The sequence below is a fragment of the Saccharothrix sp. ST-888 genome, from assembly GCF_000955975.1.
GTDB lineage: Bacteria > Actinomycetota > Actinomycetes > Streptomycetales > Streptomycetaceae > Kitasatospora.
Genome location: NZ_JYJF01000049.1, coordinates 1 through 48,205, shown reverse-complemented (window position 1 = coordinate 48,205; position 48,205 = coordinate 1). Strand labels below are relative to the sequence as shown.

Sequence of the window (48,205 nt, the reverse complement as noted above, 5' to 3'; positions counted from 1 at the left end):
ACGCCACCGGCAGCAACGCGCAGATCGCCAAGGCCTTCGGCACCCACGAGAGCCGCTACGTCGACCAGCAGGAGAACAAGACGTTCTTCGCCAACGACGCCGCCGCCTCGGTGCCGACCGCGCTGGCCAAGGTGGTCCAGGGCGTCACCGGCCTGAACAACAAGACCGTGCGCACCACCCGCCTGGCCAAGCCCAAGACGGCGACTCCCCGGGACACCCCGAGCGGTGTCGGTCCCGCGCAGTACAACGGTGCCTACAACCTCGACAAGATCAGCGCCGACGGCACCGGCACCACGGTCGCCCTCTGGGAGTTCGACGGCTACGACTCCAACAACCTGACCACCTACGACAGCCAGTTCGGCCTCTCCGGCCCGGCCGTCAGCACCGTCTCGGTGGACGGCGCCAACTACGACAGCTCGCCCGGCCAGGGCCAGGGCGAGGTCGAGCTGGACTCCGAGATCGTGCGCGGTGTCGCCCCCAAGGCCCAGCAGCTGGTCTACGAGGCCCCCAACAGCGACCAGGGCGAGCTGGACATGGCCGCCCAGATCGTGTCGGAGAACAAGGTCTCGGTCATCTCGATCTCGTGGGGATCCTGCGAGCCGGACACCACGGCTTCTTCGATGACCGCGGTGGACAACTCCTTCAAGCAGGCCGCCGCCCAGGGCATCAGCATCTTCTCCGCCTCCGGTGACGACGGCTCGCGCGACTGCACGCGCTCCACCAGCGGTTCCTCGGTCAAGGCGGTCGACTTCCCCGCCTCGGACCCGTACGTGACCGGCGTCGGTGGCACCAACCTGAAGGTGAACAGCGACAACAGCTACTCCTCGGAGAGCGCCTGGAGCACCGCCGGCGGCGGCGTCTCCACCCAGTTCGCGCAGCCGAGCTGGCAGACCGGCACCGGCGTCAGCGGCTCGATGCGCACCGTGCCGGACGTGTCCTCCAACGCCGACCCGGCCAGCGGCTTCGCCATCTACACCGGCGGCAGCTGGCAGGTCTACGGCGGCACCTCCGCCGCGGCCCCGCTCTGGGCCGGCTACGCCTCGCTGTTCAACCAGAAGGCCACCGCGGCCGGCCAGTCGGCGCTCGGCGAGGCCAACCCCAAGCTGTACTCGGTCGCCAACGGCGGCAACTACGGCTCGGCCTTCCACGACGTCACCTCCGGTGCCAACCAGGACTTCCCCGCCGGCACCGGCTACGACCAGGTCACCGGCTGGGGCTCCCCGACCGCCGACGGCCTGACCTCGGCCCTGCTCGGCGGCGGCCAGTAGCAGTCCCGGACATCACCCGAGGCCGGCTCTGACGGCCGTCAAGTCCGGTTGCCGGTACGGAGTCTGACTCCGTACCGGCAACCGGACTTTCAGGGTGTGGCCCACACTGTGCCGAGCCCGGGCCGACCGCGCGGAGGAGGTGCGTCCGCGCAGGTGTGGACCGGTGGGCGGGCCGCTCCGCCTCCGGCGCACACTCGGGCGCTAAGGTCCGTACGGAGACCGGAGGCTGAGGAGAGGCTCGCATGACCGAGGTATCGACGCAGGGTGCCGGACCGCTGGGGCGCCGTGCGCTGATCGGCGGGCTGGCGGCGGTGGTCCCGCTGCTGCTGGCGGGCTGCTCCTCGCACGGCGGCAAGGGCGGTAGGGCGGCTGCCCCGGAGGCCGGCGCCTCCCGGGCCGAGACGGCCGCACCGAGTGCACCGACCGGGACAGCCGCTCCGACCGGCGGTGGTGCCGGGGACGTGTTCGTGATGATCATCAGGCACGGGGAGAAGCCCGACGGCAGCCATCCCGGGATCGACGAGAACGGCCACCAGGACAGCCACTCGCTGACCGAACGCGGCTGGGCCCGCGCCAAGGCCCTGCCGCAGCTCTTCGAGCCGCCGCAGGGACAGCCGCTCAAGCCGGGCCTGGCCCGCCCGGCCAAGATCTTCGCTGCGACCGACCAGGGCCCGCTGGCCGGCGCCCACCGTATGCGGCAGACCGTCACCCCGCTGGCCGGCCGGCTCGGCCTGCCGATCGACACGACCTACGCCGAGTCGCAGGAAGCTGCCCTGGCGACGGCCGTCCTGGCCGTCTCCGCACCCGTCCTGATCTGCTGGGAGCACTCCCGGATCCCCGACATCGTCAAGTCCCTCGGCGCCGACCGGTCCGGCGCACCGGCCAGCTGGCCGGACCGCTTCGACCTGGTCTGGGCCTTCACCCGCACCGCCGGGAACTGGACGTTCCGCGAGATCCCCCAGCACCTCCTCGACGGCGACGCCTGACGACCGCCCCGGCGCGGGGCCCGGAAAAGGTGGAGCGCCGGCCCGGTGAGGCGCGGACCGCTCAACTCCCCGCCCCCCGTTGGGCATCGTGCGCCAGCAGCGCGACATAGAGCGAGGTGAACTGCTCCAGGTCGGCCAACTCCGTGCCGAGCAGCACCTCGATGGTCCGCAACCGCCGGTACAGCGCCGGACGGCTGATGTGGTGCTCCTGGGCGGCCAGCGACTTGTTGCAGCCGGTGCGGAGGTAGCTGCGCAGCACGTCCAGCAGCTCGGGCCGGCCGAGCAGTGGTCCCAACTCCCGCTCGATGAAAGCCTGCAGCTCCGGTTCGTCCCGCAGCAGGCGCACCAGTCCGCGCAGCCGTACGTCGCGCAGCCGGGCGACCGGGCCGGTCGGCGGAGCGGCCAGCGCCGCGTCCGCGACGTGCACGGCCTCCAGGAAGGAGCGGCGGACCTCGTCCAGTACGGGACAGCTGAACCCGGCGCCCGCCGTCGCCTCCACGCCCAGCGCGCCGAGCCGTTCATGCACCCGCTCGGCGAAGCGGGACACCTCGGAGTCGACGTCCCGCCCGCACGGGATGCTCAGCAGGACGGCCGTCGCATCCGGGCCGATCCGCGCCGCCAGCCCGGCCGGGCCCTCCGGGGTGGTCCGGCGGCCGCCGGTGCGCGGCCGTCCGCCGGCCTCCGGGCGGTCGTTCGCGAGGGCCCGCTCGACCGACTCCCGTACCGCTCCCGACTCGCCGGCCCGGCGCGGCCGGAACACCACCGGGACGAACCGGCGCCGATCGACCGGGAGCCCGGCCGCCCGGACGCGCGGCAGCAGTTGCTCGGGACGGGCGGTCCCCGAGGCCAGCTCGGTCAGCAGGGCCTCGGCGGCCTGGTCCTCCCAGCAGTGCGCCCGGCCGTCGGCGGCACCGGGACGGTCGGTGAGCAGCCGGTGCACGGCCAGTGCCTCCGCCGCCCGCTGCGCCAGCAGCCGTCCGGCATCGGCCGGGCCGGGGTGGCCGAACAGCGCCAGCTGCCCCCACTGCCGGCCGCGCGCCTCCAGTCGGGCGACCACCCAGCCGTCCGGCCCGACCGTCACCGGTCCGTCGCCGTCGTTGTCACCGTCGCCGTCACTGTCGGGGGGACCGTGGGTCTCCCAGCCGGCCCGGGCCTGCCGGGGGCCGTCGTCGGCACGGGCCCCCGTACGGCCGGGTGCGAGCAGTCCGGCGACCTGGCGCGAGATGCGTTCCCAGTCGCGCAACAGGTCGTCCAGCGCACCCCGTTCACCCGCCGTCGCCAGGACCCGGTGCGCCAGGTTGGCCACCACCACGGGGCCGCCGCTGTAGCCGGCGATCTCGTCGAGCAGCCGTTGCAGCGGAACACCCGACAGGTTGAGCGCGGTCAGCGAACTGCGCATCCGCTCCGACAGGTCCAGCGCCGCGAACCGGCCGTGCACCAGGCGGGCATGGACCTCCTCGGTCAGCCGGGCGAACGGCGCGGGCCGGTGCAGCACGATCAGCGGCACCCCGCAGCGCTCGGCGGTCCGTCGCATCGCCTCGGGAGTCGTCCGGAACGCCCGTCCGAGCCCCAGCACCACCGCCGCCGCGTCGGCCCGCCGCATCGACTCGACGTACTCCACCTGCGCCCGCTCGTCACCGGCCAGCAGCAGCCCGGTGGTCAGCACCATCTCGCCCCCGGTCAGCATCACCGCCACATCCGGCGCCTCCGCCACGTGCAGCCAGCGCACCGGCCGCTCCAGCCGCTCGGGGCAGGCCACCACCTCGGCGTCCCACTGCGCCACCAGTTCCAGCCGCAGCACGTCCCGTACGGTCAGCCGCGCCGTCGCCGGGGGCACCTCCGGGTCCACAGGGTCTCCCGCTCGCAAGATCTCCCCTTTCGGTGGAGCGGGAGTCTAGAGCGTATTGCGCGCGGAAGTGAGAGGGCGGGGACGGGCATTCCGCTCCGGTGTGTGCCGCCGGCCCGGCCCCGGTCCGGAGCGGCGGGATCAGCTGGACGCCACGGCGGCGGCTCGTCGGAGATCGCGTTCGGCGAGGAAGGCGATGCCGACCGCCGCGTAGTAGACGATCGACTTCAGGCTGAAGATGGCCCCGATGAGCAGCAGGAATCCGGAGCTGTCGGACGCCATGGCGCCGATCGCGGCGGCGGTCAGGACCAGTGCGAGGGTGAGTTCCACCCGGACCGAGGTGAGGACCCGCCATCCCGACGCCCCGGCCTTGAACTTGCTGGTGCGGCGCCAGGCCGTGTTCTTGGTCGGGCCGTTGGCCATCGATGCGACGTTCCGCGTCGACGACGCCGGGGATGTTCCCGCGCCTCTCATGGTGGCGGTGCGGGCCGGTCTGCGCCAGCCCTCCGTCGCAGGCAGGCCGGGGAATTGGCGACGGTCGAGAGAGGGGGGACCTGCGACTTGCCGCGCTCCGTTCGCGAGCGTCTCGCCACCGGCGGCCAGGAGCCGGCGAATCGCCGCCGCTGTGCGGACGTGATCCACGCAACTCGGACGGACCATGGCCCGCGCCTCCGGCGGTGCGGACCGCACGGGGAGTCCCGGAGCGCCGAACGAGCTCTCGCAGGCAGGGGAGGCAGGAAGGTTGCCACAGGGTGCCCGGCGGCTGGTGCGTACTCAGTGCCCGCGGCCCGAGCCGTCAGCACGTCCGAGGCTCACGGGGTTGGTGCGGCGGCGTGTCCGGGCCTGTGCGGAGGCGCACATTGCCCGGCCGGTGCCGGGGATGACAGAGTGCGGACCATGGTCACGTCCTCCGCGCCCGAGCAGCAGCAGGTCCTCGCTCCCGACGCCGTCTTCGACTGGCTCGACGAGGCGGCCGAGCTCCGTGCCCGAGCCGGGCTGACCCGTACCCTGCGCAGCCGTCCAGCAGAGGATCCGGTACTGGACCTGGCCAGCAACGACTACCTCGGCCTGGTCCACCACCCCGCCGTCACCCGGGCCGCCGCCGACGCCGCGCTGCGCTGGGGCGGCGGCTCCACCGGCTCCCGCCTGGTCACGGGCACCACCGCGCTGCACGGCGAACTGGAGCAGGAACTGGCCGAGTTCTGCGGCTTCGAGGCGGCGCTGGTCTTCTCCTCCGGGTACGCGGCCAACCTCGCGGCCCTCACCGCGCTCACCGACCCGGACACGCTGATCGTCTCCGACGCGTACAACCACGCCTCGCTGATCGACGGCTGCCGGCTCTCCCGCAGCGACGTCCACCGCGCCCCGCACAGCGACCCGGCGGCCGTCGCCGAGGTGCTCGCCGGCCGTTCCCACCGGCGGGCGCTGGTGGTCAGCGACTCCGTCTTCTCGGTGGACGGCAACGCGGCCCCGCTCGCCGGGCTCTCCGCCGCCGCGCGTGCGCACGGCGCCGCGCTGGTGATCGACGACGCGCACGGGCTGGGCGTACTCGGTCCCGGCGGCAGCGGTGCGGCGGCCGCCGTGGGGCTCGCCGGGCAGCCGGACGTGGTCGCCACGGCCACGCTCTCCAAATCGCTCGGCTCCCAGGGCGGTGCGGTGCTGGGGCCCCGGCGGGTCATCCGGCACCTCACCGAGACCGCCCGCACCTTCATCTTCGACACCGGCCTCGCCCCTGCCGCCGTCGGCGCCGCCCTCGGGGCGCTACGCCTGCTGCGCGCCGAGCCGCAGCGCGCCGACCGCGCCCGCGAGGTCGCCCGCACCCTGGCGGACCGGCTCACCGCTGCCGGACTGCAGGCGAGTGTGCCGGACGCCGCAGTCGTCTCGGTCCGCGCCCCGGGGCCGGAGGCCGCCGTCCAGTGGGCCGCCGACTGCCGGACCGCCGGGCTCGCGGTCGGCTGCTTCCGTCCCCCGTCCGTCCCGGACGGCATCTCCCGCCTCCGCCTGACCGCCCGTGGCGACCTGACGGACGCTCAGATCGCCCACGCGGTGAGCATCGTCAGCGCGACCGCGCCCGTACTCCGGTAGGGCCCGCAGGGTGGTGCGGACCGTACGGAGAAGAGTGGTGTCTGCACTATCGATCGTCTGACGACGGGTCGGCAGACTGGATGCCATGATCCGAAAGCTGATCCTGCCCTCCGCCCTGGTTCTCTCGCTCGCCGCTCCGGCGGCCCTCACCGCGGGCTCCGCAGTCCCGGCTGCCGCTTCCCCTGCGACGCCCGCTGCCCCGGCCGCGTCGGCTGCCGCAGCGACGCCGGCCACGGCGCAGCGGGCCGGGCTCACCCTGCCGCCGCCCACCGGTCCGCACCGACTCGGCACGGTCTCGCTGCATCTGGTCGACACCTCCCGGCCCGATCCCTGGGTCAGTACGGTTCCCCACCGTGAGCTGATGGTCAACGTGGTCTATCCCGCCGTGCAGACGGACGGTCACCCGCTCGTCCCGCAGCTCGCCCCGGGGGTGGCCGCCGCGTTCGACACGTTCACGGGCCACCGGAACTACGGGATCCCGGTCGACACGGTGGACTGGGGAGCCACACTCACCCACGCCCACCAGGGCGCACCGGCCGACACCGGTGGCGGGCCGTTGCCGGTGGTGCTGTACTCCCCGGGCGCCGGAGATCCGGCCTCCTGGGATACCACCCTGGTCGAGGATCTCGCGAGCCGGGGCTACGTGGTGGTGACCATCGACCACACCTACGAGTCCCCGGCGGTTCGCTTCCCGGACGGCTCGGTGCGTACCACGATCTTCACCGACGAGCTGATCGAGAAGACGATCCGGGACGGCGGCATACCGGCGCTGGCGCAGAAGACCGTGGACACCCGGGTCGCCGACACCCGCTTCGTACTGGACCGACTGGCCACCCCCGGCACTCTTCCGCCGGATCTGGCCAAGCTCGCGGATCTGAGCCGGATCGGCATGTTCGGCCACTCGGCGGGCGGCTTCACGGCTGCCGAGACCATGCACGACGACAGGCGGATCAGGGCCGGGGTCAACATGGACGGCCCGCTCGGCAACAACCAGGACGACGGCGGCCCCAATCTCGCCCCGGTCGCGGTGGACGGGCTCGACCGACCCTTTCTGCTGATGGGCAGTCAGGCCAGCGACCACCACACCTTCCGTTCCTGGGAGGCGTTCTGGGACAACACCCCGGGCTGGCACCGGGACTTGCACCTGCGCGGCACCAAGCACGGCTCCTTCACGGACGCCGAGCAGCTGATCCCGCAGATCGCCCGGCAGACCGGGCTGCCCACCGAGACCGTCCAGGACGACATCGGCTGGGCAGCTCCTGGTCCGGTGCTGGCCGCTCAACAGACCTACCTCGCGGGCTTCTTCGACCGCTCGTTGAAGCACCGCGACAGCGGACTGTTCGACCGGCCCGCGACCGCGCCGGGCACCTTCATCCCGTAGGGCGCCGGGCGCCGGGCGCTCTGCTCACCCTTCGGCTCCGGCCGGGGGCCCGCAGCCCTCGTCGGCCTGCAGGACCACGGCTCCACTCGCCAGGCCCTGCTCCGTCATCACGGTTCCGTTGTCACGCTCCCGTCTTGTGAGGTCAGGTCATGACCAGTCCTGGACAGCGCCCCGGCAGTGCAGCAGTCCCACCCGGCACCTCAGCCGGTGCGGTGCACCAGCAGAGCCTCGCTGCCGACCGGGCGGTACCCGGCGGCCTGGAACGTACGGACGCTGGTCGCATTGCCCGGGCTCTGCTGCGACCAGAGGTGCTCGCCCTCCGGCAGCAGATGGCGCGCCGCCACCGCCAGTGCCCGGCCGAGCCCCCGTCCCCTGGCCTGCGGGTCGACCTCGATCGCCGCCTCCCACCGCCCGGCCACGCCGCGTCCGAGCACCAGCACTCCGCCGGGCGTGGTCCAGGCTCGGACGTCGTCGCGGAAGAGCAGGGCACGGACGATGCGCGGGTGCTCGTGATCCTCGATCGGCTGCATGGGGAGCGGTGGTTCACCGGGCAGCCGGTCGGCCACGGTCAGCAGATCGATGGTGTTGATCACACGGCCGGTCCGCTCGGCGAAGGCGCTGAGGAAGAACGGGGACATCGGCGCGGCCAGCGGATCGGCCGGGGAGGCTGCGATGCTCTCCCGGATCCAGGCCGGGTCCTCCTCCGTGAACACCACGGCATGGGCGCTGAACGCGATCACTCCGGCCTCGCGCTCGTTCGGCTGCGGCACCACCGTGACCGATCCGTCGGCAGGTGGGAACAGTCCGTCGGCGGCCTCCGCCAAGATCTTCTCCAGCATGCCCTCACCCTACGGCTTGCCTCGGTGGCTGCCGGACGGGGTGGACGGGGTGGCTCAGCCGGGCGGTGGGGAGGTCCGACGGCCCGGCGACAGGGGAGAGGGCCTGCCCGGTCGGCGAACCAGATCCCGATCCGGGCGCCGCTCCGGCCGCCGCTTCGACGGTCCGGGAGGTGGTCCGGCTGGTATGACGTGCTGTCGGTGCTGTCGGTGCTGTCAGCGCTGCTCGGGCGTCTGCTGGGAGAGCCAGCGCAGCGCGTCCGAAACCATCCCACGCCAGCTCTGGAGGGTATGGCTCGCGGTGTTCTTCACCACGGTCACGGTGGTCGGCGATGTGGCCGCGTCCTTGAGCGCCTCCGCGTCCTCAAGTCCGTCGTGCGCGGCGCCGGCCTCGTAGAGGCTGACATGCGGGGGCTGCGCCGCACTCCTGAGCATGTTCAGCGGGTTGGCCGACTCCCGCAGCTTCGGGTCCTTGGCGACGACCGAACTCGACTCCGTACCAGGATCGTTGAACCCGGAGATCCCCACCACCGCGTGGAACCGATCGGGGTGCCCGATGCCCAGCCGGGTGGCGCAGTGTGCCCCCGCCGAGTAGCCGGCCACCGACCAGCGTTCGGCGGCCGGGTCGGCGCGGAAGTCGTTCAGTACCAGCTGCGGCACGTCCTGCGTCAGCCAGGTCTCGGCCTTGACCTTGCCCGGGACGTCGGCGCAGCCGGGGTCCTCCGTCTTGGACAGGCTGGTCTGGGGCGCCACCAGGATGAACGGCTGGGATCCGTGGTCGGCGATCAGTCCCTTGAGTTGCTCCGAAGCCTGCATCGCGCCGAACCACGCCGCAGGCGAACCCGGAAACCCGGGCAGAAGTTCGATGACGGGGAACGTACGGCCCTGGTAGGCCGGGTCGTCGTACTGCGGGGGCAGCCACACCAGCACCTGGCCCTCGACCCCCGAGGCAGGCCCCTTGACCGTGGCGGCCAGGACGTCGTTCGGTACGCCGGGCAAGTCCTGGGCAGGCCGGAAGTCCTCCTTCGTCGCGGGCGATTGGGTCAGTCCGGTCCGGCCGGCCGTGCCGCCAGTGCCGGCCAGCCCGGCTCCCGTCGGTCCAGTGGACACCGCAGGTACTTCCGCAGCAGGCCCGGGCCCGGTCGGAGTGGTGGGCGAGGGCCGCCCTGCGGCGGACTGCACGAGGATCAGGCCCGAGACCATCGCCCCGGCGACGCCCAGGGTGAGAGCGGCCCTGGTGGCGTAGCGGCGACGGCGGATCCTGCCGCCCTCGCGCACGATCGCCTCGAACGGCGCGGGTCCTACGGTCAGGTTGTTCACCTGGTTGGTGAGTGTCAGTTGGAGATCGGTCTCATCGAAGTCTGCCATTGAGCACCTCCGGTCGGGTGGTCTGCCATGTGTGGTCGGCCAGTTGGGGGTGGGTCCGGAGCTTCGCGAGCCCCTTCGACGCCTGGCTCTTGACGGTCCCGGCCGAGCAGCCGAGGGTCGCGGCGACCTCGGCCTCGGACAGGTCCTCCCAGTACCGCAGGACCACCACGGCGCGCTGCCGGGCGGGCAGTTCGGCCAGCGCGGCCAGCAGGACCTGCCGCTGGTCCAGCCGTGCACTGGGATCGCTCTCGCCGTGGTGGGGCCGGTCCGGGAGCGTCTCGGTCGGGAACTCCACGGGCCGCCGTTTGCGGAACCGGTTGGCGTTGCTGGTCACCAGGATCCGGCGCAGATACGCATCCGGGTTGTCGCTGCTCCGGACCCGGTGCCAGGACGCGTACGCCTTGGCGAGCGCGGTCTGGGCCACGTCCTCGGCATAGTGACGATCCCCCGTGAGCAGATAGGCCGTCCGCACCAGGGACGGCCACCGCCCCTGGACGAACTCCCTGAACTCTGTCTCGTCTTCCGCGCGCATCCAGGCGCACCCCCTTTCACCCCTCCAGACCACCACCCGCATCGATCAGGTTGCCGCCCGTTCCGACCGAAATTCGATCACGCCCTCCATCGGTCTCCGCCCGTGCTCCGCCGCTCCCGAAGCCCGCCGCGGACGGCACGTCCGAAAGCTCTTCCGAGAGCTCCTGTGCGGATTTCCGGACCCGTTCCGGCGATCTTCCAGGGATCTTCCGGAGGAGCCCGGAGGCCCCGGGCTATCCTCGGCGCATGCCGAGTCCGCGTGATCCCGTCCGGCCGGAGCCGTTGACCGCAGGTACCGTGCACCCACACCCCGAGCGGGTCTGGTACGCGGCGTACGGCTCGAACATGCACCTCGCCCGGCTCGCCTACTACCTGACGGGAGGTTGTCCACCCGGCACGACGCGGATCTACCCGGGGTGCCGCGACAGGAGCGGTCCCGAACGCGCGACGCCGATCCTGCTGCGCGGGGAGCTGTACTTCGCACTGGAGTCGCGCACCTGGACGGGAGGCATGGGTTTCTTCGACCCGTTGCGTGGCGGCGAGATGCCCGCCCGGGCCTATCTGCTGACGGTGAGCCAGTTCTCGGACATCGTCGCCCAGGAGATGCGCCGCAGTCCGGGGACGGATCTCGAGCTGAGCGGCGCGTTGACCGACGGCCATGCCGAGCTGGGGCCCGGCCGCTACGAGATCCTGGTGTGCCCGGGCGCGCTGGACGGCTATCCGATCCTGACCTGCACGGTGTCCTGGCGACGGGCCCGTGCGAAGCTGAACCGCCCGTCGGCCGCCTACCTGCGCCATCTCGCCGCCGGTCTCACCGAGGCCCACGGCTGGGACCTGGCGCGGATCGCGGACTACCTGAGCACCCGTCCCGGCGCGGCCGGTTCCTGGTCGGCCGCCGAGATCGCGGCGCTCTGCGAAATCTGAGGTGCGATCAGGTGATGCGATCCGGTGGTGTTCGGTGCCGCCTACGGAATGAGGACTTGCGGGTGCTGCTGCGGGACGTTCGGCTCGGTGGCACCGAGGCGTGTGCGCGCACGCGGTGCGACCCGGATCATCGACCTGCGCACCGACCTCGCCTGATCCCGTCCACGGCCCCTGCCGGCCACGCCCCACCGGCCGAGCCCCCCGACCGCCCCGCCCTCAGTGCTTGCGCGCCCGGCTGGGCTGGACCCGGGCGGGTTCGCCGGGCATCTTGGGGTGGTCCGGCGGGTAGGGGAGGTCGCCGACGCCGTGGTCGCGGGCCTGCTGAGCGGACAGTTCGAGGAGCGAGTCCAGCGAGAACGCGTGGTCGTCCAAGCCGGCGTGCAGATCGCCCAGTTCGGCGAACCGCTCGGGCAGGGTGCGCAGGTCGAAGTCGGTCGGTGCGACCTCGTCCAGCTCCTCCCAGCGCAGCGGGGCCGAGGCGGTGGCCTCCGGCCGGGCGCGCAGGGAGTAGGGCGAGGCGATGGTGCGGTCGCGGGCCATCTGGTTGTAGTCGACGAAGATGCGCTCGCCGCGCTCCTCCTTCCACCAGGCGGTGGTGACCCGGCCGGGCATGCGCCGTTCCAGTTCCCGTCCGAGGGCGATCACCGCATGCCGGCAGTCGGTGAAGGTCCAGCGCGGCTCCACGGGCACGTACACATGGAGCCCGCGCCCGCCGGAGGTCTTGGGCCAGCCGCGCAGCCCGTGTTCGTCCAGCAGGCCGCGCAGTTCGTGAGCGGCTCGGACGGCGTCCCGGAAGTCGGTGCCGGGCTGCGGGTCGAGGTCGATCCGCAGCTCGTCGGGGTGCTCGGTGTCGGAGCGGCGGACCGGCCACGGGTGGAAGGTCAGGCAGCCCAGGTTCGCGGCCCACAGCACGGCGGCCTGCTCGGTGGGGCAGATCTCGTCCGCCGTACGTCCGCTCGGGAAGGCGATCCGCGCGGTCGGGAGCCAGTCGGGGACGTTCTTGGGAGCGCGCTTCTGGTAGAAGAACTCGCCCTCGATGCCGTCGGGGAAGCGCTGCAGCGTGGTCGGCCGCTCGCGCAGCCCGCGCAGGATTCCGGGCGCGACCGCCAGGTAGTACCGGGCGACGTCCAGCTTGGTGAAGCCCCGCGCCGGGTAGTACACCTTGCCGGGGTTGGAGAGCCGTACCGTCCGGCCGTCCACCTCGAGTTCCACCGCTCCTGCTGTTGCAGCCATGGGCCCACGCTAGGCCGAGCGGGCCCTGCCCGCCGTGTCCGGCACGCGGGCGGGCAACCGGCCCGCCACTATCGGAGCATGGACCTTCCCGTGATGCCTCCGGTCTCGCCGATGCTGGCGAAGGCGGTGGACGAGATCCCGCCCGGCATGCAGTACGAGGCGAAGTGGGACGGCTTCCGGGCGATCGTCTTCCGGGACGGCGAGGAGGTCGAGATCGGCAGCCGGACCGCCAAGACGCTCACCCGCTACTTTCCCGAACTGGTCGAGGCGTTCCGCACCGAACTGCCCGAACGGTGCGTGCTGGACGGCGAGATCGTGATCGCGCACGACGGGCGGCTGCACTTCGAGGAGCTGCTGGAGCGCATCCATCCGGCGGCCAGCCGGGTCCGCACCCTCGCCGAACGCACGCCCGCCTCCTTCGTCGCCTTCGACCTGCTCGCGCTCGGCTCCGACGCGCTGTCCGAACGGCCCCTCGCCGAACGGCGCGTCGCCCTGCTCGCGGCGCTCGACCGGGCCCGCCCGCCGGTCCACACCGCCCCGGCCACCACCGACCTCGACCAGGCCCGCAGCTGGTTCTCCCGGTTCGAGGGCGCCGGGCTGGACGGCATCGTCGCCAAGCCACTGGACCAGTCCTACCGTCCCGGCCAGCGCACCATGTTCAAGGTGAAGCACCAGCGCACCGCCGACTGCGTCCTGGCCGGCTACCGCGAGCACAAGAGCGGCCCGGTGGTCGGTTCGCTGCTGCTGGGGCTGTACGACTCCGCCGGACGGCTCCAGCACGTCGGCGTCAGCGCCTCCTTCCCGATGGCCCGCCGGGCCCAACTGGTCGAGGAACTGGAGCCGTTGCGGATGACCGACCTCACCGGACACCCCTGGGCCGCCTGGGCCGACGAAGCCGCTCAGGCCTCCTCCCGGCTGCCCGGCGCGGTCAGCCGCTGGACGGGCACCAAGGACCTCTCCTGGGTGCCGCTCCGCCCCGAGCGGGTGTGCGAGGTCGCCTACGACCACATGGAGGGCACCCGCTTCCGTCACACCACCCGGTTCCGCCGCTGGCGCCCCGACCGCGAACCGGCCGGCTGCACCTACGACCAGCTGGAGGAGCCGGTCTCCTACGACCTCGCGGAGCTGCTCGGCCCCTGAGGTCCGCGGTAGGCATCCCGGCCCGTACCCCCTCGGGTACGGGCCGGAGCGGTCCTCAGGATTCAGTCCGGCTCAGCGGAAGGTCTCCGGCCGGGCGACGGTGGCGGGCGTTCCGGCGGGCAGCCCGCGCAGGACCTGGGCCCGGATCTGCTGGGCCGCGCGCGGCAGTTGGCCGGCGCCGCCGACCAGCGGCAGCCGGAGGGAGGAGTGGGCCAGGTCGACGGTGACGGTGGGTTTGGTGGACGGCGGGTCGATCAGTCCGTTGTCCGTTCCGGCCACGATCAGGGCGAGCCGGTGGCCGGCGGGCACGATGTGGTCGGTGCCGGCCAGGTCGAAGGTGATCGAGTACGTCTTTCCGGGGGTCAGGGTGACGCTCTTGTCCAGCCCCGCGTAGTGCCCGAGGTCGGCCCAACCCCGGCTGAAGACCGTGTAGTCCACCTGCGCGGTGTCGGCCGCGGTGTCCAGGAAGCAGGCGCTGTCGCCCGGGGTGCTGTCGCCCCAGCACGACCGGGTGCCCAGGGTGGTGATGCCTTCCCCGGAGCCCTGGTAGTTGCGGATGGTCGCCGGTCCGAGGTCGACCAGCACCGCGCTCAGGCGGGCGCTCCTGGTGGACGGCCGCACGGCCAGGGTGATCGAGCCGCCGCCGGACATCCGCAGGTCCCGGGTGAGCGCGCCGGTGGTGAAGGCGGTCTTGTCGGGGGTGCTGAGGTCGACGTCGGCCGCCCAGTCGTTCTCGCCGCGGGACCGGTCGTCGGTGAAGCTCGCGGTGCCGCTGCCGGTGCCGCTGGTGAGTGCACCGGGTCGCAGGCCGAGCGGGCTGGTCACCGTCCCCGGCGCGGGCCAGGACGGGTCCTGGGTCCACTGGTCCGGCGCCCGCTCGATGTCGGCGACGGGACCGTTCTGGATGCCGTTGTCCACGCCCAGCAGATAGTGGTCGAACCAGCCGTGCAGGGTGTCCACCCAGGCCGCGCGCCGGTAGTCGAAGGGGTCGACGTGACCGGTCTGGGAGAGCCAGATCTTCCGGTCCACCCCGGTCGCGGCCAGCGCCGTCCACCACTGGGAGAAGTTGATGTCGCGGACGTTCAGGTCCTGCAGGCCGTGCACCACGAAGACGCTGGCCCGGACGTCGGCCGCCGAGGCGACGTAGTCGCGCTGCTGCCACATGGCGGTCCAGTTGCCGTTGGACGGCGACCCGGCGGCGAGTCGGCTCTGCACGGCGGAGCAGTTCGAGGACGCCGACGAGCTCTCCACCTCACCGGCGAGGTCGGCGGGCGTGCCGCTGTAGAGCGGCGCGCCGTCCGACCGGTAGTAGTCGTACCAGGAGCTGATCGCGGAGATCGGGACGATGGTCTTCAGACCCTGCACACCGGTCGCGGCAACCCCGTTGGCGATCGTGCCGTCCCAGGACTTCCCGATCATGCCGACCGAACCGTTGGTCCAGGTCGGCTGGACGAGGCTGCTGCCGGTGCGGGCGCTGTAGCCGTGGGCCCGGCCGTTCAGCCAGTCGACCACCGCCTTGGCGGAGGCGACGTCGGAGGGCCCGCCGACGTCCACGCAGCCGTCGGAGCGGTTGGTGCCGGTCAGGTCGACCAGCACCACGGCGTAGCCGCGCGAGACGAAGTAGTTGTCGTAGAAGAGCGGGAACTGGACCGGGTGGCCCTGTGCGTCGTACGTCTTGAGCTGGGACTCGTTGCCGCGCCCGCAGCAGGAGTAGTACGGGCTCGCGTCCATGATGACCGGGATCTTCAGGCCGGCCGCGGCCGGTTCGCTCGGCCGGATGATGTCGGCGGCGACCCGGTCGGTGCGGCCGTCGCCGTCACCGTCCAGGCCGGTGTCGACCCAGACCGTCTCCCGGACGGCGGCGGCGTAGGAGTAGACGGGTTGGCTGGCGCCGTTGCGGACGGTGCCTGCGGTGCTCGCATGCGCGGCGGCTGGGCCGAGCAGTGCCACGGTGAGCGCGGCGAGGAGCGTGGTGATGACGGCGAACGGACGGGATCGACGGATTGTCACAAGGCACGAAGGTAGTTCGGCCCGGCGGCGCTCCAGAAGAGAGCTGACAAGCCACGGACAAGATTTTACGAGCGCCAGCCGTTCTGTTGGCGCAGCCGTGGGCGCGATGGGCCCGCCGCCTGAGCCGTACGGGTGGTGCGCGGCGGGCCGCCGGGGAGCGTGGGGCGCAGCTCGGGCAGGATCGTGAAGCCCAGCTGTGGCGGCCCTTAAGAATTCCTCGATGGACCGCACCCCCTCTGACCAGGCAGATTTCACTCTGCCCGGCCCGGCAGGGGCCGACCGCCGGGTTCACCTCGGCCTGTCCCTCCGGCAGGTCCGTTCCATCGTGCGTCAGGAGCCCTTGCCGTGAAGGCACTCGTCAAGCAGAAGGCCGAGCCCGGACTCTGGCTGATGGACGTTCCCATGCCGGAGATCGGCCCGTCCGATGTGCTGATCAAGGTGCTGCGCACCGGTATCTGCGGCACCGACCTGCACATCCGCAAGTGGGACGGCTGGGCCCAGCAGACCATCAAGACCCCGCTGACGCTCGGCCACGAGTTCGTCGGCGAGGTCGCCGAGGTCGGCTCGGCGGTCTCGGACGTCAACGTGGGCGACCTGGTCAGCGGCGAGGGCCACCTGGTGTGCGGCAAGTGCCGCAACTGCCAGGCCGGGCGGCGCCACCTGTGCCGCAACACCGTCGGTCTGGGCGTGGGCCGCGACGGTGCCTTCGCCGAGTACGTCGCGCTGCCCGCCACCAACGTCTGGGTGCACCGGGTGCCGGTGGACCTGGACGTGGCCGCGATCTTCGACCCGTTCGGCAACGCCGTGCACACCGCGCTCTCCTTCCCGCTGGTCGGCGAGGACGTGCTGATCACCGGCGCGGGCCCGATCGGCATCATGGCCGCCGCCGTCGCCAAGCACGCCGGTGCCCGCCACGTGATGATCACCGACGTCTCCCCGTACCGCCTCGACCTGGCCCGCAAGGTCGGCGTCACGCTGGCGCTCGACGTCTCGCAGCACACCATCGAGGAGGGCCAGCAGCAGCTCGGCCTGCGCGAGGGCTTCGACGTGGGCCTGGAGATGTCCGGCCGCCCCGAGGCGATGCAGTCGATGATCGCCAACATGACCCACGGCGGCCGGATCGCCATGCTCGGTCTGCCCGCCGAGGACTTCGCGGTGGACTGGGCGCAGATCGTCACCTCGATGATCACGATCAAGGGCATCTACGGCCGCGAGATGTTCGAGACCTGGTACGCGATGTCCGTCCTGCTGGAGGGCGGTCTCGACCTCAGCCCGGTGATCACCGGCCGCTACCCCGCCGCCGACTTCGCCGCCGCCTTCGAGGAGGCGGCAAGTGGCAACTGTGGCAAGGTCATTCTGGACTGGACCGTCTGAGACCCGATCGCCCTCCCCGTCTGACACCCTGTAGGAGACACCGTGTTCGACAACGTCCGCGAGTCCATCGCCGGCACCCTGGACGAGATCCGCGAGGCCGGCCTCTTCAAGCCCGAGCGGGTGATCGGCAGCCCGCAGAACGCCGCCGTCACCGTCACCGGCGGCGGTCGCCCCGGCGAGGTGCTCAACTTCTGCGCCAACAACTACCTCGGCCTGGCCGACCACCCCGCCGTCGTCGCCGCCGCCAAGGACGCGCTGGACCGCTGGGGCTACGGCATGGCCTCGGTGCGCTTCATCTGCGGCACCCAGGACGTCCACAAGCAGCTGGAGGAGCGGCTCTCCGCCTTCCTCGGCCAGGAGGACACCATCCTGTACTCCTCCTGCTTCGACGCCAACGGCGGTGTCTTCGAGACCCTGCTCGACGAGCGCGACGCGGTCATCTCCGACGCGCTCAACCACGCCAGCATCATCGACGGCATCCGGCTCTCCAAGGCCCGCCGCCACCGCTACGCCAACCGCGACATGGCCGACCTGGAGGCGCAGCTCAAGGCCACCCAGGACGCCCGCCGCCGCCTGATCGTCACCGACGGCGTGTTCTCGATGGACGGCTACATCGCCCCGCTGCGCGAGATCTGCGACCTCGCCGACCGCTACGGTGCGATGGTGATGGTCGACGACTCGCACGCGGTCGGCTTCGTCGGCCCCGGCGGCCGCGGCACCCCCGAACTGCACGGCGTGATGGACCGGGTGGACATCATCACCGGCACCCTCGGCAAGGCCCTCGGCGGCGCCTCCGGCGGCTACGTCGCCGCGCGCCGCGAGATCGTCGCCCTGCTGCGCCAGCGCTCGCGGCCGTACCTGTTCTCCAACTCGCTCGCCCCGGTGATCGCCGCCGCCTCGCTGACCGTGCTCGACCTGCTGGAGAAGTCCGGCGACCTGCGCGAGCAGCTGGCCGCCAACACCAAGCTGTTCCGGACGAGGATGACCGAGGCCGGCTTCGAGATCCTGCCCGGTGAGCACGCCATCGCCCCGGTGATGATCGGCGACGCCGCCAAGGCCGGCCGGCTGGCCGAACTGCTGCTGGAGCGCGGCGTGTACGTGATCGGGTTCTCCTACCCGGTCGTGCCGCACGGCCAGGCCCGGATCCGGGTCCAGCTCTCGGCCGCCCACTCCACCGAGGACGTCGAGCGCGCCGTCGCGGCCTTCATCGACGCCCGCGCGGCCCTCGGCGAGTAGCCGCCGAGCAGCACCCCTTCAGGGCGGCGGGGAAACCGCGACCGGGCAGCCGCAGCTGCTCGTCGGTTCCCCGCCGCCCGGCGTTTCCTCGCCGCCCGACCGTGCCCGATCGGCCACGGCGCTCGGCTGCCCCGGCAGGGGGTCGGCCGCGCAGCTCCCCGCCGCCCTCGGGGGCGCTGCCCGGTGGCCGGGGGTCTCGGCGGCGCAGCCGGGCCCGCCGCCCTGGCAGAATGGCCGAGTGATCGACGCACGACGGCTGCGGACCCTGCGGGCCGTGGCCGACCACCGCACCGTGACGGCCGCAGCTGCCGCGCTCTACCTCACCCCGTCTGCCGTCTCCCAGCAGCTCGCCGCACTCGAACAGGAGACCGGCCACCACCTGCTGGCCCGCGACGGCCGGGGCGTCCGGCTCACCGCCGCCGGGGAGATCCTGCTCGGGCACGCCGACGCGGTGCTGGCCCAGCTCGAACGCGCCGAGGCCGACCTCGCGGCCTACAGCGCGGGAGCGGCCGGCGAGGTCACGGTGGCGGCGTTCGCGACCGGGATCGCGCTGGTCCTCGCGCCGGCCATCACCGCCCTCGCCGAGGCCGCGCCCGGCGTCCGGATCAAGGTGCTGGACGCCGAGGGCGACGCCAGCCTGCCGATGCTGCTGGACGGGCTGGCGGACATCGCGGTCGCGGTCGAGTACCGGGGTGCGCCGCGCGCCGACGACCAGCGGCTCACCAGGGTGCCGCTCTACGCCGAGCCCTTCGAGGCGGTGCTCCCGCTCGGCCACCCGCTGGCGTCCGACCCTGGCCCGGTGGCCGTCGCCGACCTCGCCACCGAGCCGTGGATCGGGCCCTACCCCGGCAACCCCTGCCACGACGTGGTCCTGCTGGCCTGCGAGTACGCGGGCTTCCAGCCCCGGCTGGTGCACTCCTCGGACGACTTCCGCGCCGTCGTCGCGCTCGCCTCGGCGGGCGCGGGCGTGGCACTGGTCCCGCGCTCGGCCCTGCGCGGGGTGGACCTGTCCCGGGTCGCGGTGCGCCAGGTGGACAGCGCGCTCGCCACCCGCAAGGTCTTCGCCGCCGTGCGCAGCGGCGCCGAGCAGCACCCGCTGATCCGGCCGGTCCTGACGGCACTGACGACGGCGGCACAGGGCATCTCGGTGGCCTGACCAGCCGTCGGATCGGCCCACGAGGGCCGCGGACGGCTGCTCAGGCCACTGGCTGTCAGCTGTCGGTGACTTCGACGCCCCGCCAGAACGCCACCTGCCCGGCTATCCGCGCCGCAGCCGGGCTCGGATCGGCGTAGAACCAGGCGGCGTCCGGGTTCTCGGCGCCCGCCACCCGGACCGTGTAGTAGGAGGCGACGCCCTTCCACGGGCACACCGTGGTGGTGGAGGAGGGAGCCAGCAGCTCCACCCGGACCGAGTCGATCGGGAAGTAGTGGTTGCCCTCGACGACCGTGGTCCGAGAGCTCTCGGCGATGATCTCGCCGTTCCAACGCGCAATGGCCATAGGGACATTGTGCCCTGCCCGGGCCCGGTCAGGCCCTGACCGCCGATCCGCCCGCAGCCGGGCTGCTCAGGACCGCATCGGCATCTACTACAGCCAACCTGCCGCGTACAGCTTCTACGCACCGTGGAGGCCGGGAAGCCTGCCGGTCTTCGGTGACCTCACCGGCGACGGAAAGCCCGATGCCGTACTCCCTGATGCCAACGGCAACCTCCGCGCCGGGCACACGGGCTCGCGTCAGGTGGCGAGTACGGCCTCGACGGCGGCGACGACGCTGCGCCTGTGGGGCTCGGAAAGTCGTCGCTGCACGTCAAGCGCCGTATCGGTACTCGTTGATGACGCCACCGAGGACGCGGGTACGCAGGAGTTTCCGGTCTTCGAGGACGTGCACGGTGGCGGGTTGGCGGTCGGAGTCCGGCGGCAGCTGATGGCAGGCCCGGTGTGGCCGGTGCCCGTTGTAGTGCCGCTGGTAGGTGGCCAGGACCTGCCGTGCATGGGCTTTGTCCACTCCTTGGTGGGGTGGGCGGTGACGCCGGTGATGTGTAGGCGCCGGGTGCGGTGTTCGAGGAACGCCAGCGCGTACAGCCGTTTGCCGAGCGCGGTGTCCACACGCAGGAAGTCGGCCGCGATGATGCCCTTGGCCTGATTGGTGAGGAATGCGCCCCAGGTCGGGCCGGTGCGGCGCGGGGTCGGCTCGATGCCCGCCACGTGGAGAATCTCCCAGACGGTGGAGGCTGCGATCCGGTGGCCGAGCCGAGCGGACCGAGCCTTTGAGCTACCGGCGCAGGACCGCGTTCTCGTGTCGCAGCACGAGGAGTTCCGCGTTCTCGGTGGTGTCGCGATGCAGTTCGCGCGACGCCAGGGGAACAGTTTCGGATGGTCGTGATGCCCCGTGAGTATTGGGTGGTCGGTTTCGTGAGTCGGGTGTGGCCTGCGGCCTTCCGGTCGGGTGCGTGGTTCTGGGGTTGAGGCCGGGTTCCCGTGCGTCCCGGCTGGGGTGCTGACCGGGGCTCTACTGCGGGTGGCGGGTGACGCATAGGGTGGGGCGGTCGATGATCGTTCACGTGACAGGAGACCCCGTGAGTCAGCCCGCTGCCGTTGATGCCTTGCTTCCTGTTGGTGTGATCGGCCTGGGGGATATTGCGCAGAAGGCGTACCTGCCGGTCCTCGCTGCTCTGCCCGGTCTCGATCTGAGGTTGATGACCCGTGACCGGGCCAAGCTCGACCGTCTCGGTGATGCTCATCGGATCGCTCCCGAGCACCGCTTCACCGATCTGGGCGAGCTGATCGGCAGCGGCATCCGGGCCGCCTTCGTGCACGCCTCCACCGACCAGCACGTCCCGATCGTCGAGCAGCTGCTCGAAGCCGGCGTGGATGTCTACGTGGACAAGCCGCTCGCCTACACCCTGGACGGTGCCCGCCACCTGGTCGACCTCGCCGACCGTACCGGCCGCTCGTTGATGGTGGGCTTCAACCGCCGCCACGCGCCCGGCTATGTGCAGGCGAAGGAGCGCCCGCGTGACCTGATCGTGCTGCGGAAGAACCGTGAGGGCCTCGCCGAGGCACCCCGCCCGATGATTTATGACGATTTCATCCATGTTGTGGATGTGCTTCGCTTCCTCGTCCCCGGCGAGATCGAGCAGGTCGACGTCCGCTCCCGCGTGTGCGGTGGTCTGGTCGAGCATGTAGTCCTCACCGTCGCCGGCGACGGGTTCACGGCGCTGGGCATCATGAACCGGGTCTCCGGCTCGACCGAGGAGGTCCTGGAGGTCTCCGGCGCCGACTCCAAGCGCGAGGTCCACAACCTTGCCGAGACCATCGATCACCGCGGTCAGCCCACGGTCCGCCGCCGCGGCGACTGGGTCCCGGTCGCCCGCCAGCGCGGTATCGAGCAGATCGTGCTCGCCTTCCTGGACGCCGTTCGCACCGGCAGGACTCTCGACGCTCACGACGCCCTGCGGACACACGAACTCTGCGAACTCATCGTGGAGCGCATCGAGACGGTCTGAGGCAGGCAACCGCCCGACAACCCACGTCGTGGACACGCTCCGCTTCCTGCTCCCCGGCGAGATCGAGCCGCCGAAGTGGCGGCCCAGGCGGGCTGACACCGCGCTCGGGCCCGCGCCGAACGACGGGAACCGGTGCCGCTTGGTGGGGCGGCACCGGTTCCGGCGGAGCGTCAGGACAAGTACGTTCAGCCGGTGTTGGCGCAGGAGTTGCCGCTGGCCGGGTTGAGCAGGCCGATCAGGTTGACGGTGTTCCCGCAGATGTTGATCGGGATGTTGATCGGGATCTGGACGACGTTGCCGGAGAGCACACCCGGCGAGTTGGTGGCTTCGCCCGTGGCGTTGGCAGAGGCGGAGGCCGCCCCGGCCGACCCGAGTACGAGCGCACCGGCTGCCCCGGCAAGCACGAGGGCCCTGCGGATGTCCTTCACGGTCTTCTCCGTTCCTGAGGGGATGGTGCCTGGTCGTGCGGGAACCTCCGCCACCGGCCGGTGCCGGGGGCGGTCCCGCAGGAAAGTGTCGGCAGTGCCCGCTCCGACGAGCCGTAAGCACACCCACCATTCACCCAACCGAGTGGCCGTACTCCCGCGTAATCGGCCATCGGAACCACGGCGCCCCAGGCGCGCCGCCACCGGGCTGTCCGCAGGCCCTCCGCCCGCCCGCCGTGCCCCGCTCAGGCCGTCTGCTGTGCCAGCCACTCGGGGTCGGGGTCGATCGGCTGGAGTACCTCGATCAGGACGCCCTCCGGGCTCCACACGTTGAACCGCCGCTGCCCCCACGGCTCGTCCCGGGCGGGGACCGCGATCTCGGCAGGTGATGCGGGCGGCGCCGTCCCGCGCGCTGGTCGCCGAGCTGATGGCCTGGGTCGACCGCCGGGTCACCGCCGAGCGCACCGGCTACCTCGCCCTGCTCGAACTCCGCCTCGACGCCACCCGCCGCCCCGAGCTCCGGGCGGAACTCACCGCCACCGTGCGGGAGGCGCTGGAGGCCGACATCCGCTTCCACCTCAGTCCTGCCGATGCGCGACGGCGGCTGGGCCTGCGGGGGATCTCATCGATCACGGCTGCGCTGCTCGCCCAGCAGGTGGTCGCCGAGGTGATCCGGTGGATCGAGGAGTCCGGCGGTACCGCGCCGGTCTACCTGTCCGCCAACATCCCCGGCGGCGACGAGCACAACCGGGCCCTGGAGGCCCGGTACGCCGGGCGGATCCGGCGCACCGCGTGACCGGCGACCGGGTCCCGGACGGTCCCGTCCCGGTCCGGCCGGGGCGTGATCGATCGGCGGCGGGGTAGGACGGCGGCATGAGTACACCGTTGGTCCTGGGGCTGGACGTCGGAGGCACCGCCACCCGGGTGGTGGTCGCGGACCTGCACGGCCGCGTGGTCGGCACGGCACGCGGCGACGGCGGAAACCCCGTCTCGCACGGCGCGGCCGCAGCCGCCCGCAGCATCGCCGCCACTCTCGACTCGGCGCTGACCGGGGTGGATCCGGGCCGGGTGGCGGCCGGAGTGCTGGGGCTGGCCGGCGGACTGGTGGCCGCGGGCGGGCTCACGGAGATCTGGTCGGCCTCCGGCCTGACCGTCGAGCCCCGGCGGGCCAGCGACGTGGAACTGGCCTTCGCGGCCGGTACCAGCAGCCCGGCCGGCTCGGTCCTGATCAGCGGGACGGGCGCGGTCGCGGGGGAGTGCCGCGACTTCGCCCCGGTCCACCTCGCGGACGGGCACGGCTGGCTGCTCGGCGACCGGGGCTCCGGCTACTGGCTGGGCCACGCCGCCGTACGGCTGACGCTCGCCGGGATCGACCGGCGGGTGCAGCCGACCGGTCTGATGAAGAGCGTGGTCGAGGAGTTGCTGGGCCCGGGCGTGGGGGAGGAGCACCTGGGCGCGGCCGCCGAGCTGCGGTCCGGGGTGATCGCCGCCGTGCACGCGGACTCGCCCGTACGGCTGGCGCGGCTCGCGCCGCTGGTGCTGAGCGCCGCCGAGGCGGGTGAGCCCGAGGCGCGGGGCCTGGTGGCGGAGGCGGCGGACCACCTGCTGTCGACCCTGGGCACCGTCCGGGCGGCGGGCTCGGACGATCCGGTGGTGCTGGCGGGCGGGGTGCTCTCGGCCGGATCGCCGCTGGCTTCGGCGGTGTACGAGCGGATCGCCGACCGGTGGCCACGGGCCGAGCTCGCCTTCGCGGGCAACGCGGCCGGGGCCGCCGCCTGGCTCGCGGCCCGCTCGCTCGGGGCTCCCGGACTGGACGGTCTGCACGGGCAGTTCGTCGGCTAGACCGGCCCGGCCGACCTTGCGGGGGCGCGGACTTCAGTGGACTTCAGGGGCGGGGAGCCGCGCGAAACGGCCGGGCCCGAGGTGCAAGGTGCGCACCCCGGGCTCGGCCGGCTCACACGGTTCCCCGCGCCCCCGTGGACCGCTGCCCCGCCAGATCGGCCGGACAAGCCCCGGCCCCCGACGTCCTGTTGTGGACTCCGCAGGGGGCCGGGGGAACCGCGCAGGCCTCGGTCAGGCGCCGACGTACGCCGCGAGGTGCTCGCCGGTGAGGGTGGAGCGGGCGGCGACGAGCTCGGCCGGTGTGCCCTCGAAGACGATCCGGCCGCCGTCGTGGCCGGCGCCGGGGCCGAGGTCGATGATCCAGTCGGCGTGCGCCATGACCGCCTGGTGGTGCTCGACGACGATGACCGACTTGCCGGAGTCGACGAGCCGGTCGAGCAGGCCCAGCAGCTGCTCGACGTCGGCGAGGTGCAGGCCGGCGGTCGGCTCGTCGAGGACGTAGACGCCGCCCTTCTCGGCCATGTGGGTGGCCAGCTTGAGCCGTTGCCGCTCGCCGCCGGACAGCGTGCTGAGCGGCTGGCCGAGGCTGAGGTAGCCGAGCCCGACGTCGGCGAGCCGGCCGAGGATGCGGTGCGCGGCCGGCGTGTGCGCCTCGCCGGCGCCGAAGAACTCCTCGGCCTCGGTCACCGACATCGCGAGCACCTCGCTGATGTCGCGGCCGCCGAGGTGGTGGTCCAGCACCGCTGCCTGGAACCGCTTCCCCTCGCACTCCTCGCAGGTGCTGGCGACGCCGGCCATCATCGCCAGGTCGGTGTAGACGATGCCGACGCCGTTGCAAGTGGGGCAGGCGCCTTCGGAGTTGGCGCTGAACAGCGCCGGCTTCACACCGTTGGCCTTCGCGAACGCCTTGCGGATCGGGTCGAGCAGCCCGGTGTACGTCGCCGGGTTGCTCCGGCGCGAGCCGCGGATCGCGCCCTGGTCGATCGACACCACCTCCTCGCTCGCCGGCAGCGACCCGTGCACGAGCGAGCTCTTGCCGGAGCCGGCGACGCCGGTGACGACGACCAGCACCCCGAGCGGGATGTCGACGTCGACGTCGCGCAGATTGTGCGCCGTCGCGCCGCGGATCTCCAGGGTGCCGGTGGGCGTCCGCACCGTCTTCTTGAGGGCGGCCCGGTCGTCGAGATGGCGGCCGGTGACGGTACCGCCGGCTCGCAGCCCCTCGACGGAGCCCTCGAAGCAGACGGTGCCGCCCGCCGTACCGGCGCCGGGGCCGAGGTCGACGACGTGGTCGGCGATCGCGATCACCTCCGGCTTGTGCTCCACGACGAGCACCGTGTTGCCCTTGTCCCGCAGCCGCAGCAGCAGGTTGTTCATCCGCTGGATGTCATGGGGGTGCAGGCCGGTGGTGGGCTCGTCGAAGACGTAGGTGACGTCGGTGAGCGAGGAGCCGAGGTGGCGGATCATCTTGACGCGCTGTGCCTCGCCGCCCGACAGCGTGCCCGCCGGCCGGTCGAGCGCGAGGTAGCCGAGGCCGATCTCCGCGAACGAGTCGAGGGTGCGCTGCAGCGTCGCGAGCAGCGGCGCCACCTTGGCGTATCCCCCGCTCGAAGAGCTTGGGGAAGGTTCGTCGAGGCCGCGGACCCACTCGGCCAGGTCGCTGATCTGCATCGCGCAGGCGTCGGCGATGCTGATGCCCTCGATCTTCGACGACCGGGCCCCTTCGCTGAGCCGGGTGCCGTCGCACTCGGGGCAGGTGGTGAAGGCGACCGCCCGGTCCACGAACTCCCGGATGTGCGGCTGCAGCGATTCCCGGTCCTTGGCGAGGAACGACTTCTGGATCTTGGGGATCAGCCCCTCGTAGGTGAGGTTGACGCCCTCGACCTTCACCTTGGTCGGCTCCCGGTGGAGGAAGTCGTGCATCTCCTTCTTGGTGAACTTGCGGATCGGCTTGTTCGGGTCGAGGAGGCCCGACTCGGCATAGACCCGCACGGTCCAGAAGCTGTCGGACTTCCAGCCGGGGATCGTGAACGCACCCTCGGCGATCGACTTGGAGTCGTCGTAGAGCTGGGTGAGGTCGATGTCGGAGACCGTGCCCCGGCCTTCGCAGCGCGTACACATGCCGCCGGTGCGGGTGAAGGTCGCCTTCACCGCCTTCCTGGCACCGCGCTCGACGGTGATCGCACCGCTCGCCCGGACCGAGGGGACGTTGAAGGCGTACGCGCTGGGCGGGCCGATGTGCGGTGCGCCGAGACGGCTGAACAGGATGCGCAGCATCGCGTTGGCATCGGTGGCGGTACCGACCGTGGAGCGGGGGTCGCCGCCCATCCGCTGCTGGTCGACGATGATCGCGGTGGTCAGACCTTCGAGTACGTCGACCTCGGGCCGTGCCAGCGTCGGCATGAAGCCCTGCACGAAGGCGCTGTAGGTCTCGTTGATCAGCCGCTGCGACTCCGCGGCGATCGTGCCGAACACCAGGGAGCTCTTGCCCGAGCCGGAGACGCCGGTGAACACCGTCAGCCGCCGCTTCGGGATCGCGACGCTGAGGTCCTTGAGGTTGTTCACGCGCGCGCCGTGCACGCGGATCAGATCGTGGCTGTCGGCATCGTGCAGCGCAGGCGACTGCGTGTCCGTCCTCGTGGCCATGCTCATCGTGTCTCCATCCGTGAGACGGGGCCGCCCTTCGCGGTCTCCGTCGGCGTCGCCCGGCTCGATCCAACCAGCTCCGGTGAGCCTCCGGCCTCTCTCTCGCCGGACGGCTCAGCGGACGGCTCAGCGGTGCTCGTTGATGCGGATCAGGTTGCCTGCGGGATCGCGGAAGGCGCAGTCACGCACGCCGTACGGCTGCTCGGTCGGCTCCTGGACGACCTCGGCGCCGCCGGCCTGTACCCGCGCGAAGGTGCCGTCGAGGTCGGTGGTGGCCAGGGTGATGCGGGCGTAGCTGCCCTTGGCCATCATCTCGACGACGGTGCGGCGCTCGTCGTCGGTGACGCCGTGGCCGGCGGCCGGCGGCTCCAGGACGATGGACGTGCCGGGCTGGTCGGCGGGGCCGACCGTGATCCAGCGCATCCCGCCGGATCCGACGTCGTTGCGGACTTCGAAGCCGAGGGTGTCGCGGTAGAAGGCCAGGGCGGCGTCCGGGTCGTTGTGCGGGAGGAAGGTCCAGTGAATGGTGAGGTCCATGGCGATCAGGCTAGGTGCGGCTCGGCGACTCGGGCTTCTCGATTCCTGATCGGTCTGGTCGCCGGTGCTACCGGTACGACTCGTCCTGCTGCCCGGTCTCGCGGTCGTCGCCGCTGAGCAGGCCGCTCGGCTCGTGCGCGGTCGGCTCCGGCGCCCATGCTCTTTGCCACCGGCAGATCACCGGTCCTGGGGGCCGTGGGAGACTGGTCGGATGAGACGGCAGAGCCTCGACGACCTGGTCCGGCTGCGGCGGGCCCGCGACCGGATGGACCGCGACTACGCCGAGCCGCTCGACGTCGCGGCGCTGGCGCATGGCGCCCTGATGTCGCCGGGCCACTTCTCCCGCAGTTTCCGCGCCGCTTTCGGCGAGACGCCCTACAGCTACCTGATGACCCGCCGTATCGAGCGGGCCAAAGCGCTGCTGCGGCGCGGCGACCTCACGGTGACCGAGGTCTGCTTCGCGGTCGGCTGTACGTCGCTGGGGTCGTTCAGCTCGCGCTTCACCCAGCTGGTCGGCGAGAGCCCGAGCGCCTACCGGGCCCGGGACCATGACCACGGCGCCGTCATCCCGGCATGCATAGCCAAGATCCACACGCGACCGGTCAGAAACGGAGAAGCGAGCCCCGCCGCTCGGCCGTAGCCTGAACGGCATGGATATCAGGCTCTCCCAGTGCTTCATCGCCGTCGACGACCACGAGAAGGCGATCGCCTTCTACCGCGATGTGCTCGGCCTTGAGGTACGCAACGACGTCGGGTTCGAGGGGATGCGCTGGGTGACCGTCGGGGCGCCCTCGCAGCCGGACGTGAACATCGTCCTGGAACCGCCGCTCGCCGACCCGAACGCCTCATCGGCCGACCGGCAGGCCATGGCGGAGCTGATGGCCAAGGGCCTGCTGCGCGCCGTCATCTTCGCGACGGACGACTGCGACGCCACCTTCGAGCGCATCAGCGCGGCAGGCGGCGAGGTGCTGCAGGAGCCGATGGACCAGTTCTACGGCGTCCGCGACTGCGCGTTCCGCGACCCCGCCGGCAACATGTTGCGCTTCACCCAGCCCCTCGGGAAGTGAGCCTTCGGCGGGCCCCGCTCAGGCCGCCGTCCGTTCCCCCTCGCGGACGGCGGTCGGTCGGGGTCCGCCGCGGCCGTTCGCAGTGGTCGACCGCTTCAGCCGGATTCTGACGACTCGCCGGGTTGACGGGCCCGTTGGGTGGAACGAGCGAGATACGGACATGCGCGCCGAGGTCGGCTGAGGCTCGAACCGCCCGAAGAGGGAAAGCCGGACAGCGAACCGCCATGCCGCATGCGAAGGCACCTCGGTCACTCATGGCGACGCCGACCGACCGCCGTTGCCCATGGCCGGTTGTCACTGCCGGTCACAACTCCGGTTGAGGCCAGGAGAATTGCGGTGGGGTAAAACAAGCATGCATGCTTGCTTTATTGCCCGGCCGCTGCCAGGCTGCTGCCCGTTGGTGCGACTGGGTGGGGCACGCGGCGGCAGGGGAGACTTGCGGTGTTGCGGATCGGCAATGCGTCCGGCTTCTACGGGGACAGGTTCTCCGCGTTCCGGGAGATGCTCACGGGGGGTCCGCTGGATGTCCTCACCGGGGACTACCTGGCCGAACTGACCATGCTGATCCTTGCCCGCGACCGCCTGAAGGACCCGCAACTCGGCTACGCCAAGACGTTTCTGCGGCAGATGGAGGAGTGCCTCGGCCTGGCGCACGAGGCGGGAGTGCGGATCGTGGTGAACGCGGGCGGGCTCAATCCGGCCCGACTGGCGGACGCGCTGCACGAGTTGGCGGACAAGCAGGGAATACCGCTGCGCGTCGGCCGGGTCACCGGTGATGATCTCCTGCCCAGGGCCGCCGAGTTGGAGCTTCCGGACGGTCTGCTGGCCGCCAACGCCTACCTCGGCGCGCACGGGATCGCCGAGTGCCTGCGCGGCGGTGCGGACCTCGTGGTGACCGGCCGGGTCACCGATGCGGCTCTGGTGGCCGGGCCGGCCGCCGCCCACTTCGGCTGGCGGCCGCAGGACCTGGACGCCCTCGCGGGGGCGGTGGTCGCCGGACACGTCCTGGAGTGCGGCGCCCAGGCCACCGGAGGCAACTACGCCTTCTTCCGTGAGCACGACGTACGCCACCCCGGCTTCCCGATCGCCGAGATCGAGGCCGACGGCAGCAGCATCATCACCAAGCACCCCGGCACCGGCGGTGCCGTCACCGTCGAGACCGTCACCGCCCAGCTGCTGTACGAGACGGCCGGGGCGCGCTACGCGGGTCCGGACGTCACCGCGCGGCTGGACACCGTCCGGCTGCGTCAGGACGGCCCCGACCGGGTCCGGATCACCGGGGTCAGGGGCGAGCGGCCGCCGCCCACCGTGAAGGTCGGGCTCAACCGGCTGGGCGGCTGGCGCAACGAGGTCGTCTTCGTCCTCACCGGCCTGGACATCGAGGCCAAGTCCGCCCTGCTGCAGGAGCAGTTGGAGCAGGCCCTGGAGCCGCGCCCGGCTGAGCTGCGCTGGACCCTGGCCCGTACCGACCACCCCGACGCCGACACCGAGGAGACCGCCTCCGCCCTGCTCCGGCTGACCGTACGGGACGCCGATCAGCGCCCGGTCGGGCGGGCGCTGAGCAGCGCGGCGGTCGAGCTCGGCCTGGCCGGCCACCCGGGCTTCCACCTCACCGCGCCGCCCGGCCCCGGTGCGCCGTACGGGGTGTTCGAGGCCGCCCACCTGGACGCCCGCACTCTCACCCACGTGGCCGTGCTCCCGGACGGGAGCAGCGTGCCGGTGCCGCCGCCGACCGGCACCCGCGAGCTCGTGCCGCTCGAACAGCCGCCGCTGCCGGAGCCGTTGCCGCCGGGCCCGACCCGCCGGGCGCCGCTCGGGCTGCTGGTCGGTGCCCGCAGCGGCGACAAGGGCGGTGACGCCAACCTGGGCGTCTGGGCGCGTACCGAGCCCGGCTGGCGCTGGCTGGCCCACACCCTGACCGTCGACCTGCTGCGCCGACTCCTGCCGGAGACGGCGGACTTGGGCATCACCCGGCACCTGCTCCCCAACCTCCGTGCGGTGAACTTCACCATCGAGGGCCTGCTCGGCGAGGGCGTCGCCGCGCAGGCCAGGTTCGACCCGCAGGCGAAGGCGCTGGGGGAGTGGCTGCGCGCCCGCCACCTCGACCTTCCGGAGGCCCTGCTGTGACCGTCCTGCCCACCCGGCTGGACCCGACCGGGGCCGAGTACACGGCCAACCGGGACGCGATGCTCGCCAAGCTGGCCGGGCTCGACACCGAGCACGCCAAGGCACTGGGCGGTGGCGGCCCCAAGTACGTGGAACGGCACCGCAGTCGGGGCAAACTGCTGCCGCGCGAGCGGATCGAGCTGCTGATCGACCCGGACTCGCCCTTCCTCGAACTCTCCCCGCTCGCCGCCTGGGGCAGCGACTACCCGGTCGGCGCGGCACTGGTCACCGGTATCGGGGTGATCGAGGGCACCGAGTGCGTGATCACCGCCAACGACCCGACCGTGCGCGGCGGTGCCAGCAACCCCTGGACGCTGCGCAAGGCCCTGCGCGCCAACGAGGTCGCGCTGCGGAACCGGCTGCCGCTGGTGAACCTGGTCGAGTCCGGCGGTGCCGATCTGCCCAGCCAGAAGGAGATCTTCATCCCCGGGGGTGCGCTCTTCCGCGACCTCACCAGGCTCTCCGCCGCCGGGATCCCCACCGTGGCCGTGGTGTTCGGCAACTCCACCGCCGGCGGCGCGTACGTGCCCGGCATGTCCGATCACACCGTGCTGGTCAAGGAGCGGGCGAAGGTCTTCCTCGGCGGTCCGCCGCTGGTGAAGATGGCGACCGGCGAGGAGGCCGACGACGAGTCGCTCGGCGGCGCCGAGATGCACGCCCGCACCTCCGGGCTGGCCGACCACTTCGCGCTGGACGAGCCGGACGCCCTGCGGATCGCCCGCCGGATCGTCCACCGCCTGCACTGGTGCAAGGCCGGACCCGGCCCCCAACTCGCCGCGCTGCCACCGAAGTACGACGAGGAGGAGCTGCTCGGCATCGTCCCCGGTGATCTCAAGGTGCCCTTCGACCCGCGCGAGGTGATCGCCCGGATCGTCGACGGCTCCGACTTCGACGAGTTCAAGCCGCTCTACGGCCAGAGCCTGGCCACCGGCTGGGCGACGCTGCACGGCTACCCGGTCGGCATCCTGGCCAACGCGCAGGGCGTACTGTTCAGCGCCGAGTCCCAGAAGGCCGCCCAGTTCATCCAGTTGGCCAACCAGCGGGACATCCCGCTGCTCTTCCTGCACAACACCACCGGTTACATGGTCGGCCAGGCGTACGAGCAGGGCGGCATCATCAAGCACGGCGCGATGATGATCAATGCCGTCTCCAACAGCAGGGTCCCGCACCTCTCGGTGCTGATGGGCGCCTCATACGGGGCCGGGCACTACGGCATGTGCGGGCGGGCGTACGACCCGCGCTTCCTGTTCGCCTGGCCGAGCGCCAAGTCGGCGGTGATGGGTCCGCAGCAGCTCGCCGGGGTGCTGTCGATCGTGGCCCGCCAGTCGGCCGCGGCCAAGGGGCAGCCGTACGACGAGGACGCCGACGCCGCGATCCGGGCCATGGTGGAGCAGCAGATCGAGGCCGAGTCGCTCCCGGTCTTCCTCTCCGGCCGGCTCTACGACGACGGCGTCATCGACCCGCGCGACACCCGCACCGTGCTCGGCATCTGCCTCTCCGCGATCCACAGCGCCCCGGTCGAGGGCGCGCGCGGGTACGGCGTCTTCCGGATGTAAGGGATTCACTCATGATCACATCCCTGCTGGTGGCCAACCGCGGCGAGATCGCCCGGCGGATCTTCCACACCTGCCGTGAACTCGGCATCGCCACCGTGGCCGTCCACTCCGACCCGGACGCGGACGCCCCGCACGTCCGCGAGGCCGACACCGCCGTACGGCTGCCGGGCGCCGCACCCGCCGACACCTATCTGCGCGCGGACCTGGTCATCCAGGCGGCGCTGGCCGCCGGGGCGGACGCGGTCCACCCCGGGTACGGCTTCCTCTCCGAGCACGCCGAGTTCGCGCGCGCCGTCCAGGCCGCCGGGCTGACCTGGATCGGGCCGCCGGCCGAGGCGATCGCCGCGATGGGGTCCAAGACCGAGGCCAAGCGGCTGATGGCGGCGGCCGGGGTCCCGGTGCTGACCGCGGCCGCCGAACCTACCGAGGCCGACCTGCCGTTGCTGGTCAAGGCGGCGGCCGGCGGCGGCGGGCGCGGCATGCGCATCGTCCACCGGCTCGCCGACCTGCCGGACGCGCTGGCCTCGGCCCGGGCCGAGGCGGCGAAGGCCTTCGGTTCGGACGAGGTCTTCTGCGAGCCGTACCTGCCGGCCGGGCGCCATGTCGAGGTCCAGCTGATGGCCGACCGGTACGGCACCGTCTGGGCGCTCGGCGACCGCGACTGCTCGCTGCAACGCCGCCATCAGAAGGTGATCGAGGAAGCCCCGGCTCCCGGCCTGACCGACCCGGTGCGCGCCGGACTCCACGCGGCCGCCACCGCCGCCGCCCGCGCCATCGGCTACACCGGAGCAGGGACGGCGGAGTTCCTGCTGGCACCCGACGGCCGGATCCACTTCCTGGAGATGAACACCCGCCTCCAGGTCGAGCACCCCGTCACCGAGTGCGTCACCGGGCTCGACCTGGTCGCGCTCCAACTGCGCATCGCCGAAGGCGAACCGCTCCCGGCCGAGCAGCCCGCGATCCGCGGCCACGCGATCGAGGCCCGCCTCTACGCCGAGGACCCCGAGCGCGACTGGCAGCCGCAGACCGGGACCCTGCACCTGCTCCAACTCCCCGATGTGCAGAGCGAGTTCAGCGCCGGACCGGGTGAGAGCGGACTGCGCCTGGACTCCGGTGTGGCGGGGCCCGCCGCCGTCGGCATCCACTACGACGCCATGCTCGCCAAGGTGATCGCCTGGGCCCCGACCAGGGCGGCCGCCGCCCGCCGGCTGGCCGACGCGCTGGGCCGGGCCCGGATCCACGGGCTGACCACCAACCGCGAGCTCCTGGTGGCCGCCCTGCGCCACCCCGCCTTCCAAGCAGGACGGCTGCACACCGGCTTCCTCGCCGAGCACGCCGCCGAACTCGGTCCCGGACCGCAGAAGCACACCCCGCTGGCCGCCCTGGCAGCCGCCCTGGCGGACGCCGCCGCCCGTTCCGGTGCCTTCCCGTCCGGCTGGCGCAACCTGCCCTCACAGTCCCAGCTCAAGCGCTACCGCGCCTCGGACGGCACCGAACACGAGGTCCGCTACCGCCGCACCCGTACCGGCCTGCAGGCCGAGGACCACCCCGAGACCGAGCTCCTGGCCGCCACCCCCGAACACGTCACCCTCCGCACCGACGGCCTGACCCGCACCTTCGAGATCGCGGTCCACGGCGACACCGTCCACCTCGACTCCCCGCTCGGCGCGGTCGTCCTCACCGCACTTCCCCGCCACCCCGAACCCGCCGTCCACACCGACCCGGGCGCCCTGCTCGCCCCCATGCCGGGCACCGTGGTCCGCATCGCCGTCGCCCCCGGCGAGCAGGTCACCGCAGGCCAACCCCTGCTCTGGCTGGAGGCGATGAAGATGGAACACCGCGTCTGCGCGCCGACCGACGGACTGCTCACCGAACTTCGCGTCAGCCCCGGCCAACAGGTCGAACTGGGCACCCTGCTCGCCGTCGTCCAGCCGGCGTAGCCGCCGGGGGCAGACCGCCGGGGGACCAGGAGCCGCACCAGAACCCCGGCCGACCCACCCCGGGGGCAGCCGGTCGAGCGCGCCCCGGGCCCGCCCATCCCACGGAGAGGACCACACCACCCATGTCCGTGTTCAGCGAATCCCCCGAACGCCAGGCCCTGCGCCGAGCCGTGTCCGACCTCGGCCGTCGCTACGGTGCCGCGTACTTCCAGGCCAAGGCCCGAGCCGGGCTGCCCACCCAGGAACTCTGGTCCGAGGCGGGCAAACTCGGCTATCTCGGCGTCAACCTCCCCACCGAGTACGGCGGCGGGGGCGCGGGCATCAGCGAACTGGCCATCGTGCTGGAGGAACTGGGCGCCGCCGGCAGCCCGTTGCTGATGCTGGTGGTCTCGCCGGCCATCTGCGGCACCGTGATCGCCCGTTTCGGCACCGCGCAGCAGAAGCAGCAGTGGCTCCCCGGCCTGGCCGACGGCACCCTGCGGATGGCCTTCGGCATCACCGAACCCGACGCCGGTTCCAACTCCCACCGGATCGGCACCGTCGCCCGCCGGGACGGCTCCGACTGGCTGCTCTCCGGCCGCAAGGTCTTCATATCCGGTATCGACCACTCCGACGCCGTGCTGTTCGTCGGCCGCACCGAGGACGCGGCCACCGGCAGGCTCAGGCCCGCCCTGTTCATCGTCCCCCGCGAGACTCCGGGCTTCGAGTACCGGCCCATCCCGATGGAACTCGTCACGGCGGAGAAGCAGTTCCAGGTCTTCCTGGACGACGTCCGGCTGCCCGCCGAGGCCCTCGTCGGCGACGAGAACGCCGGGCTGATGCAGCTCTTCGCCGGGCTCAACCCCGAGCGCATCATGACCGCCGCCTTCACCCTCGGCATCGCCCGCCAGGCGCTCGGCTCCGCCGTGGAGTACGCCAGGACGCGGACCGTCTGGGACACGCCCATCGGCGCCCACCAGGGCATCTCCCACCCGCTCGCCCAGTGCACCATCGAGGTCGAACTGGCCCGGCTGATGATGCAGAAGGCCGCCCACCTCTACGACTCCGGCGACGACGTCGCGGCGGGCGAGGCCGCCAACATGGCCAAGTACGCGGCGGGCGAGGCCGCCTGCCGGGCGGTCGACCAGGCCGTGCAGACGCTCGGCGGCAACGGACTCACCCAGGAGTACGGCCTGGCCGCCCTGATCGCGGCCACCCGGGTCGCCCGGGTGGCACCGGTCAGCCGGGAGATGGTGCTCAACTACGTGGCCCAGCACACCCTCGGCCTGCCCAGGTCGTACTGAGCAGCGCGCCAGGACGTACCGGCCGGGGAGGCGCTCTGGTCGCAGAGGGCGACTCCGGTCACCCTGGGAGTGCTCGTTCCCGCCCTGCCGAACCGGAGGCATGCATGGTGTTCCGCAGCGACTGTCCCGACATCGAACCCCTCGACCTGCCGATCCACGACGCGGTGCTGGCCACGGCCGAGCGGCACCCCGACGTCCCCGCGCTGATCGACGGCATCACCGGACAGTCGGTCAGCTACGCCCGACTGGCCGCCGACAGCAGGCGGATCGCGGCCGGACTGGCCGAGGCGGGAGTCCGCAAGGGCGACGTGGTCGCGCTGTACAGCCCGAACTCCATCGCCTTCCCGCTCGCCTTCTACGGCCTCACCCGGGCCGGGGCGACCGTCACCACGGTCAGCTCCCTGGTCACCGCCAAGGAGCTGACCGGGCAGCTGCGCGACAGCCGGGCGCGCTGGATCGTCACCGTCGCGGCCTTTCTGCCGACCGCCGTCGAAGCGGCCGAAACCCTTGCCGCGGAAGGGAGTACGATCCGGGAGATCTTCACCTGCGACCCGGCCGAAGGCCACCGCTCACTGGCCGACCTGCTCGCCTCCACCGCCCCCGAACCGCAGCCGCGGATCGACCCGGGCACCGACATCGCCGTACTGCCCTACTCGAGCGGCACCACCGGCCTGCCCAAGGGTGTGATGCTCAGCCACCGCAGCATCGCCAGCAACCTGTTCCAGGCCGAGTCGCTGCACCGCACGGCGGTGGGCGAGCGGATCCTCGCGATCCTGCCGTTCTTCCACATCTACGGGCTCACCGCCCTGCTCAACCACCCGCTGCGCAGCGGCTCCACCGTCGTGGTGCTGCCGCGCTTCGACCTCGAACAGTTCCTCCGCACGATCCAGGACCAGCGCATCGAGGGCGTGTTCGCCGCGCCGCCGGTCATCCTGGCGCTCGCCAAACACCCGCTGGTGGACCAGTACGACCTCTCCTCGGTCCGCTACATCCTCAGCGCCGCCGCCCCGTTGGATGCCGAGCTCTCCGCCGCCTGCGCCCGCCGGCTCGGTCTGCCACGCGTCCACCAGGGGTACGGGATGACCGAACTCTCGCCCGTCGCCGCCGTGATGACGATCGGCGATCCGAACCCGCCGTCCGGCACGGTCGGCCGACTCGTCGCCTCCACCGAACTGCGGGTGGCCGCCCTGGACGGCTCCGGCAGGGACCTCGGCGTCGGCGAGCAGGGTGAACTGCTCTTCCGCGGGCCCCAGGTGATGCAGGGCTACTTCGCCCGGCCGTCCGAGACCGACGCGATGATCGACGAGGACGGTTGGCTGCACACCGGCGACATCGGCTACCTGGACGAACGCGGCTACCTGTTCGTGGTGGACCGGGTGAAGGAACTGATCAAGTACAAGGGCTACCAGGTCGCCCCCGCCGAGCTGGAGGCACTGCTGCTGGCGCACCCGCAGATCGCCGACGCCGCGGTCATCGGCGTCACCGGCGAGGACGGCACCGAACGGCCCACGGCCTACGTGGTCCGGGTACCGGGCAGCGCGCTCACCGGGCAGCAGGTCATCGACCACGTGGCGGGGCAGGTGGCGCCGTACAAGAAGGTGCGGGCGGTGGAGTTCCTGGACGCGATACCCAAGTCGGCGGCGGGCAAGATCCTCCGCCGTGAACTGCGCGACCGCGTACGGTAGACCGGGGCCGGCCGATCCTGCGGGGCGCGGGGAACCGCGCGAGTCGGAGGAGACCGACGTTCAGCAGGGGTCTCTGCACAGCTGGCAGCTCGGATCCTGCCGTTTCGCGCAGTTCCCCGCGCCCCTGACGTTCATGCCCCTGAATGCCGCGCCCCTGATGTTCACGCCCCTGCAAGGTCGGCCGGGCGGACGGTCTGAGAGGATCGGCCGCAATCGACGGACCGTCACCCGAAAGCAGCCATGAGCCTCCACGCAGCCGCCTCCCGCGCCCCGCAGCAGACCCGCAGCCGTGCCACCCGCCGCAGGCTGCTGGAGGCGGCGGTGGAGTGTCTGGCCGAGCTCGGGTGGAACGGGTCCACGGTCGCGGTGGTGGCCGAGCGGGCGGGGGTGACCAGGGGAGCGGCCCAGCACCACTTCCCGACCAGGGAGGACCTGTTCACCGCCGCCGTCGAACACGTCACCACCGAGCGGCTGGCCGCCGTCCGGGCCCACGCCGGCGAGCTGCCGCCCGCCGGACCGGCCAGGACCCAGGCAGTGGTGGAGCTGATCGTCCGTCTCTACACCGGCCCGCTGTTCCGGGCCGCCCTCCACCTCTGGGTGGCCGCGGCCACCGAGGAACCGCTGCGCGAACGGATCGTCGCACTGGAGAACCACGTCGGACGGGAGTCGCACCGCGCGGCGGTCGAGTTCCTCGGCGCGGACGAGACCGCCCCGGGCGTCCGGGAGACGGTCCAGGCCACCCTCGACATGGCCCGCGGCCTGGGCCTGGCCAACCTGCTCACCGACGACGGCCCCCGCCGCACCGGCGTCATCCGCCAGTGGGCCCGCACCCTGGACGCCGTCCTCCCCGCCCCGGCCGACGCCGAGTCCGACGCCGGCCGGCAGGCCCGCGACTGACCCCGTACGGAGCCGTACCGGTCGGCTCGCACGAGGTCGATCCGGGTCCGCCCTGGCCGGGCGAGGAGTCGCCGGGCCGTCCGGTGCCGTGCAGTCTGGTGTGAGCCGGATTGCCCCGGCCCCGACCGGGAAGGTACCTGGCAGGTGGGCTCCTGATCATGTACGGATTCGAGTGGACCGGTCCCGACGCTGCCGGCCAGGACGCGGAGTCCGGGACGGTCGACGCCGCCTCGGCACGTCTGCGGGGCCACCGGCTGGTACCGATCGCCACCGCCCTGGTGGAGAGCGACGGCCGCATCCTGCACTGGAGCGATGACGCCGAGCGGCTGACCGGCTACACCGCCGCCGAAGCCGTCGGCTCGTACGCCGCCAAGCTGCTGGTCCCGAAGGCCGAGCGGTCCGAGATCCTCGCCGTGTTCGACCGGATCATGTCCGGGAGCGGCTGGGCCGGCGTCATCCCGGTCCGTCACCGTGACGGCCACCAGGTCGAGCTGGAGTTCCGCACCTACCCCATCACGGGGCCGGACGGCCGCCGGATGCTGCTGGCCACCGCCTCCGACATGGCGGCGCTGCGCCGGGTCGAGGCGGACCTCGCCGTCCTGGACGGCTGCTTCACCCAGTCCCCGATCGGCATGGCCGTCTACGACACCGACCTGCGCTTCGTCCGGCTCAACAGCGCCCTCGCCCGGATCAACGGCGTGTCGGTCGAGGATCACGTCGGCCGCCGGCTCAGCAGTGTCCTGCCGGGGCTGAACGGCGCAGAGATCGAGGCCGTGATGAGGCAGGTGCTCGCCACCGGGCGTCCCGTCGTGGACGCCCGTTCGCACGGCCGCACCCCCGGCGATCCACGGCACGACCGGGCCTGGTCCGCCTCCTACTTCCGGCTGGAGGACTCCACCGGCAAGATCCTCGGCCTCAGCTCCTCCCTGATCGACGTCACCGAGCGGTTCCAGGCCGAGGCCCGCGCCGCCCGGGCGCAGGAACGCCTGACCCTGCTCGCGGAGGCCACCGCCCGGATCGGTACCACCCTCGACCTCCAGCGCACCGCCGAGGAGCTCATCGAGGCCGTCGTCCCGCGCTTCGCCGACTTCGCCACCGTCGACCTGCTGGAACCCGTCCTGCGCGGCGAGGAGCCGGCCGCGCTGGCCCCCGACCGCAGCATCACGCTGCGCGCGGTCGCGGTCGGCGAGGCGTACGAGTCGGGCCTGGTGAACGCCTCCGACGCGGTGGGGGAGACCTCCGAGTACGACGCCAAGCGGCCCTACACCGAATGCCTGCGCAGTGGCCGCCCGCTGCTGCGGACCCACGTCGACGAGCAGACCCTGGCCGCCCTGGTCGCCTACCCGGACCGGGTCGCGCCGGGGCTGGAGGCGGGCATCCACTCGTACCTGATGGTGCCGATCATGGCCCGGGGCATGGTGCTCGGGGGTTCGGAGTTCGTCCGCACGCGGAACCCGGAGCCGTTCACCGCCGCCGATGTGGCGCTGGCCGAGGAACTGGTCGCCCGGGCGGCCATCGCCCTGGACAACGCCCGCCTCTACCGGCGCGAACGGGAGACCGCGCTCACCCTGCAGCGCAGCCTGCTGCCGCAGGAGATCCACCGCACCCTCGGGCTGGAGATCGCCTACCGCTATCTGCCGAGCAGCCTGGTCAGCGAGGTCGGCGGGGACTGGTTCGACGTGGTGCCGCTCTCCTGCGGACGGGTGGCGCTGGTGGTCGGCGACGTGATGGGCCACGGCATCAGGGCGGCCGCGACGATGGGCCAGCTGCGCACCGTCGCCCGCACCCTGGCCACCCTCGACATGCCGCCCGAACAGGTGCTGACCAGGCTGGACGAGACCGCGACGGGCATCGGCGAGGGCCAGTTCGCGACCTGTATCTGCGTGGTGTACGACCCGGTCGAGCGCACCTGCTCGGTCGCCTCGGCCGGTCACCTCCCACCGGTCTGGGTCTCGCCGGACGGGGCCGCCCGGACGGTGGTGCTCCCGCCCGGGGTCCCGCTCGGGGTCGGCGGAGTGGCGTTCGAGAGCAGCGAGTTCACCCTGCCCGAGGGCGGGCTGGTCGCGCTCTACACCGACGGCCTGGTGGAACGCCGGGACCGGGACATCGACCACGGCATCGACCTGCTGTCGCAGACACTCGCCGGGCGCGGCCGCACGCTGGAGGCGAGCTGCGACGCGGTGCTCACCACGCTGGTCGCCGAGGGAACCGACGACGACATCGCCATGATCATGGCGCGCGCGCTGCCCGTCCCCGCCGACCGGATCGCCAGCCTGCCGCTGGACGGCGACGGTCCGCTGCCCGGCCGGGCGCGCCGCTTCACCCGGGCCACCCTGGACGCCTGGGGGCTGTCCGCGCTCACCGACTTCGCCGAGCTGATGGTCAGTGAGCTGGTCACCAACGCCCTGCTACACGCCGAGGCGCCCCGGCGGCTGCGGCTGTTCCGCGACCGCACCCTCACCGTCGAGGTCGCCGACTCGGGCGGCTCGCCGCCGAGGGTCCGCACCTCGGCGGAGGAGGACGAGGGCGGCCGGGGCATGCACCTGGTCAGTGAACTCGCCCACCGCTGGGGCACCCGCCCGACCAAGGGCGGCAAAGTGGTCTGGGCCGAACTGGAACTCCCGCTGAACCACTGATCCGGTCGCGCGGCGGACCCCGGGAGTGCAGCGCTCCCGAGCCTTGCTGAAGCCCGGGTCAGGCCGCGAGCTTCGAGTGCCGCGCCGGTCCGGCCTCCGCGCGTTCCTCGTCGCGGTCCTCGCCGTGGTGCTCGCCGTGGTGCTCGCCGTGGTGCTCGCCGTGGGCTGCGGGTGCGCCGCCCGCCCGGTTGCGCAGCAGGTACCACGCGGCACCGGCCGACACCAGCAGCAGACCGGCCGCGAGCACGGCCGCGACGTTCATGCCGTGCACGAAGGCGTGCTCGGCCTGCGCGAGCATCGGCCTGCCGAGCTCGCCCGGGAGCGTCGCGGCAGCCTCGACGGCACCGCCGACCGACTCCCCGGCCCGCTTGGCCGCCGCAGCCGGAGTCCCGGCGGGGAAGGTCAGCGAGCCCACGTAGATCGCGGTCACCACCGAGCCGATCAGTGCGATGCCGAGCGCCGTGCCGAGCTCGTAGGCCGTCTCGGAGACGGCCGAGGCGGCACCCGCCTTGTCGGCGGGCGCGGCGCCGAGCACCAGGTCGGCGGCCAGCGTGTAGACCACGCCCTCGGCGGTGCCGACGGCCAGGAAGGAGATTCCGAGCAGCAGGTAGGCGCTGTCCTGGTGCACCCAGCCGAGCAGGGCGATGCCCGCACCCATCACCAGCAGACCGCCGGCCAGGGTGGCGCGGGCGCCGGTCCGGCGGGCCAGCCAGGCGGTCAGCAGGCCGCCGATCACCGCGCCGGCGAAGGCGGGCAGCTCGGCGATCCCGGCGGCGAGCGGCGAGTAGCCGCGCACCAGCTGGAGGTACTGCGACATGAAGAAGATCACGCCGGAGAGCCCGATCAGCGCCGTCAGCGAACCGAGCACGGCCGCCGTGAAGCGCGGGTCGCGGAACAGCCGGACGTCCAGCAGCGGGGACGCCAGCCGCAGCTGCCGCCGGACGAAGGCCGTCAGCGCGAGGGCGCCGACCACCAGGGCGGCCGGAACGTACCAGTGGGTGAGGCCGTCGGCGGCCAGCTCCTTGATCGCGTACACCACGCCGATCACACCGGTCATCGAGAGCAGCACGCTCACCAGGTCCCAGCTGCCGGGTCTGGGGTCCTTGGACTCGGGCAGCAGCCAGGCGCCGAGGACCAGCAGCAGGAGCAGCACGGGCAGGTTGAGCAGGAAGACCGAGCCCCACCAGAAGTGCTCCAGCAGCATGCCGCCGACCAGCGGGCCGAGCGCGGCGCCCGCCGTGGCACCGGCGCCCCAGATGCCGATGGCGGTGGCCCGCTCACGGGCGTCCGGGAACAGGCTGCGGATCAGCGAGAGGGTGGACGGCATGATCGTCGCGCCGGCCACGCCGAGCAGGGCGCGGGCCAGGATCAGCCAGCCGGGGCTGGGCGAGTAGGCCGCGAGCAGCGAGGCGAGGCCGAAGGCGGAGGAGCCGAGCAGCAGCAGCTTCTTGCGGCCGATCCGGTCGCTGAGGGCGCCCATGCTGACCAGCAGGCCGGCGAGTACGAAGGAGTAGCTGTCGCCGATCCAGAGCAGCTGGGTGCCGCTGGGGCTGAGGGTCTCGCTGATGGAGGGTATGGCGAGGGACAGCACGGTGGCGTCGACGGCGACCAGGGTGACCGACAGGACCAGGACGGCCAGGCCGGCCCAGCGCTGCCGGGTGCCGGCGGTACCGGTCGCTCCGGTGGTGAGGTTGGTGCTCATGATGGGTCGGGTCTCCTGAGTGCGCCGCCGAGGAAGAGTTCGGCGAGCGAGTAGGCACTGTCACGCGGGGCGAGTCGGCCGTCCTGGACGGCCCAGCCGACGCCGGCGACGAGATCGAAGAACGCCTCGCTGAGCCAGCCGGCCGAGAGCTCGATCCGGAAGACGCCCTCCTGCTGGCCGCGCAGGAAGAGCACGCGGACCCGGGAGTCCTGGATCTCCCAGAGCTCGTTGATCTCGGGGTCGTCGTACAGCTGGTTCTCGCCCGCGAGGAAGGCGCACAGCGCGGCGTCGGGGACGATGGCGTCCACCAGACGGCGCAGTGCCGACTGCGCGTCGCCGGTCTCGATCGCCGCACTGTCGAGGGCCGTCGCGAACTTGCGCAGGCCCAGAGCGCCGACCTCGCGGATCAGGGCGTCGCGGCCCGGGAAGATCCGGTGCAGGGTGGCCCGGCTGATGCCGGCGGCGCGCGCGATCTCGTCGAGGTGGGCGGTCGGCCGCCGGGAGAGCACGCCGACGGCTGCCTCGAGGACGGAGTCGCGATCAGTAGCCATGTTTCGAGTGTAGGTCAGATGAGACATCAATGTCTCATTCTTTTGTTACAGCTCTCATCCGAGACACCTGGTAAGGCTCTGACCAGCAAAAAGACCGGGGACGACATGGTGTCGTCCCCGGTCTGTGACGGGGTGTGCCGCAGATCCGTCCGTGACGGATCGGGTGCTGCCTCTCGGCTCAGCTCTGGTTGAAGAACCCGGTCTCGTCGAGCGGCCGGTCGATCACCATCACCTCGACGTCGGCGGGGGTGAGCAGGAAGACCCGGCGGGCGATCCGCTCGATCCCGCCCCGGGTGCCGAACACCAGGCCGGAGGCGAAGTCGACCATGCGCTTGGCCTCGGCCTCGTTCATCTCGGTGACGTCCATGACCACCGGGATGCCCTCGCGGATGTGTTCGCCGACCGTACGGGCGGACTCGAAGCCGGTGGGCTTCAGCGAGACGATCTTCGCCGGGGCCGGGACGGCCGGGGCCACGGGCGCCACCGCCTGCGTCGCCCACGGATCGTCGTACACCGCCGCGGCGTAGTTGCCGGAAGGCATCAACCACCCGTTGTGGTGCTCGTCGCGAAGTGCTCCCATGCCGCGCCTCCTTGCCTCGTCCCGTACCGTTCCCCCGGGTGTTCGTGTCCTCTTGACACGTCATCCACTCGACGGAACTGTCCGAGTATCGCACTGATCACCGCTCCGGTGCCCGCCCGCGACCGCCGTACGGTACGTGGCGAGCAGCCCGGTTCGGTATCTGCTGCGACGTCACAGTTCGGTTAACGGTTGCGCGCGTAGACCATATCGGTGTCTGTCGGTGGCGAATTGACTCCCTGTCAACAATCGTGTAACAGCTTCACTCGCCGGTGGTGCCGTCGATCAATTCCCGGATCAGATCGGCGTGTCCGTTGTGCCGGGCGTACTCCTCGATCATATGGACCAGGATCCATCGCAGCGTCACCTGCTCACCGTCGCGGAGCTTCTTGCCGGGCGTCTCCAGCGGGACGCCGACGGCGGCCGTGCGGGCCAGCTCGATCTGGGTCCGCCAGGTGGCGAACGCCTCCTCGGCGTCGGCGGTGTCCACCTGGTTGAAGTCGCCGTCCCGGTCCTCCTCGCAGTACAGGCTCTGCACCTCGCTGCCGGAGAGGACGTGCTGGAACCAGTAGCGCTCCACCTCGGCCAGGTGCCGCACCAGGCCGAGCAGGGAGAGCGAGGAGGGGGCGGCGGAGCGCAGCCGGAGCTGCTCGGCCGTCAGGCCCTCGCACTTGACGGCGAGCGTGGCCCGGTGGAAGTCCAGCCAGGCGGACAGCATGGCCGTCTCGTCGGCAGCCATCGGCGGCTCGACACGGACCGGGCGGGCGGAAGCGGAGGTGGAAGCGGAGTCAGTGCTCATGCCGGACATTCTGGCGAGTGGTACTGACAGACCGACAGCGAATTTGCCGCCGGCGGGCACCCGGTGCTCGCCGTGGGGCAACTCCCGTACCCCGTCCGAGGTTCGGCGAACAGGGTCTCCAGCCGGTGGCGGTGGCGTCAGGCGGGCCCGCGGCGGCGGGAGGCGCGCCAGAGCGAGAGCAGGCTGAGGGCGGTCATCAGGCCGATCGCGGCGGCGGAGAGCAGGAAGGCGGGGGAGCCGGGAGAACCCGCGCTGGCGCCTGCGAGGACGTAGGCGGCGGTACCGGGCAGGACTCCGAGGGCGGTGCCGCAGAGGAACGGCAGCGCCCGTACGCCGGAGAAGGCGGCGCCGTAGTTGGCCGCCTGGAACGGGATGCCCGGGACGAGGCGGAGCAGCAGCACGCTGCGGAAGCCCTGTTCGGTGAGCCGGCGGTCGAGTGCGGCCAGCGCCTTGGCCTTCAGCAGGGGGCGGAGGGCGTCGCGGCCGAGCAGCCGTCCCAGCGCGAAGGCGACGGCCGCGCCGAGGGTGGTGCCGGCCACCGCCAGTGGAAGCCCCCAGCCGATGCCGAGGAGCAGTCCGGCGGCGGTGTTCAGCGCGGGCTTGGGTACGAACACCAGCGTCCCGAGGGCGTAGACCAGGGCGAAGACCGGCAGCCGCCACAGCCCGGGTGCTCCCGTGGTCAGCAGCTGGGTCGGGTCCCAGAACAGCAGCGAGGCGGCCGCCGCCCCGAGGATCGCCAGCAGCAGGCCGAGCCGCAGCCACGGCGAGCGGTCCGGGTGCGCACAGGGCGGGACCGCCGCAGCCGTCGACGGTGGATCCGCCGGGCTCGGGCCGTCCGGGGCCGGGGCACACAGCGCGGCCGGCGCCGCAGCGGCCGGGGGCGGTTCGTGGAGCATCCGGTGAGCTTAGACCGACCGGCACATGGGGGGAGGGTCGAGGGCCGGGGGGACCCCCATCTTCACCCTCCCCCCCATGTGCCGGTCGGTCTTAGCCCTTGCGCCCCCGGTCGCGTCGGTGCCCGCCGCGCAGGACCAGCGCGGGCGCCTGGTCGTCGTACGCGCCGCAGGCGCTCACGGACCACGGGGACCACTGCTGGGGCACCGCGTAGTACGGCACCAGCAGTCGGCCGGCGCCGCGTCCGGCGGCCTTGGCGGGGAGCAGGGCGGGCAGGACGTCGGGTGTCTGGCCGGCCAGGATGGCCCGGCGGCAGTCGGCGCAGGCGGGCCTGCGGTCGGCCGCCGCCTGCCGGGCGCTGGTCCTGGGCCGCTGCCGCTCCTTCTTCGGGCCCTTGCCGACCGGGGGCGAGGCGCTCCCGTGCAGGGGGTTGTAGAAGCAGCGCAGCACCGGCGCGGTGGGCCGCAGCCCGGCGTGGACGGCGTGCGCCGCCGCGAGCCGCTCGACCGCGCGTTCGGCCAGGACCGTGGCGGCCGCCAGGTCCGGGAGGTCGGTCGCGTCGTCGAGGAGCCGGCCGGCGGCCTCGTACGCCTCCAGTGCCCACAGGTAGTCCCGGCGGGCGGACGCCTCCTCGGGTGCCAGCCGGAGTTCGGCGGCCTGGATGATCCCCCCGGCCGTGGTGACCCGCTCGCTCGCGTGGGCGGTCAACCGCTCGCGCAGCACCTCCCACTCGCGGAGCACCAACTCGTCCTGCTCCTTGGAGTGGTGACGGCGTGGGGCGGCGGACTCGGGTTCGCCGCGCAACAGTCCGACGAACCACCAGCGGCGGAACACCTGGGCCTCCTGCGTGTGAGTGGGACGCCCATTGTCCGCACCCGGGCCCCGGGAACGGAAGGCGGGTCATCGTCGGAGGACCGGACCGGCCTCGGTGCGCAGGCGCTTGAGCAGGTCGAGGTCGGCGGTGTGGCGGGCGCCCTCGACGCGGTCGGGGTCGTGCCGGCCGTCCGGGGTCTCGATGATCAGCGGGACGCCCTCGGTGGCCGGGTGGGCCAGCAGCGTGCGAAAGGCGTCCGCGCCGATGTGCCCGGCGCCGATGTTGGCGTGCCGGTCCTTGCGGGCGCCGACCACGTCCATCGAGTCGTTGGCGTGGATCAGCCGCAGCCGCCCGGGGCCGACGGCGGCGACCAGTGCGTCCAGCGTCCGCCCGACGCCGTCCGGGGCCGCGAGGTCGTGCCCGGCGGCGAAGGCGTGGCAGGTGTCCAGGCAGACGCCGACCTTCGGGTGGTGGTCGAGGGCGGCGGCGTACGCGGCCAGGTCCTCCATCCGCGAGCAGAGCGAACTGCCCTGCCCGGCGGTCGGTTCGAGCAGCAGCCAGGGGGCGTCCTCGCCGAGCACGTCGAGCTCGTCCAGCAACGGCCTGACGTCCTCGCGTACTTGGGCCATCGCCGCCGCGTACCGGGAACCGCCGTCCGCCGCCCGGCCCACCGCCGAACCGGTGTGCACCACCACACCGAGCGCGCCGATCCGGTGGGCGCGCAGCAGCGAGTGGCGCAGTGACTCGGCGGAGCGGGCCCTGGTGGCGCCGGAGTCCGAACCGAAGTTGATCAGGTACGGCGCGTGGACGTACGCGGGTATGCCCGCCGCCGCGCAGGCCGTGCGGAACTCCTCGTCCTGGGCCGGGTTGCCCTCCGGGGTGGCCCAGCCGCGCGGATTGGCAACGAAGACCTGGACCGCCTCCGCGCCGACCTTGCGCGCGTACGCGAGGCCGGTGCCCGCCAGCCCGCGCGCGGCCACCGGTACGTGGGCCCCGACCGGGTTGCGGAGGGCGGCGGACGGGGGGTGAGCTGCGGAATCCATGGGAGCGAGGATGCCATGCCCGGCGCTCGGGCCCGCACTGCGGGACCGCTCCCGCGCCTGCACCGGCCCGGTCCTCAGCCGGTGGAGCGCTCCAGGTCCGGGGCGGCCCTCTCGGGCAGGCCGCCGCGCGGTCGCTGCCGGAGGGCACCCGCGCTCGCCACGAGTGCGGTCGTCAGCAGCGTCACCACCGTGAAGGAGACCGTCAGCGAGGTGGCCTGCGCGATGCCGCCGACGATCGCGGGCGCGACCAGGCCCGAGGTGTAGGTGACGGTGGCGACACCCGCGATGGCCTGGCTCGGGTTGGGGCCGCTGCGCCCGGCCGCCGCGAAGGCCAGCGGGACGACGACGGCGATGCCGACGCCGATCAGTGCGAAACCGGGGATGGCCAGGTAGGGGGTGTCCGCCGCGACCACCAGGAGGCCGCCGAGGGTGGCGACCGCGCCGCCGAGCCGAACCGCGCGGACCGGTCCGAAACGGCGGATCACCAGGTCCCCGGTCAGCCGGGCGACGGTCATGGTGGCGGCGAAGGCGGTGTAGCAGGCGGCGGCGGTACCGGCCGAGGAGCCGGTCACGTCCCGCAGGTAGACACCGCTCCAGTCCATGCTGGCGCCCTCGGCGAAGACGGCGCAGAACCCGACCAGGCCGATCACCAGGGCCGAGCGGGGCGGCAGCGCGAAGCGCGGCGGGGCCTCGGCCTCCGGCGCCGGGCGGACGTCGAGCAGACCGGTGCAGACCGGCTGTGCCAGCAGTGCCAGCACCACTGCGGTGACGGCGAGTTGGAGCCGTGCGTCGAGCTGCTGATGAGCGGCGAGCACGCCGAACCCGGAGGCGACCAGGCCGCCCGCGCTCCACATCCCGTGCAGACCGGACATGATCGAGCGGCCGAGGCGCTCCTCGACCTCGACGCCCTGGGCGTTCATCGCGACGTCCGCCATCCCCGCGGTGCCGCCGTAGACCAGCAGGGCGAGGCAGAGCGTGGCCAGGTTGGGCGAGAGCGCGGGCAGGGCCAGCGCGAGGCACCAGAGCGTCAGCAGGCCCTGGACGGCGGCGCGGGCGCCGAAGCGGTGCACGATCCGTCCGGCGAGCGGCATCGCGAACGAGGCGCCGAGCGCGGGGGAGACCAGGGCCAGGCCCAGCTGACCGGGGCTCAGGTGGAGGTGGTCCTGGAGCCACGGGATGCGGGTGACGAAACTGCCGGTCACCGCGCCGTGCACGGCGAAGACCAGGGCGACGCTCACCCTGGCCCGGCCGGCGTTCCCGGTGCCCCGTACGTGCTGCTGGTGCGGCATGGCCTCGTCCCCTCCCGGACAGTATGGCGCGGCCCGGCAGTGCGGGCACGGCCTCGGCGCTCGATAAATTATCAGGCAGGGAACCTGACAGAAACCTCTGGAAGGATGCGTTCTCATGACCACCGCGCGCACG

The 48,205-nt window shown here is 72.5% G+C and carries 41 protein-coding genes; 21 read left to right on the top strand and 20 right to left on the bottom strand.

The genetic code is table 11. The features are described from left to right. A partial coding sequence (locus tag UK12_RS17380) for a S53 family peptidase (protein ID WP_045303907.1) occupies positions 1–1,268 on the top strand: 1,268 nt, incomplete at its 5' end. Between the two features lie 242 nt (positions 1,269–1,510). Further along, positions 1,511–2,254: a hypothetical protein gene (locus tag UK12_RS39785; RefSeq protein ID WP_052681950.1), complete on the top strand. Its 744-nt coding sequence runs from the start codon at positions 1,511–1,513 to the stop codon at positions 2,252–2,254. A gap of 61 nt (positions 2,255–2,315) precedes the next feature. On the opposite strand, the gene UK12_RS17370 is transcribed toward UK12_RS39785, so the two are convergent. Together UK12_RS17370 and UK12_RS17365 are read right to left on the bottom strand one after the other, a co-directional pair. Further along, the gene (locus UK12_RS17370; protein WP_156178778.1) at positions 2,316–4,091 is read right to left on the bottom strand and encodes a PucR family transcriptional regulator; all 1,776 of its coding nucleotides are present in this window, start codon (positions 4,089–4,091) and stop codon (positions 2,316–2,318) included. A 150-nt stretch (positions 4,092–4,241) separates the two neighbouring features. Beyond that, the gene (locus UK12_RS17365; protein WP_045303905.1) at positions 4,242–4,523 is read right to left on the bottom strand and encodes a hypothetical protein; all 282 of its coding nucleotides are present in this window, start codon (positions 4,521–4,523) and stop codon (positions 4,242–4,244) included. Positions 4,524–4,997: 474 nt separating this feature from the next. Here UK12_RS17365 and UK12_RS17360 point away from each other — a divergent pair, with 474 nt between their 5' ends. Then, the gene (locus UK12_RS17360; protein WP_045303918.1) at positions 4,998–6,185 is read left to right on the top strand and encodes an 8-amino-7-oxononanoate synthase; all 1,188 of its coding nucleotides are present in this window, start codon (positions 4,998–5,000) and stop codon (positions 6,183–6,185) included. An 85-nt stretch (positions 6,186–6,270) separates the two neighbouring features. Further along, a complete protein-coding gene (locus tag UK12_RS17355) occupies positions 6,271–7,566 on the top strand; it encodes an alpha/beta hydrolase family protein (protein ID WP_156178777.1) in 1,296 nt (431 codons plus the stop codon). A 200-nt stretch (positions 7,567–7,766) separates the two neighbouring features. On the opposite strand, the gene UK12_RS17350 is transcribed toward UK12_RS17355, so the two are convergent. From UK12_RS17350 to UK12_RS17340, 3 genes are all read right to left on the bottom strand, one after another. Next, entirely contained in the window at positions 7,767–8,405 is a 639-nt protein-coding gene (locus UK12_RS17350; protein ID WP_045303904.1) for a GNAT family N-acetyltransferase, read from the bottom strand. A gap of 213 nt (positions 8,406–8,618) precedes the next feature. Further along, positions 8,619–9,770, bottom strand: coding sequence for an alpha/beta hydrolase (locus UK12_RS17345; protein WP_052681949.1), 1,152 nt, complete (start codon positions 9,768–9,770; stop codon positions 8,619–8,621). Further along, positions 9,754–10,302: a SigE family RNA polymerase sigma factor gene (locus tag UK12_RS17340; RefSeq protein ID WP_045303903.1), complete on the bottom strand. Its 549-nt coding sequence runs from the start codon at positions 10,300–10,302 to the stop codon at positions 9,754–9,756. The genes UK12_RS17345 and UK12_RS17340 overlap by 17 nt, the downstream gene beginning before the upstream one ends. Positions 10,303–10,547: 245 nt before the next feature. Between UK12_RS17340 and UK12_RS17335 the strand changes: the two genes are divergently transcribed. Continuing rightward, entirely contained in the window at positions 10,548–11,225 is a 678-nt protein-coding gene (locus UK12_RS17335) for a histone deacetylase (RefSeq protein WP_231591258.1), read from the top strand. A 216-nt stretch (positions 11,226–11,441) separates the two neighbouring features. Here UK12_RS17335 and ligD read toward each other — a convergent pair whose 3' ends face one another. Continuing rightward, positions 11,442–12,458, bottom strand: a complete 1,017-nt coding sequence (gene ligD / locus UK12_RS17330; RefSeq protein ID WP_197084941.1) for a non-homologous end-joining DNA ligase — start codon at positions 12,456–12,458, stop codon at positions 11,442–11,444. A 78-nt stretch (positions 12,459–12,536) separates the two neighbouring features. Between ligD and UK12_RS17325 the strand changes: the two genes are divergently transcribed. Beyond that, positions 12,537–13,598 carry an ATP-dependent DNA ligase gene (locus UK12_RS17325; protein WP_045303900.1) on the top strand — a complete coding sequence of 354 codons (1,062 nt, stop codon included), beginning with the start codon at positions 12,537–12,539 and terminating at the stop codon, positions 13,596–13,598. A 72-nt stretch (positions 13,599–13,670) separates the two neighbouring features. Here UK12_RS17325 and UK12_RS17320 read toward each other — a convergent pair whose 3' ends face one another. Next, positions 13,671–15,608: a Xaa-Pro dipeptidyl-peptidase gene (locus tag UK12_RS17320; RefSeq protein WP_052681948.1), complete on the bottom strand. Its 1,938-nt coding sequence runs from the start codon at positions 15,606–15,608 to the stop codon at positions 13,671–13,673. A gap of 345 nt (positions 15,609–15,953) precedes the next feature. Here UK12_RS17320 and tdh point away from each other — a divergent pair, with 345 nt between their 5' ends. The 3 genes from tdh (at position 15,954) to UK12_RS17305 (ending at position 19,374) form a co-directional block, all read left to right on the top strand. After that, entirely contained in the window at positions 15,954–16,982 is a 1,029-nt protein-coding gene (gene tdh / locus UK12_RS17315; RefSeq protein ID WP_045303899.1) for an L-threonine 3-dehydrogenase, read from the top strand. A gap of 42 nt (positions 16,983–17,024) precedes the next feature. Continuing rightward, on the top strand, positions 17,025–18,218 hold the full coding sequence (locus UK12_RS17310) for a glycine C-acetyltransferase (RefSeq protein WP_045303898.1): 1,194 nt from the start codon (positions 17,025–17,027) through the stop codon (positions 18,216–18,218). Between the two features lie 238 nt (positions 18,219–18,456). Then, entirely contained in the window at positions 18,457–19,374 is a 918-nt protein-coding gene (locus UK12_RS17305; protein WP_045303897.1) for a LysR family transcriptional regulator, read from the top strand. A 55-nt stretch (positions 19,375–19,429) separates the two neighbouring features. Here the strand turns inward: UK12_RS17305 and UK12_RS17300 are convergent, their stop codons facing one another. Together UK12_RS17300 and UK12_RS38125 are read right to left on the bottom strand one after the other, a co-directional pair. Next, a complete protein-coding gene (locus tag UK12_RS17300; protein WP_045303896.1) occupies positions 19,430–19,717 on the bottom strand; it encodes a DUF427 domain-containing protein in 288 nt (95 codons plus the stop codon). A 234-nt stretch (positions 19,718–19,951) separates the two neighbouring features. Continuing rightward, positions 19,952–20,422, bottom strand: coding sequence for a hypothetical protein (locus tag UK12_RS38125; protein ID WP_197084940.1), 471 nt, complete (start codon positions 20,420–20,422; stop codon positions 19,952–19,954). 371 nt (positions 20,423–20,793) lie between these two features. Here UK12_RS38125 and UK12_RS17285 point away from each other — a divergent pair, with 371 nt between their 5' ends. Then, positions 20,794–21,723, top strand: a complete 930-nt coding sequence (locus tag UK12_RS17285; protein WP_231591257.1) for a Gfo/Idh/MocA family protein — start codon at positions 20,794–20,796, stop codon at positions 21,721–21,723. A gap of 185 nt (positions 21,724–21,908) precedes the next feature. Here UK12_RS17285 and UK12_RS17280 read toward each other — a convergent pair whose 3' ends face one another. Further along, positions 21,909–22,151, bottom strand: coding sequence for a chaplin (locus tag UK12_RS17280; RefSeq protein WP_045303892.1), 243 nt, complete (start codon positions 22,149–22,151; stop codon positions 21,909–21,911). Between the two features lie 385 nt (positions 22,152–22,536). Between UK12_RS17280 and UK12_RS41360 the strand changes: the two genes are divergently transcribed. After that, positions 22,537–22,944, top strand: a complete 408-nt coding sequence (locus tag UK12_RS41360) for a hypothetical protein (protein WP_197084939.1) — start codon at positions 22,537–22,539, stop codon at positions 22,942–22,944. Between the two features lie 77 nt (positions 22,945–23,021). Beyond that, positions 23,022–23,990 carry an N-acetylglucosamine kinase gene (locus UK12_RS17270; protein ID WP_045303891.1) on the top strand — a complete coding sequence of 323 codons (969 nt, stop codon included), beginning with the start codon at positions 23,022–23,024 and terminating at the stop codon, positions 23,988–23,990. Between the two features lie 231 nt (positions 23,991–24,221). On the opposite strand, the gene UK12_RS17265 is transcribed toward UK12_RS17270, so the two are convergent. Both UK12_RS17265 and UK12_RS17260 read right to left on the bottom strand, forming a co-directional pair. Further along, a complete protein-coding gene (locus UK12_RS17265) occupies positions 24,222–26,642 on the bottom strand; it encodes an ATP-binding cassette domain-containing protein (RefSeq protein ID WP_045303890.1) in 2,421 nt (806 codons plus the stop codon). Between the two features lie 120 nt (positions 26,643–26,762). Beyond that, positions 26,763–27,173, bottom strand: coding sequence for a VOC family protein (locus UK12_RS17260; RefSeq protein WP_045303889.1), 411 nt, complete (start codon positions 27,171–27,173; stop codon positions 26,763–26,765). A gap of 211 nt (positions 27,174–27,384) precedes the next feature. On the opposite strand from UK12_RS17260, the gene UK12_RS17255 reads away from it, so the two are divergent. The 9 genes from UK12_RS17255 to UK12_RS17215 all read left to right on the top strand — a co-directional run bounded on the left by UK12_RS17255 (position 27,385) and on the right by UK12_RS17215 (position 40,403). Beyond that, positions 27,385–27,813, top strand: a complete 429-nt coding sequence (locus UK12_RS17255) for a helix-turn-helix transcriptional regulator (RefSeq protein WP_045303888.1) — start codon at positions 27,385–27,387, stop codon at positions 27,811–27,813. Between the two features lie 10 nt (positions 27,814–27,823). Further along, positions 27,824–28,240, top strand: coding sequence for a VOC family protein (locus UK12_RS17250; protein WP_045303887.1), 417 nt, complete (start codon positions 27,824–27,826; stop codon positions 28,238–28,240). 441 nt (positions 28,241–28,681) lie between these two features. Continuing rightward, positions 28,682–30,367, top strand: coding sequence for an acyclic terpene utilization AtuA family protein (locus UK12_RS17245; RefSeq protein ID WP_082119699.1), 1,686 nt, complete (start codon positions 28,682–28,684; stop codon positions 30,365–30,367). A 59-nt stretch (positions 30,368–30,426) separates the two neighbouring features. Further along, positions 30,427–31,962 (top strand): acyl-CoA carboxylase subunit beta, encoded by a 1,536-nt coding sequence (locus UK12_RS17240; protein WP_442973810.1) that lies wholly within the window; start codon positions 30,427–30,429, stop codon positions 31,960–31,962. 11 nt (positions 31,963–31,973) lie between these two features. Beyond that, positions 31,974–33,902, top strand: coding sequence for an ATP-binding protein (locus UK12_RS17235; RefSeq protein ID WP_045303885.1), 1,929 nt, complete (start codon positions 31,974–31,976; stop codon positions 33,900–33,902). Between the two features lie 122 nt (positions 33,903–34,024). Beyond that, on the top strand, positions 34,025–35,185 hold the full coding sequence (locus UK12_RS17230; protein ID WP_045303884.1) for an acyl-CoA dehydrogenase family protein: 1,161 nt from the start codon (positions 34,025–34,027) through the stop codon (positions 35,183–35,185). A gap of 104 nt (positions 35,186–35,289) precedes the next feature. Further along, the gene (locus UK12_RS17225) at positions 35,290–36,870 is read left to right on the top strand and encodes a 4-coumarate--CoA ligase family protein (protein ID WP_197084938.1); all 1,581 of its coding nucleotides are present in this window, start codon (positions 35,290–35,292) and stop codon (positions 36,868–36,870) included. 240 nt (positions 36,871–37,110) lie between these two features. Beyond that, positions 37,111–37,767 (top strand): TetR/AcrR family transcriptional regulator, encoded by a 657-nt coding sequence (locus UK12_RS17220; protein ID WP_045303883.1) that lies wholly within the window; start codon positions 37,111–37,113, stop codon positions 37,765–37,767. A gap of 158 nt (positions 37,768–37,925) precedes the next feature. Beyond that, positions 37,926–40,403 (top strand): SpoIIE family protein phosphatase, encoded by a 2,478-nt coding sequence (locus UK12_RS17215; RefSeq protein ID WP_082119698.1) that lies wholly within the window; start codon positions 37,926–37,928, stop codon positions 40,401–40,403. Between the two features lie 58 nt (positions 40,404–40,461). Here UK12_RS17215 and UK12_RS17210 read toward each other — a convergent pair whose 3' ends face one another. The 8 genes from UK12_RS17210 to UK12_RS17175 form a co-directional block, all read right to left on the bottom strand. After that, positions 40,462–42,105, bottom strand: coding sequence for an MFS transporter (locus UK12_RS17210; protein ID WP_082119697.1), 1,644 nt, complete (start codon positions 42,103–42,105; stop codon positions 40,462–40,464). Continuing rightward, complete coding sequence (locus UK12_RS17205; protein ID WP_045303882.1) at positions 42,102–42,656, bottom strand: TetR/AcrR family transcriptional regulator; 555 nt, start codon at positions 42,654–42,656, stop codon at positions 42,102–42,104. Before UK12_RS17205 ends, UK12_RS17210 begins: the two co-directional genes overlap by 4 nt. Positions 42,657–42,834: 178 nt before the next feature. Continuing rightward, positions 42,835–43,236, bottom strand: a complete 402-nt coding sequence (locus tag UK12_RS17200) for a cell division protein SepF (RefSeq protein ID WP_052681946.1) — start codon at positions 43,234–43,236, stop codon at positions 42,835–42,837. A 259-nt stretch (positions 43,237–43,495) separates the two neighbouring features. Continuing rightward, positions 43,496–44,032, bottom strand: a complete 537-nt coding sequence (locus UK12_RS17195; RefSeq protein WP_197084937.1) for a DinB family protein — start codon at positions 44,030–44,032, stop codon at positions 43,496–43,498. A 137-nt stretch (positions 44,033–44,169) separates the two neighbouring features. Then, complete coding sequence (locus tag UK12_RS17190; RefSeq protein WP_082119696.1) at positions 44,170–44,928, bottom strand: TVP38/TMEM64 family protein; 759 nt, start codon at positions 44,926–44,928, stop codon at positions 44,170–44,172. A gap of 91 nt (positions 44,929–45,019) precedes the next feature. Continuing rightward, positions 45,020–45,760, bottom strand: a complete 741-nt coding sequence (locus tag UK12_RS17185; RefSeq protein WP_045303880.1) for a hypothetical protein — start codon at positions 45,758–45,760, stop codon at positions 45,020–45,022. 66 nt (positions 45,761–45,826) lie between these two features. Further along, positions 45,827–46,783 (bottom strand): deoxyribonuclease IV, encoded by a 957-nt coding sequence (locus UK12_RS17180; protein WP_045303879.1) that lies wholly within the window; start codon positions 46,781–46,783, stop codon positions 45,827–45,829. 74 nt (positions 46,784–46,857) lie between these two features. Further along, a complete protein-coding gene (locus UK12_RS17175; protein WP_045303878.1) occupies positions 46,858–48,072 on the bottom strand; it encodes an MFS transporter in 1,215 nt (404 codons plus the stop codon). Positions 48,073–48,205 lie beyond the last annotated feature (133 nt).

Coding starts and splice junctions, on each gene's coding strand:
- UK12_RS39785 (WP_052681950.1), top strand. CDS start 1,511: ATGACCGAGGTATCGACGCAGGGTGCCGGACCGCTGGGGCGCCGTGCG.
- UK12_RS17365 (WP_045303905.1), bottom strand. CDS start 4,523: ATGGCCAACGGCCCGACCAAGAACACGGCCTGGCGCCGCACCAGCAAG.
- UK12_RS17360 (WP_045303918.1), top strand. CDS start 4,998: ATGGTCACGTCCTCCGCGCCCGAGCAGCAGCAGGTCCTCGCTCCCGAC.
- UK12_RS17355 (WP_156178777.1), top strand. CDS start 6,271: ATGATCCGAAAGCTGATCCTGCCCTCCGCCCTGGTTCTCTCGCTCGCC.
- UK12_RS17350 (WP_045303904.1), bottom strand. CDS start 8,405: ATGCTGGAGAAGATCTTGGCGGAGGCCGCCGACGGACTGTTCCCACCT.
- UK12_RS17345 (WP_052681949.1), bottom strand. CDS start 9,770: ATGGCAGACTTCGATGAGACCGATCTCCAACTGACACTCACCAACCAG.
- UK12_RS17340 (WP_045303903.1), bottom strand. CDS start 10,302: ATGCGCGCGGAAGACGAGACAGAGTTCAGGGAGTTCGTCCAGGGGCGG.
- UK12_RS17335 (WP_231591258.1), top strand. CDS start 10,548: ATGCCGAGTCCGCGTGATCCCGTCCGGCCGGAGCCGTTGACCGCAGGT.
- ligD (WP_197084941.1), bottom strand. CDS start 12,458: ATGGCTGCAACAGCAGGAGCGGTGGAACTCGAGGTGGACGGCCGGACG.
- UK12_RS17325 (WP_045303900.1), top strand. CDS start 12,537: ATGGACCTTCCCGTGATGCCTCCGGTCTCGCCGATGCTGGCGAAGGCG.
- UK12_RS17300 (WP_045303896.1), bottom strand. CDS start 19,717: ATGGCCATTGCGCGTTGGAACGGCGAGATCATCGCCGAGAGCTCTCGG.
- UK12_RS41360 (WP_197084939.1), top strand. CDS start 22,537: ATGCGGGCGGCGCCGTCCCGCGCGCTGGTCGCCGAGCTGATGGCCTGG.
- UK12_RS17270 (WP_045303891.1), top strand. CDS start 23,022: ATGAGTACACCGTTGGTCCTGGGGCTGGACGTCGGAGGCACCGCCACC.
- UK12_RS17265 (WP_045303890.1), bottom strand. CDS start 26,642: ATGAGCATGGCCACGAGGACGGACACGCAGTCGCCTGCGCTGCACGAT.
- UK12_RS17260 (WP_045303889.1), bottom strand. CDS start 27,173: ATGGACCTCACCATTCACTGGACCTTCCTCCCGCACAACGACCCGGAC.
- UK12_RS17255 (WP_045303888.1), top strand. CDS start 27,385: ATGAGACGGCAGAGCCTCGACGACCTGGTCCGGCTGCGGCGGGCCCGC.
- UK12_RS17250 (WP_045303887.1), top strand. CDS start 27,824: ATGGATATCAGGCTCTCCCAGTGCTTCATCGCCGTCGACGACCACGAG.
- UK12_RS17240 (WP_442973810.1), top strand. CDS start 30,427: ATGCTCGCCAAGCTGGCCGGGCTCGACACCGAGCACGCCAAGGCACTG.
- UK12_RS17235 (WP_045303885.1), top strand. CDS start 31,974: ATGATCACATCCCTGCTGGTGGCCAACCGCGGCGAGATCGCCCGGCGG.
- UK12_RS17230 (WP_045303884.1), top strand. CDS start 34,025: ATGTCCGTGTTCAGCGAATCCCCCGAACGCCAGGCCCTGCGCCGAGCC.
- UK12_RS17225 (WP_197084938.1), top strand. CDS start 35,290: ATGGTGTTCCGCAGCGACTGTCCCGACATCGAACCCCTCGACCTGCCG.
- UK12_RS17220 (WP_045303883.1), top strand. CDS start 37,111: ATGAGCCTCCACGCAGCCGCCTCCCGCGCCCCGCAGCAGACCCGCAGC.
- UK12_RS17215 (WP_082119698.1), top strand. CDS start 37,926: ATGTACGGATTCGAGTGGACCGGTCCCGACGCTGCCGGCCAGGACGCG.
- UK12_RS17210 (WP_082119697.1), bottom strand. CDS start 42,105: ATGAGCACCAACCTCACCACCGGAGCGACCGGTACCGCCGGCACCCGG.
- UK12_RS17205 (WP_045303882.1), bottom strand. CDS start 42,656: ATGGCTACTGATCGCGACTCCGTCCTCGAGGCAGCCGTCGGCGTGCTC.
- UK12_RS17200 (WP_052681946.1), bottom strand. CDS start 43,236: ATGGGAGCACTTCGCGACGAGCACCACAACGGGTGGTTGATGCCTTCC.
- UK12_RS17195 (WP_197084937.1), bottom strand. CDS start 44,032: ATGAGCACTGACTCCGCTTCCACCTCCGCTTCCGCCCGCCCGGTCCGT.
- UK12_RS17190 (WP_082119696.1), bottom strand. CDS start 44,928: ATGCTCCACGAACCGCCCCCGGCCGCTGCGGCGCCGGCCGCGCTGTGT.
- UK12_RS17180 (WP_045303879.1), bottom strand. CDS start 46,783: ATGGATTCCGCAGCTCACCCCCCGTCCGCCGCCCTCCGCAACCCGGTC.
- UK12_RS17175 (WP_045303878.1), bottom strand. CDS start 48,072: ATGCCGCACCAGCAGCACGTACGGGGCACCGGGAACGCCGGCCGGGCC.